A 56710-nucleotide genomic window follows, 5' to 3' on the forward strand; every position below is an offset into this window, starting at 1 on the left:
GGCTCCGGCGGCACCAAAGGCTCCGGCGGCACCAAAGGCTCCGGCAGCACCAAAGGTTCCGGCGGCACCAAGGGCTTCGGCGGCACCAAGGGCTCCGAAGTCTGCTGGGACTTAGCGCCCGGCGGTATTCTGCCTGCCTTTACAGGTGAACCGTCCGACTGTGGCGAGGCCGGTGAAAAGGTGATCTACGCAAGCGGCGGCACCTCGGGGCAACATCCGACCCTCAACGACATCTTCGGGCTGATGACCCAGCCCATGAACGATGACGAACCACCGCCCGAAGAGATGATGGACGACCCCGAATGGGAGCCCGATGCGGTCTGATCCGCGCATGAAACCAGACAGGACCGGCCCAGCGCCGGTCCTGTTCCGTCGATAGCCTCCCGGATCAGTCGCGTCGGATGCCCAGCCGCGCCCCGATCGCCGGGTCCGCCGGCAATGCCTCATGCGCCGCGGCCATGCGCGCAATCCGCGCCTGTGCCCAATCCGGAAACGGCGCCCCGCGCCCGGTCTCCTGGCTGACATTCATCAAGAGCGCCTCCTGGGTGGCGCAAAGTGCATCGTCCCGCTCCGAGATCATCCGGGCGAAATAGACCATCCGCTTGGCATCATGATCGAGCAGCAGGAACTCTACCCGGAAGCCCTCGCCTTCCAGCAACTCGCGTCGGAACTGGACATGAGACTGAAGGATGTAGGGACCGTATCCGGCGGTCTCGACATAGGTCTTGCCGGTGCCCAGATGCTCTTCCAGCATCACGTCCAGCGCCTGGTCGAAGGCCACCCCGTAATACCCCACGTTCATGTGACCGTTATAGTCGATCCATTCGGGGCGGACGGCAAAACCCCTGACGTCGACCGGTGCGGGATAGGGGCCATCGTGGCCGCTCTGGGGGGTGGACTGGGATAGCATTCGGCCTCGGCACCTCTACTGGGTTACGACATTCTGCAAATCAAAGATCGGCAGCAGCACGGACAGCACGATGACCAGCACGCCCGCGCCCACCACCATCATCAGGATCGGCTCCAGCAGCGCGGCAATGCGCTTGCGTTCGGTGCGCAATGCATTTTCGGTCAGAACCGCGGCCCGTTCGGTCATTCGTGCCAGATTGGCCGACTGCTCGCCGACGCTCATCAGTTGCAGCACCACCGGCTGTATGATGGACATGGCGGCCACCGCATCCGAAAGGCGCGCACCCGCGCGGACCGCCTCGGCCACCTTGTCGGCCTCGTGCCGGAACCGATCCACCGTAAGCACTCCAGCGGCGCTGTCGACGGCGCGAAGCACCGCATGACGGCTGGTCAGGACCAGAGCCAGCGTGCGCAGATACTGCACCGCGGCTGCCTGTCGTATCAGGCCACCCACCAGGGGCACCCGAAGCAGCACCGCGTCACGCAGCGCGCGGGCCCGCCGGTTTCTCATCGCTGCCACATAGCCCAGCACAACCGCTGCCCCACCGCCCAGCAGCCAGGGCCAGTTGCCGGTGATCCAGTTGCTCGCCGCAAGCATCGCCACGGTCAGCGGCGGCATCTCGCGACCCGACCCCTGGAACATCAGCACGATCTCGGGCGCCACCGTGGTCATCAGGATACCGCAGACCAGCAGGGAAACCGCTGCCACGAACATGGGATAGATCAACGCCGTGGAGATCTGCGCCCGGTCGGCTCCGGCGCTTTCGAGATGTTCTGCCAGTTTCTGGAAGACCTCGGCAACGTCGCCCGACGTCTCGCCGGCCCGGATCGAAGCGGTGTAGTAGGGCGGAAACCCCGCGCCGCTGCCCTCGAGCGCATCCGACAGCGATTGACCATCCAGAAGCGCCGCGCGCGCATGGGCCGCCAGCCCTTCCATGGCAGGGCCAGCACCGCCGGTACGTACCGCTTCGAGCGCGAATTCACTGGTCAGCCCGGCCGATAGCAGAACCGCCATCTGCCGTGTGAACACCGCCTGCATATCGGAATTGAGCCGGTTTCGCCGAGTCCCGCGACCGGCAGCCGTGCGCAGGCTGACCCGTCCGCGCAACTCGGCGACAAACAGGCCTTTCTGCTTCAGCATCTGGGTGGCGTGGATCTCGCTTTCGGCGATGACCGTCCCGGACTTGCGCCGCCCCTCGGCGGTGAAGGCGGTATAGGCAAAGGCCCTCATGCGGTGTCACCCACCACACGCAGTGTTTCCGACAGGCTGGTCGTGCCGGCGCGCACCTGCAACAGGCCCTGGCCGATCAGTGTTTCGCGGGGATCCAGCGCAAGGGTCCGCATTTCCGCCTCCGATGCAGCGCGATCCACGGCATCGCGCAGCGCGGCGTCAAGCTCGAACATCTCGAAGATCCCGACCCGGCCTGCATATCCGGACCCGTTGCAGCCATCGCATCCACCAGCGGAATAGACCTGTTCCGGCACATCCACCCCGTGCCGGACAAAGTGTTCGCGTTCCGCGACCGAAGGGGCATGCGGCCTGCGGCAGGCCGGGCACAGGCGGCGCAGGAGCCGCTGCGCGATGACCGCGCGCAGGGTCGATGCGATCAGGAAATCGTCGACCCCGAGGTCGCGCAACCGCGTGATCGCCCCGACCGATCCATTGGCATGCAGCGAGGAGAAGACCAGATGCCCGGTCAAGGCCGCTTGCGCCGCGACCGATGCCGTTTCGGTGTCGCGGATCTCACCCACCAGGATGACATCGGGATCCTGCCGCAGGGTCGCGCGCAACCCGGCGGCAAATGTCATTCCGATGTCGGCGTTGATCTGGGTCTGCGATGTCGACGGAAGGTCGTATTCGATCGGATCCTCTACGGTCACGATGTTGCGTTCGTGCAGGTTCGACAGCTTCAACAGCGAATAGAGCGTCGTCGTCTTGCCGCTTCCGGTGGGGCCCGTGGCCAGAATGATACCGTTCGGAAGCGCCGACAGGCGTTCCAGCAGGGCGATCTGGTCGGCCTTCAGGCCAAGCGCGTCAAGCGGCAGAAGCCCTGTCGAACGATCGAGAATCCGAAGAACGATGCGCTCGCCATAATTCGACGGCAGAGTGGAAACCCGCGTGTCGATCAGTCGCCCGCCCAGCCGTACCGGGATGCGCCCGTCCTGCGGCAACCGGGTTTCCGCGATGTCCAGCCCGGCCATCACCTTGAGGCGCGAAACGATTCGTCGCACAGGAACGTCCTTGCGATCCAACAGGGTCTGCAAAAAGCCGTCCTTGCGCATCCGGACGCGCAGCCCCCCCTCGTGCGGCTCGACATGCAGGTCCGAGGCGCCGGCCTGAACCGCGCGGCGCAGCAACTGGTTTACCATCTCGATCACCGGCGCGTCCTCGACCTCTTCCAGCAGGTCGCGGTGGCCGGCCACCCGGTCGGTCTCTTCCAGATCGAAGGTCAGTTCGGGTTCGGATGTATCGGCGGCGCCCGCCTGGTAGACCCGCGTCAGCGCCAGTTCGAAATTGGCCTGGTCCTCGTTGATCAGCTCCAGTCGTCGGCCTGCGCGGCGGCGCGCCTCGATCAGACCCGGGGCCGTCGCGTGCGGCCCCGCGATCAGCCGGGCCCCATCCAGCAGAACCTGATGATCGCGCGCAAAGCCGAACGGCAGCCGCACCGCCTCAGAACTGGATTCGGGGCGGGAGAAGGGGGAAGTTTCTGGATTGCGCGACATCGTCCACGAAACCTGCGTCAAACGGTTGGTTCAAATCCGAGCCGTCATAAGGGAAAATGCCGCTCGGGGTCTTGGGTAATTGTTCACCATCCCGCGTGGCCATGGCAAGTGTCGCGCGTCGGGCATCCTTGGCGGCCTTGTCCGCAAGCCGCCGCGCCTCGGCGTCCGAACTGATCACCCGCGGCCGCAACATGATCAGCAGGATGCGCTGATCCTTGGCCGCGTTCTTGCCGCGAAACAGGGAGCCCAGAACCGGGATTTCCGAAATCGTCGGCACCCGTTGCGATTGCGAAGTCGATGCGTCTTCGAGCAGCCCTCCAAGCATCACCACATTGCTGTCGCGCACCAGAACCGTCGTTGTCAAAGACCGGTTCGCGGTGATCTCGCCGCCCGATGCGGCCGTCGAATTGGTCAGGCGTGATACTTCCTGCTCGATCACCAGTCGAACGGTGTCCTCGCCATTCACCTGCGGCGTCACTTTCAGCGTCAGGCCGACATTCTGCCGCTCGATGGTCTGGAACGGGTTCTCGGGGTTGTTGGTCGTGCCGACGGTGGTAAAGCTGCCGGTGACGAACGGCACGTTTTGCGCCACCACGATCTCGGCTTCCTTGTTGTTCAAAGTCATCACCGAGGGTGTCGCCATCAATCGCGTGGAATTCGTCGTTGCCACAGCAGAGATGAAGCCGAAGAAGGCGTCGTCATCGGTCTGACGGCCACCGCCGAGAATGCCACCGTTGCCCGGCGAGATCGGGTTGCCGTTGACGGCGGCTGTGATCAGGCTGGTCAAGGTCGGGCGGTTTTGCAGATCGAACTGCACGCCGCCGACCAAAGCGTCGTTGAGCACTGCGCCGAACTGGACCGAAAGATCCGAAAACCCCTCGACCGACATCTCGAAGATGACCGCCTCGACCAGAACCTGTTCGGGCCGCTGATCGAGATAGCGGATCATGGCGATGATGTTCTGTATCCGGTCGGCGGGCGCGGTAATCAACAGAGAGTTGGTTGCCAGATCCGGCACGATCGAGATCGCAGCGCTTTCACCCGAAACCTGCTGCTGCCCGGTGAACGAACGCAGCACCACATCGGCCAGAGCGGTGGCATCCGCATAGCGCAGCTTCTCAACCGCCGAGGCAATGCCCGCATCCTGCGTGTCCAGGCGGTTTGCCAGAACCCTGATCTGGTCTGCCAGGCTGATCGGCCCCGCCACGATCAGGGCGTTGGACCGCAGATCGACGGTCACGCTTGCCTCGGGCGGCACGATGTTCAGGGACTGGACGACCTGCAGCAGATCGCCGGCGTTGGCATTGTGGACCTGCACCAGCGTCACCGGCTGCTGGCGCGGTTCATCCAGCCGCCGGATGAGTTTCTCGATCTTGGCGAAATTGTCGCCGCGATCCGACAGGATCAGCATTCGCGATCTCGGAACAGCGGTCAGAACAGCCTCGGCCGGCAAAAGCGGGCGAACAACCTCGACGACTTCCTGCAAGGGCACATTGACGACCTCGATCACCCGGGTCTCGTACCCGCCGTCCAGTACGACCTCGCTCCCGGTGGAAAGCTCGCGTGCCGAGGAGATCGGCACGATGCGATCGGCGTCTCTGCCCTCGACAATGGTGAGCCGGTTCAATTCCAGAACATTGAGGAAAACTTCGTATAGTGCATCGGGCGGCAGTCCGTCGGGCGCCAGCACGGTAACCGTACCACGCACGTTGGGATCCAGGACAAACCCTCGGCCGGTCGCATCCGCGACGATCGAAACGAAGCTGCGCAAGTCGGCGTCACGCAGGTCGAGATTGACTTGCGCCTGCGCCGACGGGGCGCAACACAGGTTGGCAAACACTAAGGACGCGACCGCAAAGGCGCGCAATTTCCCAAAGAATTTCATCGGCTTGGCCTGCCTGACTTGACGTTTTTCTACCCACGTTCCGGGGCATTCTGCTCGTTATTGCGGCGAGTTTAGCGGATTTGTGGAAAAAAGAACACTGCAATGATGCTCAACGACGGCGGAACTGTTGCTATCTGGCGAATTCCAGCACTTCGCGGCCGCGCCCGGTCTCGAGCAACAGGCCGGTTTCGTCGATCCCTGCGACGGTGACGCCATCGGCAAGGATATCTCCCACCCTCAGGATCCGTTCGCCCGTCGGATGCGAGACAATGGCCCATGTCTTGCCACTCAGCTCGACAGTGCCTTTCAGAACATACCCCAGGCTCGACACGGGCGGTGACGGCGGTTGCGGAGGTACAGGCGGCGTGGGTGGCTCCGGGGGGGCAAGCTCGAGCGTTCCGAAAAGCGCCGGCCACTCGGTCTCCCGGCGCTGCGCGGATGCAGGAGGTTGCGGCCGCGGTGCACCGGCCACCGCCGCGGCCTCCAACGCCTCGGGCGGAGTGCCGCTCAGAACCCGGCGCAGTTCCATCCCCGCCAGGCCGACACCGGCCAGCGCCAGAAACGTGAAGACGGCCGCCAGTAACCGAACTGCCATAGTTGCGCCCTTTCCGTCCCGGCCCGATGGACCGGATGACCCGAACTGTATTAAAAGGAAAGAAAATACAAAAGAGCAGGTCACGAAAATGAACAAGATATGGAAACCGGCGCTGGCCGGCGCTTTGTGGTTGGTCTTGTCCAGTTGCGACGAGGGCGCAGTCGGTCCTGACGGGTTCCAGCGGGAATACACCACGTCCCGCAACGCGTTGGAGACCGGCAAATTCGACAAGGCCTCGCGCGGGTATGCGCGGCTTCTGCAGAATTCCGGCAGATACGAGCCCTGGGTGCGGCTGGAGTATTCCCATGCGCTTTTGCGGGCGAACGAGTTCCAGGCCGCGGCCGAACAGGCGCGGACCCTCGCAGCCTCCCAGACCGGACCTGCGCGCAGCGCGGCACTTGTCGTGCAGGGCACCGCCGAACACGAGCTCGGCATGACCAAACCGGGAGCCGAAGGCGACGCCTATCTGCGCTCGGCCCGCGCGGCATTGACCGAAGCGTTGAACGAGACACCCGAACTCGACCGTTACGGAGCGCTAACGGCGCGCAAGGCACGGCTCGACCAGCAGCTTGGCGGCTGACGGGCGCTATCCGCGCGGCACAAGGTTGAAACTGGCTGCGACCACCCCGGGTTCCGCGCCACGCTCGACCCGGAACAGGGAGATGTCGTACCCCCAGCCGAGCGAAACGTCGCCAAGCCATTCGCCAAGCGCGACGAACGGGACATCCTCGAACCGCAACTCGATGACATCGCCGCCCCGGCGCGAAAGATCGGTTACATGTTCGCGCAAACCGGCAGCTATAAGAGTGTTTTCCAGTCCGGCAATGCCGATGGGCCGGGTGTCGACGCCCTGCCCCGCCTGTCGCAGCCGAGCCGCCGTTTCCGCCCCTTCCAGAACCCACTGACGCAGGACAAGCGCATCGGCCAGTTCGGTCCGGGCAGCATCCCGGCGCTCGATCAGGGGCTGCAGGATTCCGATCCAGACTGCGACCGGAAAAACCACCAGGGCCAGCGCCGCCAGCAGCAAGCGCTCGCGGCGGGTAAGGCCCAGCAGGAAAAAGATCAGCCTTTCCCCCATCAGCCGCCCTCCGCACTGGTGACCACCAGTTCGACGCGCACACCACCGCCTGGCTCGTCCAGTCCGCTTTCGGCCACCCGAGCGGCAAGACCAGCCGCTTCCAATCGGCTGACAAGCCTGTCCTGACTGCCGAAATCGGGCACTGTCAATTGCACCCGGAGACCCGTCGCACCGCCATATTCGATGACATCGGTCATGGCCTCGACATCCCTCAGCACGACCATCGTCCGCTCGGTCAGTTCCAGCGGCGAGCGCCGGTCGTTTTGTGCCTCGGCACGGGCACGCAAAAGGTCGAGCGCATTTCCGACCTGAACCCGCAGGTCCAGGACCGGGCCATCAGGAAGGATTTCGGCGCGTGCGAGCGCAACCGCCTCTGCCCGCGTCGCCAGGGCGAGTGCCCTTGCCTGCCGGGTCTCGACGATCAGAGCGGCGGCCCAAATCGCGGCCGCCAACATCGAAAGCAGCACGGGCCATCGCCACGGCAAAACGGTCCGCGCCATGCGAATACGATCCTGCTGCGGGTCCTGGCCGATATCGACGCTTTCCTCACCATGGGCGAATACCATGGGCACCGGCAGATTTCTGTCCGCGGCTTCGGCTGCCGCACCCAGCACCGCCAGATCATGCGTGTTCCACAGCGCATCGAAGCCCGGCAGCCGGTCGCCCTGCCAAAGAACGGCCTTGGGTTTCCTGTCGATCAGCGCGCGTTCGAAAATGGTCCGCGCCAGGTCCGGTTCGGCCGTGAAGCCGTCGAAAGGCCCCATCCGCACCGAAATCTGACCGTCCTGATGCGATACGGTCCATATGTCCGGCGCGGCAGGCAGGGACAGGTAATCGGGCAGAACCGCTCGGCACCCCTCTCCCGCTTCCACCCTCCACGCGGCGACCTGCGCCTTGTCGGCGACCAGCATCCGGGTCCAGCCCTGGGGGCGGTCGGGATCGCGCAGCGGCCGCAGTTCCGTCCGCGCCGGGTCAAGCCCCATGAGGTCACGCAACTGGCGTTCCGCGATCCGTTCCCGCTGGACTCCGCGCACCCTGTCCGGAAGATCCACCGCAACCAGCGGTGCCTGGGCGCCGGGAACCAGCGCAACCTGCCCCGCCACGGCCTGCCCGACCGGAGCGAATTCCGGCATCGCGCGTGCACTGCTTCTTCTGTTCCGGCGCGAGGCGCTCATTCCCTACTCCTGATACGGTACTCCACCCGGGCGCGTCTTTCGGCGCCTGCGCGGCGGATCACCGTGTGCCGAGACAGTATCGTATCTCCCAGCGTCGCCGAAGCTTCCACCATGAACCAGTTGGATTCAACGGAGAACCTTGTCTCGTCGACCGAATCCGGATCGGCATCGCTGGCCTGCCCGATCGTCAAGAGAAACGCCTCGACCGAAGGATACGGATCCCTTGCCCGGTTGCTCAGGACTTCGCGTATCGCGGCGGCAGGAACCTGCGGCAGAACCGCCATCAGGACGGCGGCCGGTGCCGTGTTGACATTGATCGCCACGTCCGGCGCCGCAGCGGCCACTTGCGCCAACCGGGCCAGCGCATCCGGCGTCATTCCCGGAACGGCACGCAGCTGGTCGATCGCAACCAGCGTGCCGCCCCGCGGATGGATCGGTATGGGGCGGCCGCCATAGCCCGCAAGCGGAGGTGTGCCATCGGTGCCCAGAAAATCCGCAACCGCCTCGGCCTGGGCCACGCTGAGGCCGACGGCCTCTGCCAGAGCCAGAAACTCGGCACGCATCTCGCCGGACCCGCTGCCGGTCAACCGGTTCAGACTGTAGCGGCCTTGCAGATCGACGATGCGACCGGCCACGCGCCCGCGGTCCAGCTCGACATTCAGCGCGGTCGCGGCCCATTCATCTTCCAGGCTGTCCAATGCAGGGCCGCGCAGATCCCGGTCAAGAACGGTCAGCGCCAATGCATCAAACCCGTCCAGATACAGATCGGTCTGCATCCATTCCTGCCCCAGCGCCAACCGGGTGCGCCCTGCCTGCGCCCGGCTGAGCAGCACAAGCGCCACCACTGCAAGGGCTGCTACGATCAGAAGCGCGTTGACCAGAACAAATCCCCTCTGCGCTCTCATCGGTAGACCTCGACCAATGGCACCGGCCCGTAACCCTCCAGTGTGACCGTGACTTCGACCGCGTCAGGCAAGGCCAGTACGATCTGGTTCTCCGGCAGCTCCGTCCAGTCCAGCCAGCCCTGGCCGTCGGAGTAGACACGCAGGTGCAGCCGCTCGACCCCGGTCAGCATCGTAGTTTCGGGCGAAACCTGGCCTGGCTGTGCCGGGGTCAGGGTCGGCCAGACCCGGCGCAGCAACGCCCCGCGGCTGCGGTCGAAACGCCATTCAACCCGGCGCATCCCGTCATCCCCCGGCTCACCCATCGAAGGCTGCCCGGCCAGAGACAGACGCAGCACCGGCCCGGGATCAATCATCTCGAGCGATGAGAACTCGACACCACCCGGCTGCACGAAAGACGCGGGCACCGCATGTGCCAGATCCCGCCGCAACAACGTCAGCGCCAGGCTCGCCTCGGCGGTGCGGGCCTCCACTTCCCGATAGCGGTCCTGCGCCCGCAGCGTCCCGTTCAGCACCGACAGGCTCATCACCGCCACAAAGGCGAACAGCGCCATCGCAATCACCAGTTCGATCAGGGTCAGACCCGCATCCCGCCGCATCTCAACGTCCCGACGCAGGCAGATAGGAAACGAGATGCGCACCAGGCCCGGAGTCCGCGCGGGCCGTTACGGTCACTTGCAACAGCCCTCCAGCCGTGCGCTCGGTCGTTGTCTCCAGTGCAAAACCGTATGGTCCGATCTGGGCACGCGGCGCAGGTTCGGGCGCATCGGTCACGATGGCAAGGCGCAAAAGCCTGATCTGATTTGCCGCGACGATCTGCGCCAGCATCCGCTCGCGCTCCTGGCCGATCTGGTCCCCGGCGTCTCCCATCACGCGATAGGTGCCCAGGGTGGCCACCGACAGGACGAGGATGGCCACGACCAGCTCAAGCAGGGTCAAGCCCCGCTCCTGTCGCGGCGCGATCAACCTGCGCCGCATGAGAGTCCCCCCCATCCGTCGCCCCGACAGCGCAACGCACCGTCGCCGGTGCCAAAAATTACCTCGAACGCGCTGCTGCGCCCATCCGGAAGAAACCGGATTTCAGGAGCGCGCGCGGCCGGGTCCGAAAGGCGCTCTGCGCGAAAGCGTACCGGTGCCTGCCAGGCAAGACGCACTCCCTCGCTGCGCCATCCGTCCGGCCCGGCCTCGGCCAGCTGCCAGCCGCGCACGTCCAGATAAAGCCCGTGCGCCCTTCCCGAATGCACCGCCAGACTGCGCAACCGCTCATGCGCATCGCGAAACACCGCGGCGTCCCCCTGCTCCAGACCGGGACGGCGCGTTATCAGCAGGGCCGATCCCACCGACAACACCGAAAGGATCGCGATCACCACCAGCAATTCGACCAGGGTGAAACCCGCCTTTGCCCATTGGTCCCCCGGCGTCAGTTGCTCTGCCAAGAGCCGATGTCCGAATTGGCGCCGGTCCCGCCCGGTTGCCCGTCCGCGCCGTGGGAAAAGATGTCGAAGGCCCCGTGCACCCCGGGTTGCAGATACAGGTACTCGCGCCCCCAGGGATCCTTGGGCAGGCGGGCGATGTAACCGCCGCTTGCCCAGTTCGGCGCCAGCGGTTCACTGCTTGGAGGCGCAACCAGCGCCGATAGCCCCTGCGCCGTGGTCGGGTAAACGAAATTGTCGAGCCTGTAGAGCGAAACGGCGCTGGACAGCGCCGCGATGTCCGATTGCGCCCGCGCGGCGCGCGCCTGGTCGGGACGGTCAATGACCCTTGGCACGATCGCGAGGGCAAGAACCGAAAGGATGACCACGACAACCATCAGTTCCAGCAGGGAAAAGCCCTCGTCCGCCGGGTTGGCCGCAGCCTTCGTTTGCACCGCAAGCTGTTGCTTTTGCATCGTGTATCACCCTATCACTGTTGGCATCCTATGCCTCGCGTGCCTTTGCTGGCAAGTCGCGCGCCCGGGCGCAAGCCCGTTCTTCGCCCGACCCGCAGGCAACAGGGCACTGCCGAACCCGCGAAAGGACCGTTGTTGCCTCTGACAGACCCCCTTGTCCTGCTGCTTCTGCTCGCCGGACCGGCGGCGGGTTCCTTCGTTGCAGTGTTGGCCGACAGGCTGCCAAGGGGCGAGGATGTTCTGGCCAGACCCTCGGCCTGCCGGTCTTGCGGCGCCCGCCTTCGCCCGGCCGACATGATTCCGGTACTCTCCTTTGCAGTGGCGCGGGGACGCTGCCGCAAGTGCGGCGCGGCCATTCCTCCCTGGACGCTTTACTCCGAGCTTGCAGCGGCCGGGCTTGCGGTGCTGGCGGTTCTCGCCGGAGGACCGGCGGCTTGGATCTGGGCTACCGCACTGATGCTCTGGCTTCTGCTGGCACTGGCGCTGTGCGACCTGATGTGGTTCCGTCTCCCCGATGCGCTGACAGCCGCCCTGCTGGCGGTCGCCCTTTGGCGCGCCACGATGCCGCCTGGCCCGGGCCTCTGGATGGCGGTCAGCGGTGCCGTCGTGGGTTGCGTCGCGCTCGGGCTGGTCCGCCTGGGCTATGCCCGCCTGCGCAAACGGGAGGGCATGGGGCTGGGGGATGTCAAGATGATGGCCGGGCTGGGCGCGTTTGCCGGCCCATGGTTGCTGCCGCATCTGATGCTGGTCGCAGCCTTGTCCGGCCTGGTGCTGGCCTTTGTCGGACAGCGGTTTACGCGCCGTCCGTTGTCCTCGAAAACGCGCCTGCCGTTCGGCACTGCGCTTGCCTTTGCCGCCGGAATGGTATGGCTGGCGACCACCCCTGTATTCTGATCTCGCATGCAGCAACGACATGCGCTAGGCTTTCGCCAAACAACTGACACTCGAGCACTCCGATTAATCATATGTTCATTCGTACCGGTCTCATCTGCCTTGCCGCGCTTTTTCTTTTCGCCCAACCTCTGACCGCCCAGACGATCACGGCAGACAGTGATACGACCGAAACGGAGCCGGGCGCCGAACAGCCCGAGATGGCGGCGCTGGTTCAGGCCTATCGCAACGGAGATTTCGTGACTGCCCGCGCGGGATTGGCCCAACTGGCCCCGGAAGGTACGCCCAATGCCAAATACCGCTATGGCCGCATACTCTACGAAGGGCTGGGCGGCCCGCAGGATCTTCCCGGCGCAGTGTTCTGGCTGCAACAGGCGGTCGATGATAACCACGTCGAGGCCGCCACGCTGCTTGCCCAGCTCTATCGTGACGGCAAGGGCGTCGAAGCTGACATGTCGAAATATGTCTCGCTGTTACAAAGGGCGGCGACGCGCGGCGACCGGAGCGCCCAGTACCTGCTGGGTATCGCCTATCAGACCGGCGATGGAGTGGCGCAGGATGACGGCGCCGCGTTCAGCTGGTTTCTTGCCGCGGCCGAACGACAGCACCCCCAGGCCGAATTGGCACTCAGCCGGGCCTATGCCCGAGGACAAGGCACGGCGCCCGATCCGCAGAAGGCGTTGGACCACATGCAGGCCGCAGCCTCCAATGGCCTGCCCGAGGCGCAGTTCCTTCTGGCACTGAACCTGGACAGCCAGGGTCCGGCGGCGGCGGATGACGCGCTGATCTGGTTCCGGCGTGCGGCCGAGAACGGCGTACCCGCGGCCCTTCGCATTCTCGGCACCCGTTACCTCACCGGCAACGGCGTTGACAAGAACATCGATGAAGCCCTGCGACTGCTGACCCGAGCAGCCGATCTGGGGGATGCCGGCGCGATGTCGAACCTGGGCTATATCTTCGCCTCGGGCGATGGGGTGGAGCAGGACGACGCCACCGCGTTCGAATGGTATGCGCGCTCTGCCCGCAGCGGCCTGCCGCGCGGGATGCTGGCGCTGGCCCTGTTCTACGAGAAGGGGCGCGGCACCGACATCAACATCCAGCTCGCCGAGAAATACTACCGTGCCGCTCTTGCGGGCGGCGTCCCGCAAGCCGCAGTACAACTGGGCCGGCTGGCGCTTGCCGGCGCACTCGAAGGGCGTATCGACGACCAGGACAGGGCGGCCTGGATCGCGGCAGCCGCAAAGGATGGCGACGAAGCCGCCAGGGCATGGCTGGAAGAAAAGTCCGAGGTCGGGATCGGGGCCGCACGGATTGAACTGGCGGGATTGTTGCTCGATGACGAAGCGACCCAGGCACGGGCCGCCGAATTGCTGTCAAAGGCCGCGGCGAACGGGGACCAGACGGCACAGTTCCGTCTCGCCGAACTCTATGCCGCCGGCACCGGGGTCGCGGTCGACCCGGTTCTTGCCTATCAATGGTACAACATCGCCGCCGCAACCGGCATGGAGCGCGCCGCCGAGATGCGCGAGGTCATCGCCCAGTTGATGACGCCCGAGCAGATCGCACAGGCACAATCCCTGTCACGCGCGTTCTTCGACGACGCTGTGGGCGGAACCACGGCGCCAAAGGCCGACGAATGACCAGCTTGCGCGCCCTGTTTCTGTGCGCGGCCGTGTTGGCCTCGCCGATGGCTGCCCCCGCGATGGCGCAGACCGGCCCGCAAACCGATCTGCTCGAAAGGGCCCGATCCGGCGATTCAGAAGCCCAGGTCGCCCTTGCCGACCAGTTGCGTACCGGCGACGGGCTTCCTCAGAACTTTGCCGAGTCGGCCAAATGGTACGCCCGGGCGGCTGAAAGCGGCGACCCGGCCGCCCTGAACCGACTGGGCCAGATGAGGTTTGCGGGCCTGGGAGTGGCGCAGGATCACGCATTGGCGCTGGATCTTCTGAGCCGGGCTGCCGCTTCGGGCGATGCCCGGATGATCCATGATCTGGCGCAGGCGCTTGACAGCGCTCCGGGCGATCTTGCCGATCATGCGCGCGCGGTTCAACTGTATCGCCAGGCCGCCGGACTGGGTTTCGAGGAAAGCGCCGTCAGCCTTGCGGCCCTTCTTATCGAGGGGAGAGGAACCGCGGCGGACCCCGATCAGGCACGCCGTCTGCTGGAGCCGATCGCGGCGCGGGGGCACCCGAAGGCGGCCAACAATCTGGCTTTGCTTTTCGTCCGTGGCGACGGGGTGGAGCAGGACTACGCGCGCGCCGCCGAACTGTTCCGTATCGCCGCGGACGCCGGAATGCCCGAAGCGATCCGGAACCTCGGCGTGTTGTACGAGAACGGGTTTGGGGTGCCGCAAAGCGACGAAGAGGCCGCCAGTTTGTACCGGCTCGCGGCGTCGCTGGTCAGCCCGGAGCCGGCCAAGACACTGCCGCCTCTGTACGATCCTCACCTGATACCGTTCACCGGCTCGCAGGATGAACTGGACCACATCATGGCTCGGGCCGAAACCGGCGACCCGGTCGCCATCTCCACGGCCGGCATGGCGATTCTGGCCGTTCAGAACGATTTTTCCGCTCATGCCGAAGCGGCCCGTTGGTTCCGCCGCGCCGCCGAGGCCGGGCACGGCTATTCCATGGCCAATCTCGGGGTGCTCTATTTCCGGGGCAGCGGCGTGCTTCAGGACTACGTTCTGGGTTACATGTGGTTGTCCCTGGCCAAGGCGGCGCAGGTCGAAGAGGCGGCGGCGATGATGGAAATCGCCCTGCCCCGAATGACACCGGCACAGGTGGCAGATGCCCAGGCGCGCGCCGCGGCACTCTGGCAGAAGTGGCACCCCTGATTCGAATGTCCCCGGCCAAAGTCCGGGTACGATTTCCATCGGGTCTGACGCCCTCCTGCCGTGGCAGCCAAGTGCTCCGGGTTGCATTCGCCGGCCGGCGGCAGACTGCGGGAAGGGCCTGTTCGGCGCGATGAGTGCAGCCACCGGGCCAAGTGGGGCACTTTTCAACTGCACCACGATTCCAAACTGGAAACAGTTTTGCTTGCCCGATCGCTCCGGAAAGAAAACGGAAACTTCCGCCCCCGCTGAAAAACCTTTATTTTTCCTTCTAATTTTTCCAATGGTGGAGTAACCTAGCGTCAGTCGTGAGCAAAAAACCGGGGAACGGTGCAGGCGGCAGTTTTTGTTATTGGAGGTCAAGGCGTGTTGAGACTGGTTCGCTTTTGGGTTGCTACAGGCAGTCTGGCCTTGGCTCATTCCGCCATAGCAGCGGAACCCACTGCCCAGCACAACACGAACGCCTTCTGGTTCGAGAACTGGGGCAGCCTGACCAACGCCACCCTGGTGATCGAATCGCCAAGCGGAAAGATCTATGAAGTCCGCGCCGCTAGCGGCACACCCGTGTTCCAGCTTTCGGGGCAGGAAACGATGGACGGAGTTTACTCCTACGAATTGTCAGCGGCGACGGACGAGCAGGAAACCATCGCAAATCCGATAGACAACGGCCGTGGCAGCGCGGCCCGTGATACGCGGGCCAAGCCTTACTACCTGACCGGGGCATTTCATGTCTCGCGGGGCGTCATAATCACGCCCGAAAAAGTTTCTGAAGACGGTGACTAGTCTTTTTACAGGGAAATGAAAGAGTAGGTAACAATGACCAAAGTGAGATTGAGCGCACTGGCGCTGCTTGGCACCACGACCGGCCTCGTCGGATTGCAGACCCAGACGGCGCATGCGGACATCATACATGCTGATGACGTGATCATTCAATTCAGCCTCTGCGTGGGCAACGACTGCGTGAATGGTGAAAACTTCGGCTTCGACACGGTGCGGCTGAAAGAGAACAACCTGCGGATCCATTTCCAGGATACCAGCGGCTCCTCCAGTTTCCCCAGCAATGACTGGCGGATCGTCATCAATGACTCGAGCAACGGCGGCGACAACTATTTCGCGGTCGAAGACTCCAATACGTCGCGGCAAGTGTTCCGGGTGGATGCCGGCGCCCCGGCCAACTCGCTGCGCGTCGACAGCGCCGGCGACGTCGGTATCGGTGAAAGCAACCCTATCGTGGAACTGCACATTCAGGACGGCGATTCGCCTACCGTCCGACTGGAACAGGACGGATCGTCGGGCTTCACCCCGCAGACCTTCGACATCGTTTCGAACGAGGCCAACTTCTTCATCCGTGACGTGACCAACGGCAGCCAGCTGCCGTTCCGGATCAAGCCGGGCGCGGATACGGACGCGCTGTTCATCGCTGCCGATAACGATATCGGCATAGGTACGGACTCGCCGGCAGCTCCCATGCACATCAGACGCAGTACCGGCGGCTTCCTGTCGATGATCGAACTTGAAAACAACGGCCCGGTTGCGCTGATCATGGACAACAACGATGCCTCGACTCCGGTCGAATGGCGGATAGGACAAATTCCGGGAAGCACTGATCTGGTTTTCGTGACACCGGACGCAGTGGGCGATGAGTTCAAGCTGAGCACCGGTGGCAATCTTACCATCACCGGCAACTTCATTTCCGGTAGCACGACGCTGAACGTCCCTGACTATGTGTTCAGCGAAGATTATGAACTGCGTCCTCTCAACGACGTTCGCGCTTTCATCAAAGCCAACAGTCATCTTCCCGAGGTTCCGTCGGCAAGCCAGATTGCCGCGGAAGGGCTGGACATGAACAAGATGCAGATGGTTCTTCTGAAAAAGGTGGAGGAACTCACTCTCTACACCCTGGCTCAGGAAGACCGCATCTTGGCGCTCAGCGAGGAAGTGCAAAGGTTGTCTCGCTGACTTTCATTTGCTGAACTGATCCGGAAAGGCTGTTCACCTCAACCGTGAATGGCCTTTCCCATTTGAGAGCATTGTGCAATTCCTTTCTCATAACAGACTGCAGGAAAGCGTTTCAATGAAGTCCCGCACTCCGTACTCCGAACTACCCGCGAGACAGTTTTGGCGCACCGCAGTTGCAGAACCGGGACCATTCGGGCTTCAGGATCTACATCGTCCCAAGTTCCAGATCTCGCCTGATCACAAGATCATCACCGCAGGTTCGTGTTTTGCTCAAACTCTGAGCCGCGCCCTGAAACAAAGGTCCTACACTTGGCTGGACGCCGAACCGGCACCTCCCATGATGCTTCCGGAAACAGCGCGCCGGTACAACTATGGAATTTTTTCCACACGAACCGGAAACATCTATACCGTTGCGTTGCTGCGCCAATGGCTGGATTGGGCGTTCGAGCCCGAAACCGCCAATCAGGAAACCTGGCTGGGAGAAAACGGTCGGCTATACGACCCTGTTCGCCCGACAGTTGAACCCGAAGGATTTGCGGACGAAACCGCCTTTCTGGCGGCAAGAGAGCAAACTTTCGCGTCACTGCGGCAAGCCATTCGCACAGCCGATATCTTGCTGTTTACACTCGGGTTGACCGAGGCATGGTTGAACCGTGAAACCGGTATGATCTATCAGATGTGTCCAGGTACTCAGGGCGGAGAGTTTGATCCTGCCCGGCACGAGTTGGTCAATTACTTTTCCGACGCCATCTTGCGCGATTTCGAGGCGATCATGCAGCGGCTAAAAGTCGAGAACCCCGATATCAAGGTCATATTGACCGTGTCGCCGGTGTCCCTGACGGCAACGGCAGTACCCGACAGCCATGCCCTGGTCGCCAACACCTATACGAAATCGACCCTGCGCTCGGTCGCCGGCGAAGCAACGCGCAGGTGGAAGAATGTCGACTACTTTCCCAGCTACGAACTGGTCGCGGCACCCGCGATGCGCGGAATGTTCTACAACCCGAACCAAAGAACCATTTCTCCGGCGGGGGTCGATTTCGTAATGCGGCACTTCTTCCAAAGCTATTCTGGATCATTGACCGCAGTGCCAGGCTTGCAGGCGGCAGGCATGCGGCCTGCATCGCAGGACGATGAACCTGTTTGCAACGAAATGATCCTGGATTTCTACAATGAGCGCTGATCTGTTCCTGATCGGAGACTCGCATATCATCGCCTTGTGCGAGGCAGCCGATGCCCGCGGTTGGTCATGGCAAGGCGGTCCCCTGGGCACGGGGATGCAGTTGGAGCAGTGCTTCTGGCGCCAGCAGGGAACCGAATTTGTTTATACTGGAACGGGCGAGAACCTGATCGGTCACCGTTTCAAGGATCTGTTGACCTTTGACGGGCCGATCATATCCACACTTGGATTCAACTCACATCGTTTCGCTATCGACTTCGCAAGTTATGCCAAGTCGAGACAGTTGGCTCCTTTGCCAAGTGTATTGTCCGACCAGGCTTTTGCCGACACGGTTCGGGACTCCAGACGTAACGCGCTTGCATTCTACCGCCTCCTCTCCGACCATTCACGGGAGGTATACTTTACTTGTTCACCTCAGAGAGTGGCAAGTTCCCTGCTGCCGGTGTTACGTGCTTTCGAAGACGTTTTGATTGACGAGGTCGCCGCGACAGGCGCTCGTTTCATCGATTTCAGGCACCTGGCCCTGGACGACCATGTTCTGCGCCCGGAATTCTGCAATGCAAAGGACCAGATGCATGGCAATGCAAAACTGGGGGGCCTGATACTGGACGTGTTTGAAGAAGCCCAATTTTCGATCGCCAAGACGGGAAGCCTGAAAGAATGAACACCATTTCCCTGCCGACAAATTCAAAAAGACTGCTGATTGCGGGCCTGATCCTGTTCACTCTCGCCTATATGTTCTGGACCGGCTCGCGCTATCCTGAACTTGACGAAAAAGCGATGATGTCCGGTGCGATCCAGCTTGAGGATCCACTGGGGTTCGAGGCGAAGTACACCCTCAACCCCGATATGGGTGTGATCGAGCGGATTTTCTATTCGACGCTGAACTGGATCAATACCAACAAGAAGGGCATGACATTCGGTGTCCTCTTTGCTGCCGCCCTGCTGACCGCGCTGGAGAACATCCGCCGCCGTACCTTTGGCGGCGGGATGCGCGACTCCTTCATGGGGCTCTTGCTGGGTACGCCGCTTGGCGTCTGCGTGAACTGTGCCGCACCGATCGCGCGCGGCATGTATGCGGGCGGGCTCAGGGCGGAAACCACGCTCTCGGCTATGATCGCCTCGCCGACGCTGAACGTCGTGGTGCTGACGATGCTGTTCAGCCTTTTGCCGGTCTACATGGCCCTGACGAAAATCGCGCTCAGCCTGCTGCTGATCCTTGCGATCGTGCCGCTGATCTGCCGCTGGTTGCCCGCCGAACAACTGGTTGTTGCCCCCTCGGCTCAGGTGCAGACTCCGTGGAGTGCCGTCGAGACCGGCCTGGACCGGCAGCCCGAAACGCTGGTTGCCGCCATTGGGGCCACGGGCCTGCGCTTTGCACATAACTTGTGGTACATCGTGCGCCTGACCGTACCGCTGATGCTGCTCGCGGGCATTCTTGGGGCGATCGCGGGTACGCTGTTGCCGCTCGACCGGATTTCCGAACTTCAGTTCGGCCTGATGGCCCTGATCTTTGTCGCCATGGTCGGTGTATTCCTGCCGGTGCCCATGGCCTTTGACGTGGTCGTGACCGGTGCCCTTGTCGCCGCCGGCCTGGCGCCGGGTTTCGTGATGACATTGCTCTTTACCCTGGGCAGCTTTTCCGTGTTCTCGTTCTTCATCATCGCGCAGGCAATCTCGTTTCGGGCCGCCTGGATGCTGACCCTTGCGGTGGTCATCCTTGGCATCGCGGGCGGGATCGGCGCACAACGCTATCACCAATGGCAAAGCGACCGCGCGCTCGAACTGCTGCTGGGGGCGGAACGGTTCCTGTTCTCTCCGGCGCATGCATCCGAGGCGATGCCGCGCGTATCCAGCCCCGACGCGTCACGGATCACGCTGGCCACCGTGCCCTTTGCCCCGCGTTCAGCCGCCTCGGACCTGCCCTTCGAACGCCTTGAGGCGCGTGAGATCGGCATCTCGAAACCGCTGGAGTTCTCCATGCGCGACATGTGGCCCCCCTTCTGGGAAGGCCGCTCGGTGAGCTCGGGCGACATCGACCGCGACGGCGATCTGGATGTCGTGATCGCCTCGACCGAGAAGGGGGTTTATGTTTTCGAAAACGACGGCACGGGACGGTTCACTGCACGCCCGACCCCGCCGGCCCCTCTGGGCGGCATGCCGGTCTTCAACGCCGCGTTGAACGATCTGAACCGTGACGGCTGGCCCGACCTGTTCCTGACGACCTACCTTCAGGGCAACTTCATTCTGTGGAACCGGGACGGCCAGTTTGACTGGGCCGACGCGGTGCCGGTTCCCAATCGCGACGACGCCATCCTGACGCTATCCCTGGCTTTCGACGATCTGGACGCCGACGGATATCTCGACGTGGCCCTCGGCAACTGGGCCGCCGGCTGGTACAGGCGCGTGCCGGGCGAGGAGGCCCGCAACCGAGTGCTTCTGTCCGCCGGCAAGGTGATGGATGGGCAGGCCTTTGTCGATTTGCCGGGCATCCCCGGCGAGACCCTTTCGATCCTCTTTTCCGACGTGAATGCCGATGGTCGCGCGGATCTGCTGGTCGGCAATGATTTCGAAGTTCCCGACTACTTCTACCTCAGCTCACCCGAGGGCGGCCTGCGCGCCGTTACCCATGACGACGGGCTGATCCCACATACGACAACGACGACAATGGCCATAAAGACCGGCGATCTGTTCAATGACGGCAGCCCCGAAATCTATCTCGCCCAGATCGCCGGCCGATCCTCTGGTGTTTCGGCAACACTCAAGATGCAGCCGCTTGGACAATATTGCGACAAGATCAGCGATCCCGATGACCGCGCCACCTGCATGCGGAACATGGAGATCAAGACCTGGTACAAGTCCGGCAACAATTTCGACCCGACCTATGCCGGACGCTGCGAACAACTCGAAGGCCGTTACAAGGACGAATGCAAGGCCATGCTGATCAAGGATCTGGCGATTCAGCGGCGTGACTCCTCGCTGTGCCGGCTGATCCCGGAAACCCAGCCGATCCCGGCAGCCTACTGCCGTATTCACTTCGCCCCCTCCCGGGCCCCAACCGCCGAAGAAAGCCAGTCTGCCATCGCACAGATCCTGCGCTCGAATGTTCTTCTGGAAAAGGATGGGGCGGCCTTTGACGATACGGCAAAGACCCGTGGACTGGAAATCGGAGGCTGGAGCTGGGACACCAAGATCGGCGACTTCGACAACGACGGCCATCTCGATGTGTATGTGGTGAACGGAACCTGGGTCCCGAACGAGGTCAGCCCGTCGAACCTGTTCTTTCATAACGATGGGCATGGCAAGTTCGTCGAAGCCTCCGGTCCTTTCGGCCTTGAAGACTATCTGATGACCGCCTCTGCCACCCTGTTCGATCTCGACAATGACGGTGACCTCGACCTGCTGACACATACGGTGAACGGTCCGCTGGCGGTCTTCAGGAATGGCGGTCAGTCAGGAAACGCGCTGACGCTCGAACTCGATGACGGCTCAGGCAACCGGCAGGGCATAGGCGCCCTTGTCCGGCTGACCTTCGACGGAGGCAGGACCTTGACCCGCGAGATCCAGAGCGGCGGCGGTTTCATGTCGTTCGACGCCCCGCGCGTGCATTTCGGTCTGGGCACGGCAACCGGCGCCGACAGGCTGGAAATTCACTGGCGGACGGGCGATCCCACCGTGATCGAAGGCCCGATCGATGCGGGCCAGCTGCTACGAATCAGCCGCGCCCCGGAATGACCGCTGGTCTCGGTCCTGGAGAACCGTACCCGCGCGCGTCATCTTGAAGGGAAAGCAGGTCAAACGCCGTTCTCCGCACAGGCGCGCGGTCGGCGGAAAGGGCGCATCCGGATGGGTGCCGTTATTGGGGCGAAACGTGAAACCTTTCGACCGCCAGCCCTACTCGATCTCGGCAGCATGATCGGCGGGTCCGAGACGTTGCCGGCATCCAGTGGCAAGGACAGGCTGACGAAACGGCGGCACATGACAGTCCTCTGCGCGGTTCCGGCACAGACCAGGACTTTCCGCCAAAACCGGCCAATCGCAGAGGGGGGCGCTGCCCCCCTCGTCCCGTGCGAAGCCTCGCAAACGCTCTACTCTGCGGCCAGCGCCCCGGATTTTTCGACGCGTACCGCCGAATATTTGAACTCGGGGATCTTGCCGAAGGGATCAAGCGCCGCGTTGGTCAGGATATTGGCCGCCGCCTCGACATAGGCGAAGGGCAGGAACACGTTGTCCTCGGCCACCGCCCGGTCGGCACGGACCATCACCTGCACCGATCCGCGCCGCGTGGTCAGCCGGATCATGTCGCCCGGCTCGATCCCCATGGCGCGCAGGGTGCGCGGGTGCATCGAGCAGTTGGCCTCGGGCTCGACCGCGTCGAGCACGCTGGCGCGCCGCGTCATCGACCCGGTATGCCAGTGTTCCAACTGACGCCCGGTGATCAGCACGAAGGGATAGTCCGCATCGGGCCGCTCGTCGGGCGCGACGATCTTTGCCGGGGTGAAGCGGGCCCGCTTGTTCGCACGCGGGAAGCCGTCACCGAAGACGATGGCCTGGCCCGGATCCTCAGGGCTGAGCGAGGGATAGGTGACCGCCTCGCCCTCGAGCCGCGCCCAGGTGATGTTGTCGAGCGACTTCATGTTGCGCTTCATTTCGGCGAAGATCTCGCTGGGATGGCTGTAATTCCAGTCGAGGCCCAGGCGTTTCGCCAGTTCCACCTCGATCCACCAGTCCTCGCGCGCCTCGCCCGGCGGCGGCACGGCGGGCCGGCCCATCTGCACCTGCCGGTTGGTATTAGTCACGGTGCCGGTCTTTTCCGCCCAGGCGCTGGCGGGCAGGATCACGTCGGCATAGTTCGCCGTCTCGGTCAGGAAGATATCCTGCACCACCAGGTGATCGAGCATCGCGAGCGCCGCGCGGGCGTGGTCCACATCCGGGTCCGACATCGCCGGGTTCTCGCCCAGGATATACATGCCCTTGATGTCGCCGTCATGGATCGCATGCATGATCTCGACCACGGTCAGGCCCTTCTGGTTCGAGAAGTCTCCGGAGTTCCAGACGCTGGTAAAGGCCGAGCGCACGCCGTCATCGGTCACCGACTGGTAATCGGGCAGGAACATCGGAATGAGACCCGCGTCGGACGCGCCCTGCACGTTGTTCTGCCCCCGCAAGGGGTGCAGCCCGGCGCCGGGCTTGCCCACATTGCCGGTCATCAGCGCCAGAGAGATCAGGCAGCGCGAGTTGTCGGTGCCGTGGATATGCTGGCTGACGCCCATGCCCCAGAAGATCATCCCCGCCTTGCCCGTGGCAAAGGTGCGGGCGGCGGCGCGCAGCTCCTCTGCCGGGATGCCGCAGACGGCTTCCATCTTCTCCGGCGTATAGTCGGCCAGATGCGCCTTCATCTCCTCCCAGTTCTCGGTGAACTGGTCGATATAGGCTTGGTCATACAGCCCTTCCTCGACGATGACGCTCATCATCGCGTTCAGCATCGACACATCCGCGCCGGGCTTGAACTGCAGCCGGTGGGCGGCGAACTTGCCCATGCCCACGCCGCGCGGATCGCAGACGATCAGCTTGCCGCCGCGCTTGGCGAACTGCTTGAAATAGGTGGCGGCGACGGGGTGGTTCTCGATCGGGTTGCAGCCGATCACCAGCGCCACGTCGGCATTCTCGATCTCGTTGAAGGTCGCGGTCACCGCGCCCGAGCCCACATTCTCCAGCAGTGCCGAGACCGAGGAGGCATGGCAAAGCCGGGTGCAATGGTCGACGTTGTTGTGACCGAACCCCTGGCGGATCAGCTTCTGGAACAGATAGGCCTCTTCGTTCGAGCATTTGGCGCTGCCGAAACCCGCCACATAGGTGCCCTTCCGGGCGCGCAGGTCGGCCAGCCCCTTGGCGGCGGCATCCAGCGCCTCGTCCCAGCTGGCCTCGCGGAAATGCGTGAGCGGGTTGGCCGGATCGACGTTCAGCCCCTTGGGCGCGCCCTCCAGCCGGATCAGCGGTTTGGTCAGCCGGTGCGGATGCTCGACATAGTCGAAGCCGAACCGCCCCTTGACGCACAGCCGGTTCTCGTTGGCCGGGCCGTCAACGCCGGTCACATACTTGATCTTGTTGTCCTTGATCTTGAAGCTCAGCTGGCAGCCCACGCCACAGAACGGGCAGACGGATTCGACTTCGCGGTCGTAATCCTTGCTGTCGCCATGCTGGTAGCTGTCGAGTACCGTGGCCGGCATCAGCGCGCCGGTGGGGCAGGCCTGCACGCATTCGCCGCAGGCCACGCAGGTCGAGGCACCCATCGGGTCGTCCTGGTCGAAGGACACCTTGGCCAGATGACCGCGATAGGCCATGCCGATCACGTCGTTGACCTGTACCTCGCGGCAGGCGCGGACGCAGAGATTGCAGTTGATGCAGGCATCAAGGTTGACGCGCATCGCCACATGGCTGTCATCCAACAGCGGCACATGCGCCGCGTCGCGCGCCGGGAACCGGCTTTCGCTGACGCCATTGGCCGCCGCCATGTCCCAGAAATGGCTGGACACGTCATGAGCCACCTCGGGCTGGTCGGCGACCAGCAGCTCGACCACCATCTTGCGCGCCTTCTCGGCGCGGGCGCTGTCGGTTTTCACCACCATGCCCTCGGCCACCGGCCGGATGCACGAAGCGACAAGCGTACGCTCGCCCTCGACCTCGACCATGCAGGCCCGGCAATTTCCGTCCGGGCGGTATCCGGGGCTGGGTTTATGGCACAGATGCGGAATGACCAGTCCCCGGCCATGCGCGGCCTCCCAGATGGTCAGACCCTCGGGGACGGTCACGTCCTTGCCGTTCAGATTGAATGTCACCTGCTGGATTGCGTTGCCGTCGGGCATGGGTGAACTCCTGTCAATGGCCGCTATGACCTGCATGGCCGTGGCTTTCACCATACCCCCGCAGGCTGTTGTACGTCATCACCTGGTGCCGGGTCAGAACCGGCCCCAGAGCAAGATGGGCGGAAAGATGCGTGTGCCGCAGTTCGGCACGGGCCCGTTCGGCTGCGCCCAGCAGCTCGACAAGCCTGTCTTCGTCGATCTTGCCGCTGGCAAAACTCGTGTCCAGAGCGGTCTCGGCCGCGATCAGGGCCTGACCCTGTTCGACCGCCTGCGCGCGCATGGCGTCATAGATCGCCTGCACCTCTTCCAACTGTTCGTCGCTCAGATTCAACTCGTCGGCCAGGTCCAGCACATGTCGCGGGCCGGGCCAGCCATTCAGCTCGGCCGGCTTTGCCAAGCCCCAGCCGGCGCCTGCGCGCAGCTGAGTGAGATCCTCGGCGGAAAAGGACGTCACTTCCCGCTCCTGCTGACCGGCATAGGGCACGGTCTGCGCCGACACGGGGCCGGCGGCCAGAACCAGGAACAGAAGAACGCCCGCCCGCATCAGATCTCGTCCGCAAAATGTTTCATCACCAGCCGGATCGGGTTCGGTGCCGCCTGCCCCAGCCCGCAGATCGAGGCATCGACCATCACCTGGCACAGATCCTCGAGCAGGTCGGTATCCCAGCGCTCGGCCTGCATCAGCTGCACCGCCTTCTCACAGCCCGCCCGGCAGGGCGTACACTGGCCGCAACTCTCGTCCTCGAAGAACCGCAGCATGTTCAGCGCCGCGTCGCGCGCGGTGTCCTTGTCCGACAGGACCACCACGGCCGCCGAGCCGATGAAACTGCCCAGCGGTTGCAGCGTGTCGAAATCGAGCGGGACGTCGTCGATATGGGAGGGGAGAAGACCCGACGACGGCCCGCCCGGCTGATACGCCTTGAAGCTGTGACCCTCGGCCATGCCCCCCGCCGCATCAATAACGTCCAGAATGGTCGATCCCGCCGGCAGCAGATAGACGCCGGGCTTCGCCACGCGCCCCGACACCGAATAGCTGCGCAGCCCCTTGCGACCGTTCTTTTCAACCGAGTTCAGGATCTGCGGCCCCTCGCGACAGATCCGCGCGACCCAGTAGAGCGTCTCGACATTGTGCACCAGCGTCGGCCGGTCAAAGATACCCACCTGCGCCACGAAGGGCGGCCGGTGGCGCGGCAGGCCGCGCTTGCCCTCGATTGACTCGATCATAGCACTTTCTTCGCCGCAGATATAGGCGCCCGCGCCCCGGCGCAGGTCGATATACCCCGGCGCCACCAGCCCCGCGCCCTCCAGCGCCACAATCTCGCGCCGCAGGATCTCCAGCACCGCCGGATATTCGTCGCGCATGTAGATGAAACAGGTCTCGGCCTCGACCGCCCAAGCGGCGATCAGCATGCCTTCGAGGAAGAGATGCGGCGTGCGCTCCAGATAGTACCGGTCCTTGAAGGTGCCGGGTTCGCCCTCGTCGCCGTTCACCGCCAGGTAACGCGGCCCCGCATTGGCCCGCACGAACCCCCATTTGCGGCCCGAAGGGAAGCCCGCGCCGCCCAGGCCGCGCAGCCCCGCGGACAGCACGTTTTCCTGCACCGCCTGCCAGTCGCCATTGTCGCGCATCGCCTTCAGGCTCTCGTACCCGCCCTCGGCCACATAGGCATCGAACGCCTGATAGTCGGGCAGATGCGCATGGGTGTCGCCCGCCGCAATCGCCGCCTGCACCTTTTCCGGCGTGGCCTGGTCGATATGGTTATGGCCGATCTCCAGCACCGGCGCGGTATCGCAACGGCCCATGCAGGGCGCCCGCAGCACCCGCACCTGCGCCGGGTCCAACCCATCCTCCAGCGCCTTTTGCAACTGCGCGGCACCCGCCATTTCGCAGCTGAGCGAATCGCAGACCCGGATGGTCAGCGCGGGCGGCGGTGTCTGGCCTTCCTTCACCACGTCGAAATGCGCGTAGAAGGTCGCGGTCTCGTAGACCTCGGCCTGACCCACCTTCATCTCCCAGGCCAGCGCCGCCAGATGGTCGGCGGACAGGTGGCCATGGGCATCCTGGATCAGATGCAGAAACTCGATCAGCAGGTCGCGCCGACGCGGCCGGTCGCCCAGCAGGCGCTGCACGTCTGCCAGCGCCTCGTCCGAATAGATGCGGCCCTTGGGCGTACGCCGCCCCTTGCCCTTGCCTGATTTCCAGACGCCCCGTTCGTCGCCCGACGGCTTGCTGTCCAATGGTGCCATGATGCCCTCCGATCAGAGCCCGTGTGTCATCAGCCCGACATATCGTCAAATCGTCATTCTGAATTGCACGATAACGACACCTTATCATCTCAAAGAGGTCACCACAGCCCTCAGCGCCGCCACCGTCGGCAATTCCGGATCGCGCTGCAAGGTCGCCATGCAGATCGGTTTCGACACCACCGGCTCGACCAGCGGCAGCACCCGGCAGCCATCGAGATCGCCCAGCGCCCGCATCAGAACGCGCGGCACCACCGCCGCCGCCAGCCCCTCGCGCGCCATCACCATCGCGGCGGTGAACCCGCTGGTTTCGGCCACGATGCGCGGATGCAAGCCCTGTTCGGAAAATATCCGATCCAGGATGCGCCGGTTCTGCATCTGCGGCTCCAGCAGGCACAGCGGAAATTCGGCCACCCGCGCCCAGGGAATCGGCCCGGTCGCATCGGTCATGTGCCCGGGCACCAGCAGCACATATGTCTCCTCGTACAGCGGCTGCACATGCCGCAGATCGGTGCCGATACTGTCGCCATAGGTGATGCCCGCGTCGATGGTGCCGTCGTCCAACCCCTGCTGAATCGCGGTCGAGGACATCGAATCGATCCGCGTGACGATGCGCGGATGCGCCTGGTGCAGCCTCCGCACCAGCCGTCCGGTAAAGGCCAGCGCAGTCGGAATCACCCCCAGAACCAGCGCACCCGAGATCTCGCCCCGGATCGCCGCCACCTCCTGTTCCAGCGCCCGCGCATCGCCCAGGATACGGCGGGCGCGGCGCACGATCATCTCGCCCTCCTCCGTCAGACCCTGAAACCGGTTGGCGCGGCGCACGATGGTCACGCCCAACCGATCCTCCAGGTTGCGGATGCGCATGGAAAAGGCCGGTTGCGAGATGCCGCAATCCTCGGCCGCCTTGGCAAAGTGGCGATGCCGCGCCAGGGCGCTGAGCAGTTGCAGGTCGCGCAGTTCGATCAAATGCTCTGCTCCGGTTACATGTTTGCCCGACAATAGCGCAGGCGCGCGCGGACGGAACCCTCCTTCCGCACAGGCCGCCGCGAGGGATTGACACGAATCGAAGCTCGGACCTATCGTTAGCACACTAACAAGTATAGCAACGCACGTACGGGACCGATCCAAGGATGCATTATCACGCGCCCGAGACACTGGATGATGCCCTTGGCCATCTGACGGCCGGCAATGTGACCATCGTGGCGGGGGGCACCGATGTCTATCCCGCGCGCGGGGCCGCGCCGCTGAAACGCGACCTGCTCGACATCACCCGCATCGGCGCCCTGCATGGCATCACCCGCGGACCCGGCGGCTGGCGCATCGGCGCCGCCACCACCTGGACCCGGATCGCCCGCGCCGACCTGCCAGCCGCCTTTGCCGGGCTGCAAGCCGCCGCGCGCGAGGTGGGCAGCATCCAGATCCAGAACGCGGGCACCATCGCGGGCAACCTCTGCAATGCCTCACCCGCTGCCGATGGCGTGCCGCCGCTGCTGACACTCGATGCGCAGGTGGAACTGGCCTCGATCAAGGGCCGGCGGACCCTGCCACTATCCGAATTCCTGACCGGCGTCCGCCGCACCGCGCTGCAACCGGCCGAGATGGTCACCGCCATCCTGCTGCCCGATCCCCCTGCCCATGCAACCGGTGCCTTCGACAAGCTCGGATCGCGCCGCTACCTGGTGATCTCCATCGCCATGGTCGCGGTCGTCATCGGGCGCGACGCCAGCGGCCATATCGACCATGCGCGCGTCGCGGTCGGCTCCTGCTCGCCGGTGGCGCAACGGCTGACCGGGCTGGAAAATGACTTGATCGGCCAGCGGCCCGGGGATATTCGCGTCACCCCCGCGCATCTCACCCCGCTTTCGCCCATCGACGACGTGCGCGGCAGCGCCGGATACCGGCTGGATGCGGTGGCCGAACAGATCGCCCGCGCCATCCGCGCCGCAGGAGGACATTGATGGACCGGCCCTTGTCCACAACAACAGATTTCACCCTGAACGGCGCGCCCGCCCACGCCACTCCGCAACCCGGCGAGCGCCTGTCGCGGATGCTGCGCGAGCGCTGCGGCGCGCGTGAGGTCAAGGTGGGCTGCGACGCGGGCGATTGCGGCGCCTGCATCGTTCTGGTCGACGGCGCACCGGTCTGCGCCTGCCTGACGCCCGCGCATCAGGTGGCGGGCCGCCGGGTGGACACGCTCAAGGGGCTCGCCTCCGATCCGGTGGCAGAGCGCCTTGGCGGCAGTTTCCTCGCCCATGGCGCGGCGCAATGCGGCATCTGCACGCCCGGCATGATGGTCGCCGCCACCGCGCTATTGCGCGAAACCCCGGCGCCGACCGAGGCGCAGGTGCTGGATGCGCTTGGCGGCGTGCTCTGCCGCTGCACCGGCTATCGCAAGATCATCGAGGCGGTGATGCAGGCAGGCGCACCTCTGCCCGCCCCCGTTCAGGGTGACGGCCATTCCGGCGCTGCCATTCCCCGGCTCGACGGCGCGGGCAAGGTGGCGGGAACCGAGGCTTATGGCGACGATGTTGCCCCCATGGGCACGCTGGAAATCATGCTGGTCGGCGCGCCGTACCCCCGCGCGGCCGTCACGCTGGGCGATATCGACAGCTGGCACCGCGCCAACCCCGGCGTGGTGGCGGTGCTGACCGCCGCCGACGTGCCGGGCCGCAACCGATTCGGCGTGATGCCGGGGTTCGAGGATCAGCCCGTGTTTGCCGAGGCCGAAACCCGGTTTCGCGGCGAGCCCGTCGCCGCCATCGTCGCCCCGCCCGATCTGGCCGCAACGCTCGACCTCACCCTCTTCCCGGTCACCTGGACCCAGCTTGACGCGGTGGAAAACGTCACCGAGGCCACCGCCCCCGGCGCGCCCCTGTTGCACCCGGACCGGGCGGGCAATGTCATGGTCACCGGTTTTGTCGCCTGTGGCGATGCCGAGACGGCGCTCTCTGCCTCCGACGTGGTGGTCGAAGGGCGCTATGCCACCCCCTTTGTCGAACATGCCTATATCGAGCCCGAGGCCGGCTATGCCTATCCCGACGGCGACAAGGTCGTGGTACACGCCTGCACCCAGGCCCCGGTGCTGGATCGGGACGGGTTACAGATGGTGCTGGGCCTCGGCCCTGATCGCATCCGCATCATCCCCACCGGCGTCGGCGGCGGTTTCGGCTCGAAGCTCGACATGTCGGTGCAGCCCTATCTGGCGATAGCCGCGCTGAAGACGGGTCAGCCGGTGCGGCTGGCCTATAGCCGCGTGCAGTCGATGCAGATGAGCACCAAGCGCCACCCCTCGGAACTGCATCTGCGCATCGGCGCCACGTCCGACGGGCGACTCAAGGGGTTCAGCCTTCAAGGCCGGTTCAACACCGGCGCCTATGCCAGCTGGGGCCCGACCGTGGCCAACCGGGTGCCGGTGCATGGCTCCGGCCCCTATTTCATCCGCGATTACCGGGCCGAGGCGCAGGGCATCCACACCCATTGCCCGCCGTCCGGCGCGTTTCGTGGCTTTGGCGTGCCGCAGGCCGCCATCGCGCAGGAAACGCTGTTCGACGAGTTGGCCGAGAAACTGGGTATCGACCCGCTGGAGTTCCGCCTGATCAACGCGCTGAATACCGGCCAGCCCACCGTCTGCGGTCAGGTCTTTACCCAGGGCGTCGGCATCCGCGCCTGTCTTGAGGCGCTGAAACCCGACTGGACCCGCGAGCGCGCGGCGGCCGAGGCGTTCAATGCCGAGAACAAGACCCTGAAACGCGGCGTCGGCATTGCGGCGGGCTGGTATGGCTGCGGCAATACCTCGCTGCCCAACCCTTCGACCATCAAATGCGGCATCCGCGCGGATGGCACGGTCGTGCTGCACCAAGGCGCCATGGACATCGGTCAGGGCGCCAATACCGTCATCACCCAGCTCTTCGCCACCGCCCTTGGCATTCCCACCCGCCGGATCGAGCTGATCGGCCCCGATACCGACCTGACCCCCGACGCGGGCAAGACCTCGGCCTCGCGCCAGACCTTTGTCACCGGCAATGCCGCAAGGCTGGCGGGGGCGGCGCTGCGCACCGCGATCCTGACCCGCGTCAATGCCGGGCCCGAGGCCACATTGACGCTCGACCAGGGCCGGATCCACGTCAGCGACAATGGCCGTGACCACGTGATCGACCTCACCGAACTTCCCCCAGACAGCGACGGCTATGTCCTTGGCGCCTCCGAGACCTATGACCCGCCCACCAAGCCGCTCGACAAGAACGGCCAGGGCGTGCCTTACGCCCAGTTCGGCTATGCCGCCCATCTGGCGGTGGTCGAGATCGACACACGGCTGGGCACCCTCCGCCCGCTCCGCTTCACCGCGGCCCATGACGTGGGCCACGCGGTCAATCCCGCCCTGGTCGAAGGCCAGGTCGAGGGCGGCATTGCCCAGGGTCTCGGCATGGCGCTGATGGAGGAATACATCCCCGGCCGCACAGACAACCTGCACGACTATCTGATCCCCACCATAGGCGACATCCCCCCGATCCAGACCCTGATCATCGAGGACGCCGACGAACACGGACCCTTTGGCGCCAAGGGGCTGGGCGAACACGCCCTCATCCCCACCGCCCCCGCGCTGCTGAACGCGATCCGCCACGCCACCGGCGTTGCCATCCGCCAGACCCCCGTCACCCCCGCCCGCCTGCGCGCCGCGCTGAAGGAAGCCGGACATGACTGACCGTATCCGCCCCGAAAAGATCCGCTGCGACGCCTGCCCGGTGCTCTGCTACATCGCCGACGGCAAATCCGGCGCCTGCGACCGCTATGCCAACCACGGCGGCGACCTGGTCCGCCTCGACGCGCTCACCGTGATCGAAAGCGGCAGCACCCGCGTCGTGCCTTTCCTCAAGGACGCGCAGACAGGCGATGACTGGGATGGCAACATCGTCCAGCAGAACCGCGCCTTTGTCACTGCCGTGGGCGCCGGCACCACCTATCCCGACTACAAGCCCGCCCCCTTCATCGTCAGCCAGGAGGTCGAAGGCGTCGACATGGTCACTGTCGTGACCGAGGGCATCTTCTCTTACTGCGGCGTCAAGGTGAAGATCGACACCGACCGCCATATCGGCCACGAACGCGACGTGGTGCGGGTCGATGGCGAACCCATCGGCCATGTGATGACCAGCGAATACGGCTCCAAGATGCTGTCGCTGGGCGGCGTCGAACATCTCACCGGCGGGTCCAAGAAAGAGGGCCGCGTCACCTGTGACGCGCTCCTGCGCCTGTGCAATTGCGAGCCGGTCGAGATGGTGATCGGCGAGCCGGGCCATGAAACCACGCTGATCGTGCAGGCGGGCCGCGCCCCCATCATCAACGGGGTCGAGGAAAAGCTGATGCGCGTCGGCTGCGGTTCTGCCGCCATCGGCATGTTCGCCAAGCAATGGCTCGGCCATGCCGATGACGTGGTGGTGGTCGACGACCACATCACCGGCGTGCTCAGCGAGCATCAGGCGGGCAAGATGCTCGACGTGCCGCCCACCGGCATCCGCATCAAGGGCCGCCGCTCGACCCCCGGGCGCTATTTCCAGGTGGCCGATCCCGGCACCGGCTGGGGTGGCACGAATGTCGAGGATCCGCTGATCATTCTTGACAGGTTCAAGCCCGATGTGGCCTGGCCCGGCCTGCGGCTGATGATGGTCTCCACCACCGGTGAGCAATTCGCCTATTACGAGCTGGACGCCGATCTGGTGCCGCAGCCGGTGCCGATTCCCGAGAAACTGCGCGCCTCGGCGGAACTCATCGCGGAAAACTGCGAACCCTCGGTCTGTTCGGTCCTGTTCATGGGCGGCGCGGGCGGCTCCTTGCGCGCGGGCGTGACAGAGAACCCGGTGCGGCTGACCAAATCGGTGAAATCCTCGCTCACCCACGTCTCCTGCGGCGGGGCGGCGGCCTATGTCTGGCCCGGCGGCGGCATCACCGTGATGGTGGACGTGACCGAGATGCCCTCGAACTCCTTCGGCTATGTGCCCACGCCCGCGCTGGTCGCGCCGATCGAATTCACCATGCGGGTCAGCGACTACGGCACGCTCGGCGGCCATGTCAGCGAAATCAAACCGGTGGCGCAGGTGGTCTCGGAACGCGACCGCAAGCTGGCCAAGCGCGAGAAACAGCCCGACCCCAACGCACGCGAGAACTATCGCTGGTCGCGGGGGGATGCCGGATGACCACAGCCGTCGCCGCCCTTCTGCCCGATGGCAAACGGCTGCATTTGCAGCACGGGCCTATCGACCTGATCATCGGGGCCGAGGGCGGACCGGGCGCGCGCGAGAACTATCGCTGGTCGCGGGGGGATGCCGGATGACCACAGCCGTCGCCGCCCTTCTGCCCGATGGCAAACGGCTGCATTTGCAGCACGGGCCTATCGACCTGATCATCGGGGCCGAGGGCGGACCGGGCGCGCGCGAGGCGGCATTCTCCGCCGCGACCGCGCGGTTCCAGACGGTGCTCGGCGAACTGGTCGATGAACTGCCGCTCCTGAAAACGGAACTTGCGCCCGACGAACCCCTGCCCCTCGGCCCGGTGGCCCGGCGCATGGATGCCGCCTGCCGCCCATTTACGGCCCTGCGGCTCACCCGCATGGCCGCCGTCGCAGGCGCCGTGGCCGACGAGGTGCTGGCCGCGATGCTTCTCGCCACACCGCTCGACCGCGCCTATGTGAACAACGGCGGCGACATCGCCCTGCACCTGACAGGTGACGCCTGCTTCACCCTCGCCATGGCCACGCCCGACGGGCGCGACCTGGGCCGGATCTCGGTCGGCGCAGGCGACGGGATCGGCGGCATCGCCACCTCGGGCCTCGGCGGGCGCAGCCAAAGCCTCGGCATCGCCGAGAGCGTCACGGTGCTGGCGCGCAGCGGCGCCGTCGCTGATGCGGCGGCCACGCTCATCGCCAACGCGACCGACCTGCCCGACCACCCCGCGATCCGCCGCGCCCCCGCCCACACGGTGAAGGACGACAGCGATCTGGGCGACAGGCTGGTGGTCACGCATTGCGGCCCGCTCACCGGAATAGAGGCCGAAACCGCCGTACAAAACGGTCAATCGCTGGCTGAAACCCTGTACAAAACGGACAGACTCCGTGCCGCCCACTTGTACTTGCGCGGTCACGCCGCCACCGTGGGCGCGTATCAGACGATAACCCCGACCCGCTGGGAGACCCTTGAACATGCCTGACGTCATCGTGCGCAAGACCGTGTCTGCGCTGGAGGAAATCTATCACGAAGGCGGGCCGGTGGCCGAGACACCGCTGCGCCGGGCCTCGGTCATGACGATCATAAAGAACCCGTTTGCCGGGCGCTATGTCGTTGATATTCAACCCTTCATGGAAGACCTCAAGCCACTGGGCCTGAGCATGGCGCAACAGCTTCTGGATATGCTGGGCGGCCCCGACAACATCCAGGGCTACGGCAAGGGCGCGCTGATCGGCGAGGCGGGCGAGCTGGAACACGGCGCGCTCTGGCACGCGCCGGGCGGCTACGCCATGCGGCAACTGCTGGGCAAGGCCAACGCCATCGTCCCTTCCGCCAAGAAAGTCAGTGGCTTAGGCTCACGGCTCGACGTGCCGATCACCCATATCAACGCGGCGTACGTGCGCAGTCATTTCGACAGTATGGAGGTCGGCTGCAACGACGCGCCCCGCGCCGACGAGATGGCACTGATGCTGGTCATGACCACCGGCCCGCGCGTACATTCCCGCTCGGGCGGGCTGGAGGCCTGGCAGATCAAGGGAGAGGACGGACTGAGATGACCAAGATCCGCAAGATCGCTGTAATCATTGAAGAAACCCGAATCGAAGCGGGTCGCGAGATCGACCCGCCCACCCGCAAGGCGGTGGCCGTGGCGGTGATCGAGAACCCGTTTGCCGGGCGTTATGTCGATGACCTGACCCCGCTGATGGACACCGGCGCCGAACTGGGCGCGCTTTTGGGCGAGCGCTGCGTGCAGGCGCTGGGCATCCGCCCGGAACAGGCTGAAAGCTATGGTAAATCCGCAATGGTGGGCGAGAACGGAGAGCTGGAACACGCCGCCGCCATCCTGCATCCCAAGCTGGGCGCCCCCCTGCGCAAGGCGGTGGAAAAAGGCGCGGCGCTGGTGCCCTCGTCCAAGAAGATGGGCAGCCCCGGACAGGTGCTCGACGTGCCGCTGGGCCACAAGGACGCGGCCTATGTCCGCAGCCATTTCGACGGGATCGAGGTGCGGCTGAACGATGCGCCGCGCGCCAATGAAATCATGGTCGCGGTGGCCGTCACCGACAGCGGCCGCCCCCTGCCGCGCGTCGGCGGGCTGACCCATGCCGAGGCAGAAGGCAAGGACGGATTGCGCTAACATACTGACACCAATTTACTTTCCCGATCAAACCTGCAGAAGTCGGAGCAACCGGCCGCATCTATCGGATCAACAGGAGGACTGAAATGACACTGATCAGACGTACCGTTCTGGGCGCTCTGGCCGCATTGCCGCTGGCGGCACTGTCGCCGCAACTGGCCCGCGCCGCAGACACAATCGTGCTGGGCGAGGTGAACAGCTATACCCGCCTGCCCGCCTTTACCGAGCCCTATCGCAAGGGTTGGGAACTGGCCGTGGAGCAGATCAACGCCAACGGTGGCGTGCTGGGCAAACAACTGGAGGTTATCGCGCGCGACGACACAGGCGACCCGGCCACCGCCATCCGCATCGCCGAGGAACTGATCGCCAAGGAAGGCGCGGTCATGATCTTCGGCACCTTCCTGTCCAACATCGGCCTTGCCGTCGCGGATTTCGCCAACCAGAAACAGGTGTTTTTCCTGGCCTCGGAACCGCTGTCGGATGCGCTGGTCTGGTCCAAGGGCAACAGGTACACCTACCGCCTGCGCCCCTCGACCCATATGCAGGCCGCCATGCTGGCCGAACAGGCGGCCAAGCTCGACGCGGTGAAATGGGCCACGGTCGCGCCCAACTATGCCTATGGGCAGGACGCGGTAAAGGCGTTCAAGGAGGAGCTATCGCGCCTGCGCCCCGACGTGGAGTTCGTCGAGGAGCAGTGGCCGCCGGTGTTCAAGATCGACGCCGGCCCCACCGTGCGCGCGCTCGAAGCCGCCAAGCCAGACGCGATCTACAATGTGACTTTCGGCGGCGACCTGGCCAAGTTCGTGCGCGAAGGCTCGTTGCGCTATCTCTTCGACGACCGCCCGGTCGTGTCGCTGCTGACCGGCGAGCCGGAATATCTGGAGCCGCTTCAGGGCGAAACCCCGAATGGCTGGATCGTGACCGGCTATCCGTCGACCGACATCGACACGCCCGAACACAAGGCATTCGCCGAGGCGTATATCGCCAAGTTCGGCGAGGCGCCCAAGACCGGCTCGATCGTGGGCTACAACTCGGTCCTGTCGATCGCGGCAGCCATCACCAAGGCTGGATCGACCGAGACCGAGGCCATGCTGGCCGCGATGGAAGGGCTTGAAGTGACCTCCAGCCCGACCGGTCCGTTCATGTTCCGCGCCGCCGACCACCAGTCGACCATGGGTGCCTATGTGGGCAAGACAGCTCTGGTCGATGGCCAGCCCAAGATGGTGGACTGGTTCTATGCCGACGGCGCGGCCTACCTGCCGTCCGAAGAAGAGGCCGCCAAGCTGCGCCCGGCCGAGTAAGCCAAGACTGCCCGAGGGGCCACGTGCTCCTCGGGAACCCGACCAGACCAAGGAAAGACCGGCCGAATGGGCTTTTATCTCGCACAATTGCTGACGGGACTGGCAAACGCGTCCTCGCTGTTTCTGATCGCCTCGGGGCTGTCGATCATCTTCGGGGTGACCCGGATCGTGAACTTCGCTCATGGTTCGTTCTACATGCTGGGGGCCTATCTGGCCTATACGCTGGTCACCACATTGAACGGCGGCATCCTGGGCTACTGGTTCAGCGTGCTGGTCGCTGCCTTGATCGTCGGCGGCATCGGCCTGCTGGTCGAACTGACGATCCTGCGCCGCATCTACCGGGCGCCGGAACTGTTCCAGCTGGTCGCCACATTCGGCGTAGTGCTGATTGTACAAGACGCAACGCTGGCGATCTGGGGTGCCGAGGATCTGCTGGGCCCGCGCGCGCCCGGCCTCGACCGCGCCGTGCGCCTGATGGGCGAGCCGATCCCGGAATACGATCTTGCGCTGATCGCCATCGGCCCCGCCGTGCTGGCCGCGATCTGGTTGCTGTTCCACCGCACCCGCTGGGGAATTCTGGTGCGTGCTGCCACCCAGGACCGCGAGATGGTGGGCGCCCTGGGCGTCAACCAGGCCTGGCTGTTTTCGGCCGCCTTCGTGCTGGGCTCGGCCCTGGCCGGGCTGGGCGGCGCGCTGCAAATCCCGCGCGAAGCAGTGTCGCTGCAGATGGATCTGTCCATCATCGGTGAAGCCTTTGTGGTGGTGGTGATCGGCGGCATGGGCAGCGTGACGGGGGCCTTTGTCGCCGCAGTTCTGATTTCGGTCCTGAATGCCTTTGCCATCCTGATCTTTCCGCAGATCTCGATCGTGTTGCCCTTTGTCGTCATGGCGGTGGTGTTGATCGTGCGCCCCTATGGCCTGTTCGGCCGGCCCGGCAGCGAACATGGCGGCGCGGAAGAGCCGGAACAGCCGCTGCGGCTGCTGGACCAGAAATCGACCATGGTGCTGCTGGCGCTGGTGGCGGTGCTTGGCTTCAGCCCGGCAGTGGTTTCGGACTTCACCACAATCCTGCTGGTCGATGTGATGGTCGCCACGCTTTTTGCGGTGTCGCTGCATTTCATGATGGGGATCGGTGGCATGGTCAGCTTCGGCCACGCGGCCTATTTCGGGGTCGGTGCCTATGCGGCGGCGATGGCGGTCAAGCTGCTGGGCTGGGGCATGCTGCCTGCCATGGCGCTGGGTCCGATCGCGGCAGCGCTGGCGGCGATTTTCTTCGGCTGGTTCTGCGTGCGCCTGTCGGGCGTCTACCTGGCGATGCTTACCATGGCGGCGGCGCAGATCCTGTGGGGTGTCACCTTCCAGTGGCAGGATGTCACCGGCGGCGATGACGGGATTCTGGGCGTCTGGCCAGCGAAATGGGCGGCGTCCGACCGGGTCTTCTTCTACGTTGCGTTCATCCTTTGCCTGGGCGGTATCTGGGTACTGAGGCGGGTTGCGCATTCGCCCTTCGGCTACACGCTGCGCGGCATCCGCGACAGCCGCATCCGGGCCGAGGCGATCGGGGTGGACACGCGGTTTCACCAATGGATGGGCTTCACGCTGGCTGGCACGCTGGCGGGCATGGCAGGTGCGGTATTCGTGTTCTCCAAAGGCTCCGTCTTTCCCGACGCGCTCAGTATCGGGCACAGTATCGACGGGTTGATCATGGTTCTGCTCGGCGGCATCCACGCGCTGGGTGGTCCGGTCTATGGCGCCATGGCGATGGTGCTGATCGAGGATTGGGTCAGCCGTCTTGATTACTGGCGCTTCATCTTCGGCGGCATCATCCTGACCGTGGTGCTGCTGGCCCCGGACGGAATCGCGGGCGGCGTGCGGCGACTGGGGCAACTGGTGCGGAGGGATGCGGCATGACCCCGGTCCTGCAAGTACGCGGCCTGAGCAAGAGCTTTGGCGGCATCAAGGCGGTACAGGACGTGAGCTTCGACCTGCACGCCGGCGAATTCCTGGCCCTGATCGGCCCCAACGGCGCCGGCAAGACCACCTGTTTCAACATGCTGAACGGGTATCTCGCGCCCAACGCGGGCTCGGTCAAGCTGAACGGGCGCGAGTTGATAGGCACGCCTCCACGCCGCATCTGGCGGCTGGGGGTCGGTCGGACGTTCCAGATCACCGCGACATTCCTGTCGATGACGGTGCTGGAAAACGTGCAGATGGCGCTGATCTCGCATCACCGCCGCATCTACGACCTGTTTTCGCGCGCGACGCGGATGTACCTGGACGAGGCGATGGCACTGCTCGACCTGGTGTCGATGCGCGAACAGGCAGGCCGGCCCTGTTCGGAACTGGCCTATGGCGATCTGAAGCGGCTGGAACTGGCGATTGCACTGGCCCATGACCCGGCCCTCCTGCTGATGGACGAACCCACTGCCGGCATGGCCCCGTCCGAGCGCGTGGCCCTGATGGCGCTGACGGCCGATATCGTGGCGCGCGGGCATGTCTCGGTCGTGTTCACAGAACATGACATGGACGTGGTATTCGCCCACGCGCACCGGATTCTTGTGCTCAACCGTGGCCAATTGATCGCCGAAGGCAGCGGCAGCGAGATCCGCGCCAACCCGCTGGTGCAAGAGGTCTACCTGGGCGGCGGCCGTCTATTCGAGAAGGAGGGCCAGCATGCTTGAGATCGACGGGCTGACCGCCCGCTACGGGCGGGCGCAGATCCTGAATGGTGTGTCGCTGACGCTGGGCCGCAACGAGGTGGTGGCGCTTCTGGGCCGTAACGGTGCGGGCAAATCAACAACGATGAAATCGGTGATGGGGCTGGTGCGCCAGACCGGCGGCAGCATCCGGCATGACGGGTGGGAAATCCGGGGACGGGCGTCGCATGTCATCTGCCGCGCGGGCATCGGTTATGTGCCGGAAGACCGGCGCATCTTTGGGGAACTGACGGTGGACGAAAACCTCGAAGTTGGCCGCCGCCCGGCCCGCGAGGGCGCGCCGCACTGGAAGACAGATCACCTGTTCCAGCTGTTCCCGAACCTCGCCGAACGGCGGCGCAACCTAGGTAAGCAATTGTCGGGCGGGGAGCAGCAGATGCTGACCATCGCACGGACGCTGATGGGCAATCCATCGCTGGTGCTTCTCGATGAACCCAGCGAAGGGATCGCGCCGGTGATCGTGGAGCAGATGGCCAATGTGATCTCGGAACTGAAACGCGAGGGCCTGTCCGTGCTGATCTCGGAGCAGAACCTGCACTTCGCGCGCGAGGTCTCGGACCGCGCCTATATCATCGAAAAGGGAACGATGCGCTACGAAGGGGGTTTTGCCGAACTTGACGCGAACCCCGACATTTCGACCAAGTATCTCGCGGTCTGAACGGTGGTGCCCCAGAAGGCACCTGGGAACCGGACACGATCCTGATCCGGGGAGAAGGACAGATGGACGAAACGGCAGACGACAGAACGGATCCCTACCGGCTCGACAATCAGGTGGGTTACATCCTGCGTCTGGCCAGCCAGCGTCACGCGGCCATTTTCCAGACCCACACGATGGAAGGGCTGACAGCCACCCAATTCGCCGCAATGATACGCCTGTCTGAACACGGGAAATGTTCGCAGAACCGGCTGGGACGGCTGGCGGCGATGGATGTCGCCACCATCAAGGGTGTGGTGGACCGGCTGCGGCAAAAGGGGCTGACTCTGACCGAGCCCGACCCCGACGACAAGCGGCGGACGCTGATTTCCCTGTCGCCCGAGGGCGAAGCGCTGGTCGCGCGCATGAAGGAGGCTGGCGCCCGGATCACCGAGGAGACGCTGGCCCCGCTCAGCCCGGCTGAACAGCGCAGCCTGATCCGTTTACTGCAAAAGATCTCATGACCTGGCGGGCTTTTTCGGCGAAGCCTTGTCGAGCACCAGTTCCGAACGGGAGAACCGGATCGGCGTGCGCAGGCCCGGAACGCCTTCGGGCGCGATCTGCATGCCGCGATGGGCGATCTGCGGGTCGGCCAGCGCCTCGGCCACCGAATTGATCGGCCCCCCCGGCACGCCGCCCCGTTCCAGAGCGGCCAGCAGATCGGCCTTGGTCCATTTCAGACAGGCGGCGGTCAGCAGGTCGGTCATCTCGGCGCGATTGGCGACCCGGTCGGGATTGGTGACGAACCGCGGGTCGGCAATCAACTCGGGCAGCCCGAGTATGGTACACAGCGTGGCATATTGCCGGTCATTGCCGCAGGCGATGATGATATGGCCATCGGCCACCGGGAACACCTGGTAGGGGACGATATTGGGGTGCGCATTGCCCAGCCGGGTCGGACATTTTCCCGAGGCGAGATAATTCATCGCCTGGTTGGCCAGAACCCCGGTCATGCAGTCGAGCAGGCTGAGGTCCACATGCTGGCCCATCCCCGAACGCTGCCGTTCCGCCAGCGCCGCCTGGATACCGATGACGCCATAAAGCCCGGTGAAGATATCGGCAAAAGCGACGCCGATCTTCTGCGGCTCACCCGCCGGATCGCCGGTCAGGTCCATGATGCCGCTCATGCCCTGGATCAGGAAGTCGTAGCCTGCGCGGTGGGCATAGGGACCATCCTGGCCGAACCCGGTGACCGAACAGTAGACAAGGCGCGGGTTGACCTCTTTCACGCTGTCATAGTCGAGGCCGAATTTCTTCAGCCCGCCGACCTTGAAATTCTCGATCAGCACATCCGCCTCGCGGATCAGGTCGAGCAGCCTGGCGCGGTCGTCCGCATCGCCGAAATCCAGCGCGATCGAGGTCTTGCCCCGGTTCGCACCGTGGAAATAGGCGGCCGACCGGTCGCCCTCGCGCTCGATGAAGGGCGGGCCCCACTTGCGGGTGTCGTCGCCCTCGGGGCTTTCGATCTTGAGCACCTCGGCGCCAAGATCGGCCAGGGTCTGGCCGATCCACGGCCCCGCCAGAATGCGGGCCAGTTCGACCACTTTCAGCCCTTGCAACGGTGCACTCATCTGCCTGCCCTTCCTGCCCTGTTACCTTGGGGCAGGTTCTGCCCTAGCTGACGATCCGGGGCAAGCGGGTTGCGGGCGGGGTGTTGCGGCTGCGTTCGCTGCGCACGACACCGTCGATGATGGTCATGCCGACGCCGGGCAGGTTGCCCAGCTGCACGGATTCCAGGATGGTCTTGCCCGGCGCGTGCTGCGCCTGGTCCATAAGGACGAAATCGGCGGCATAGCCCCGTTCCAGCAGGCCGGCGTCCAGTTCGCGCTGCCGCGCCGTGTTGCCATTGGCAAAGCAGAAGGCGATCTCGGCCGGAACATTGCCCAGCGCCGAGAGCATCGCCACCATCCGCAGGATGCCCAGCGGCTGCACACCGGACCCCGCAGGCCCGTCGGTGCCGAGGATGATCCTGTCCATCTGCTTCAACTCGCGCGCAGTGTTCAGCGTCAAGAGCGCCGCGCGCTCGTTGCCGTTATGCACGATCTCGAGCCCCGCGGTGCAGCTTTCGCACAGGCACATGATCTGGTCGTCCGGCAACGCCGAATGGCCGCCATTGATATGGCCGATCACGTCTGTGCCGGTTTCCAGCACCATGTCGGCATCAATGAGGCCCGACCCGGGGATTGAGGGACCGCCGGTATGAATGGTGGACTGGATACCGTATTTGCGCGCCCAATCGACCATCTGCTTTGCCGTCTTTCCGTCCTTGACGGTGCCCAGACCAACCTCGCCCAGCAGTTTCACCCCGGCATCGGCCAGTTCCTTGAAATCCTGCTCGACCATGCCGTGCTCGATCACCGGCGCGCCGGCCATAACCTTGACGCCGGAAGGGCGGAAATTCTCGTACCAGCGCTGCGATGCGATCGCCATCGCCTTGAGGCCGACGATATCCTTGGGACGGCCCGGCATATGCACCTCGCCCGCTGAAATCAGCGTGGTCACGCCGCCATGCAGGGTGCTGTCGATCCAGTGAAGCTGTTGCTGGCGCGGAGTATAGTCGCCCACGACCGGGTGCACATGGCTGTCGATCAGGCCAGGCGCCAGGGTCACACCATTGGCGTCAATCAGCGTGTCGGCATCTTCGGTATCAAGATCACCCTCGTACCCCCAGTCGGAAATCCGCCCGTCAATGGCGACGACGCAGTCGCCGTCATAGATCGGCTCTTCCATCTTGCCCGACAGCAACAGGCCGATGTTCCGGATAACAAGCTTGCCCGACATGACGCCCTCCGCGAAACGAGAAACTCGTTAGCACGCTAACATACTCGCGGATTCGGTCAAGCGCCGGGTGGCAGGTTCGCGGATCAGGTGTTGAACAGGAAATGCATCACATCGCCATCCTTGACGATGTAGCTCTTGCCTTCGGAGCGCATCTTGCCCGCTTCCTTGGCGCCTTGCTCGCCGTTGCAGGCGATGTAGTCGTCATAGGCGATGGTCTCGGCGCGGATGAACCCCTTTTCAAAGTCCCCGTGGATGACCCCGGCCGCCTGCGGCGCGGCGGTGCCCCGGCGGATGGTCCAGGCGCGCGCCTCTTTCGGGCCAACGGTGAAATAGGTCTCCAGCTTCAGGAGTTGATAGCCTGCGCGGATCAACCGGTCGAGCCCGGCCTCCTCCAGCCCCATTTCCGACAGGAACATCTCTGCTTCCTCGGCTTCCAGCTGGCTGATCTCTTCCTCGATCCGGGCCGAGATGATGACATGGGCATTGCCCTGCGCCGCAGCCATTTCCGCCACCCGGTCGGAATGTTCATTGCCCTCGGCCGCGTCCTCTTCGGCCACGTTGCACACATAGAGCACCGGCTTGGTGGTCAGCAGTTGCAGCATCTTCCACGCCTTGGCGTCTTCCTCCGTCACCTCGACCACGCGAGCGGGCTTGCCGTCCTCCAGCACCGCCTGCGCGATGGCCAGCAGACGGTCCTGCTGCTGGGCCTCCTTGTCGTTGCCCTTCAGCTTGCGCACCAGGTTCGCACGGCGTTTCTCGATGCTTTCGAGATCGGCCAGCATCAGCTCGGTCTCGATGGTCTCGGCATCGGCCACCGGATCGACACGGCCATCGACATGGGTCACGTCGCCGTCCTCGAAACAACGCAGCACATGGGCGATGGCGTCGACCTCGCGGATATTGGCCAGGAACTGGTTGCCCAGCCCTTCGCCCTTGGAGGCGCCCTTGACCAGACCTGCGATGTCGACAAAAGTCATGCGGGTCGGTATAATCTGTTTGGATTTGGCAATTGCGGCCAGCTTGTCCAGCCGGGCATCTGGCACACCCACCTCACCCACGTTGGGTTCGATGGTACAGAAGGGAAAGTTGGCCGCCTGCGCCGCCGCGGTGCGGGTCAACGCGTTGAAAAGGGTCGATTTGCCCACATTCGGCAGACCCACGATACCCATTTTGAAACCCATGACCGTCTCCTGATGCCATCCGACGGGGCCTTCTAGGCGGGAGCAGCCGAATACGCAAGCCATGCGTCGGGATGCGATCCGACGCGGTCACGCAATGGCGAGGGAAAGTGAAATACTCCTCTCCTGGAGGGTTACCGAGCTGTACACCTTCTGAGTTCAGAAACGCACACCCGACGGAGGGCTGTCATGACACGTCTCATCCATGTAGCCGCGCTAACAATATGTTGTGCTGCCCCGCTCCACGCGCAGTCGCTGATCCTGGGCGCAGGCTATGCCGATTTCCAATACGAACGCTCCGAGGATCAGACTGTCCTGTTCCTGGAATACCAGCACAGGCCGTTATGGGAGCGGGGCCGCTTCAGCGCGCGACTTGCCGGCGCGGTCACGCTGCACGGCAATGGCGATTTCCACCTGGGCGCCGGTGTTGCCGCCGAATATGCCTTTGACCGCAACTGGTTCATAGAGGCCAGCGTTCTGCCCGGTTTCTACTTCGAAGGCGAGGACGGCAACACGCTGGGCAGTCATTTCGAGGTGCGCAGCCTGCTCGGTGTCGGCTACCGGTTCATGAACGGCAATGCTCTGTCGCTGGCCGCCACGCACAAGTCGAACGCTTCGGTGTCCGAGTTCAACCCGGGGGTCAACTCGGTCCTGCTGCGGTTTCACCGATCTTTCTGATCCATCCGGCGGGTGTGGGATTGATTTTCCGCCGAACATTCTGCACATCGGGCGGACAGCAGACAGCAAGGACGCCCGATGACCCGTATCGACGCAAAATTCGCCGAGTTGAAAGCCCAGGGCAAGAAAGCCTTTGTCGCTTATGTGATGGCGGGCGATCCCGACTATGAAACCTCGTTGGAGGTGGTCAAGGGACTGCCCGGCGCAGGCGTGGATATCATCGAGCTCGGCCTGCCCTTTACCGATCCGATGGCGGACGGACCGACGATCCAGCTGGCAGGCCAGCGCGCGCTGGATGGCGGCATGACCCTCCAGCGGACGCTGGACCTGGCGACCGAGTTCCGCAAGACCGACGACACCACCCCGATCGTGCTGATGGGCTATTACAACCCGATCTACAACCGGGGCGTGGATCGTTTCCTGGCCGATGCCAAGGCCGCCGGCATAGACGGGCTTATCGTGGTGGACCTGCCGCCCGAGGAAGATGCCGAACTGTGCCTGCCCGCGCAGGCCGCAGGGCTGAACTTCATCCGTTTGGCCACCCCCACCACCGACGACAAGCGGTTGCCGCGCGTTCTCCAGAACACCTCGGGCTTTGTCTATTACGTCTCGATCACCGGGATCACCGGTGCGGCCGAGGCGCAGGCGACCGATGTCGGGCCGGAAGTGGCCCGGATCAAGGCGGCGACCGATCTGCCGGTCATCGTGGGCTTCGGCATCAACTCGCCCGAGAAGTCGCGCGCCATCGCCAGTGTCGCCGATGGCGCGGTGGTCGGATCGGCCATCGTCAGCCAAATCGGCGCGGGCAAGCCGCCGGCCGAGGTTCTGGCCTTTGTCAAATCGCTGGCAGACGGCGCGCACAGCGCCTGACCGTCAGGGCCGGCGTCTGAGAATGTTGATGCCCGCGTATTCGGCCACTTTCTGGTCATCCTGATTGTAGATCTCGCTCAGCACCGTGATCCGGCCCCTGTCAGGTCGCGACCGGGACGCGGTGCTGTCGATGACGGTTGCCACCACCCGCAGGCGGTCTCCGGGGCGCACCGGCACCAGCCATTTCACATCGGTCATGCCCGGAGAGCCCATGGACGCCTCGGCCCAGAGGCCGGACGCATACCAGCGCTCGAACGCTGTGATGAGCGTATGCCAGCCGCTGGCAATGATTCCACCGAACGGGCCATCCTTGGCGGCTTCGGGATCAATATGGAACGGCTGCGGGTCCCACTTGCGCGCGAAATCCATGATATCTTCGCCGGTCATCTCCCAAGCTTCGGATTCATATCGGAAACCGACGGGAAAATCCTCCCAATACTTCGTCATGCCACTTGCCCAATCTTTGCACTCGGGGGCACAGTGTCGCGGTCAGAGCGGATTGCCAAGCTCTGAAATGATTGGTAAGAAAAATTAACCAATTTCGAGGGACTGGACATGGCCGTCATCACCAATATCGAAGACCTGAAGCGGATCTATGAGCGCCGCGTGCCGCGCATGTTCTACGATTATGCCGAAAGCGGCAGCTGGACCGAGCAGACCTTTCGCGACAACAGTTCCGATTTCGACCTGGTCCGCCTGCGCCAGCGGGTCGCGGTGGACATGTCGGGCCGGTCGACGGCAAGCCAGATGATCGGACAGGATGTGGCGATGCCGGTTGCGCTGGCACCTGTGGGGCTGACCGGCATGCAGCATGCCGATGGCGAGATCAAGGCAGCCCAGGCAGCCAACGATTTCGGCGTGCCCTTCACGCTCTCGACCATGTCGATCAACTCGATCGAGGACGTGGCCGAGGCGACGGGCCGGCCGTTCTGGTTCCAGCTCTACACGATGAAGGACACCGACTACATCAGCCGCCTGATCGAACGGGCCAAGGCGGCGAAATGCTCGGCGCTGGTGATCACGCTCGACCTGCAAATTCTGGGCCAACGGCACAAGGACCTCAAGAACGGCCTCTCGGCCCCGCCGAAACTGACCCCCAGAACCATTGCGAACCTGATGACGAAATGGGCCTGGGGGATCGAGATGCTGGGCGCCAAGCGCCGCCATTTCGGAAATATCGTGGGCCATGTACATGGGATTTCCGACACCTCCAGCCTGGGCGCCTGGACGGCGGAGCAGTTCGACCCGTCGCTCGACTGGGGCAAGGTCGAAAAACTGATGGAGCAATGGGGCGGCAAGGTGATCCTGAAAGGCATCCTTGATGCCGAGGACGCGAAGATGGCCGCCAAGCTGGGCGCCGATGCCATCGTGGTGTCGAACCACGGCGGACGGCAGCTTGACGGTGCGCTCAGTTCCATCCGCGTCCTGCCCGAGATCATGGATGCCGTCGGCAGCGATATCGAGGTACACCTGGACAGCGGCATCCGCTCGGGCCAGGACGTGCTCAAGGCGCTGGCGCTGGGCGCCAAGGGCACGATGATCGGCCGCGCCTTTGTCTATGGCCTGGGGGCCATGGGACAGGCCGGGGTGACCAAGGCGCTGGAGGTGATCCACCGCGAACTGGACATCACCATGGCGTTGTGCGGGGAAAAGAATGTGGCCAACCTCGGCCGCCACAACCTGCTGGTACCCGAAGATTTCGGCGGACGCTGGGCCTGATCGCAGATCAAGCCGGTATATATTCGCGAAGCGGGCCGCAATCCGGATGCGTTGCGGCCCATTTGATGGTCGAATCCCCTTTCCTTTCCACGGGATCCGCTGTAAGAGCGCGGCTTCATGCGGGGCTACAGCCTTGGAGGAGCCCCGCCCTAACTTTGGAGATACTATCATGGCTGGTGAGATTCCTGATCTCGTAGCTCTGGAACGGACGGGGACGGGCAAGGGCGCCGCCCGTCAGGCACGCCGCGACGGCATGGTTCCGGGCATTGTTTACGGTGGCGACAAAGAGCCGCTTCCGATCAACATTCAGTTCAACAAGCTGCTGAAGATGCTCAAGGCGGGCCGCTTCAAGTCGACGCTCTTCAACCTCAAGGTCGACGGCCACGAAGACGTGCGCGTGATCTGCCGCAACGTCCAGCGCGATGTGGTCAAGGACCTGCCGACGCACCTGGACCTGATGCGCCTGCGCCGCACCACCCGCATCAACCTGTTCATCCACGTCGACTTCATCAACCACGGCGCCGCCCCCGGCATCAAGAAGGGCGGCGTGCTGACGGTGGTTCGCCCCGAAGTCGAACTGGAAGTCACCGCCGGTGATATTCCGGAAAAGATCACCGTGGACCTGACCGGCCTGAACATCGGCGACATCGTTCACATCCAGGATGTCGTGCTGCCCGAGGGCGTAAAGCCGACCATCGACCGCAACTTCGTGATCGCGAACATCTCGGCCCCGTCGGGTCTGGCTGCTTCGGCGGATGAAGAAGACGAAGAAGGCAACGGCGAAGAGTAATCTTCAGCCAGGCACTCTACACCAAACGGGGCCCCACGGGCCCCGTTTTCGTTTCGTCCGCCTGAAACGAGCCGGAAATGGACTTTGTCTGCAAATCGGGCCATACGGGCGCAAACCGCCAGCAACGGGGCACAGAATGAAACTCTTTGTCGGATTGGGCAATCCGGGCGCGAAATACGCCCGCAACCGGCACAACATCGGCTTCATGGCCGCCGACAGGATCGCCGAGGACCATGGCTTCGGTCCCTGGAAAGCCCGGTTTCAGGGGCAGATGTCCGAAGGGCGTCTGGGTTCTGAAAAAGTACTTCTCCTGAAGCCCGAAACCTTCATGAACCGTTCGGGCCAGTCGGTTGGCGAGGCGATGCGGTTCTACAAGCTCGAAAGCACCGACGTTACCGTTCTGCATGACGAACTGGATCTTGCGCCGGGCAAGGTGCGGGTCAAGGCCGGCGGGGGTCACGCCGGGCACAATGGGCTGCGTTCCATCCACGAACATATCGGCGCAGCCTATGACCGGGTCCGGCTGGGCATCGGCCACCCGGGGCGGAAAGAAGCCGTCGCCGGATACGTGCTGCACGATTTTGCCAAGGCCGATGAGGAATGGCTCGAAAACGTGTTGCGCGGAGTTTCGGACGGAGCCGCGGCCCTGGCCGCCGGAGACGGTGCGAGATTCATGAATGCCGTTGCCCTGCGCACCGCGCCTCCCAGATCGTCGAACCGCCCTGAAAAGTCGGCCCCCAACGATCCGGCCACGAAAACACCCGCCGATCCGGCACCGGCGCCCGACAACCGTAGCCCGTTGCAGAAACTGGTCGACCGGTTCAAGTGACGGCTGCCGTCACGTAGCAGTTGCCGTATTGCTGCACTGTTGCCACTCTGGCCTTCAGAGCGCGCGGGAGGACCTACATGAGATCGATCGGAAAATGGCTTGGGCGCATCCTGTTGGCGATGGTGCTGGCCGCTGCGGTCGTCGGCTTCTGGAAACGGGAAGAAATCACCCGGCTTCTGGCCGTAAACTCCCTCTTTTCGGCAGAGAAGATCGTTTTCAACTTCTCGAATATGGATACGGCTTTTCTGACCGCACCGCTGCCGCGCGGCACATTGCCGACGTCCGAACTTGCACATGGCCCTGCATTCGACCTGCCGCAAGGCGGCACCGAATGGATCGAGGACAGGGCGCTGACCTCGCTGCTGATCCTCAAGGATGGGCAGATCCGCTACGAGGAGTACTTTCTGGGAACCGGTCCGGACGACCGCCGCATATCATGGTCGATCGCCAAGAGCTATCTCTCCGCGCTGTTCGGCGTCCTGCTCGACGAAGGCGCGATCGCCTCGATCGACGATCCGGTTGTCAAGTATGCACCTCAGCTCAAGGGCAGCGCCTACGAGCCCGCAACGATCCGCAACGTGCTGAACATGGCGAGCGGCATCACCTTTGACGAGGATTACTTCGACAAGAACTCGGACATCAACCGGATGGGGCGTGTCATCGCACTGGGCGGGACGCTGGACGATTTTTCCGCCAGTTTTACCGCGCGTTTCGCCGAACCCGGCCAAACCTGGAAATACGTCTCCATCGACACCCATGTGATCGGCATGATCGTTCGCGGGGCCACCGGGCGCAGCGTTACCGAGTTGATGGCGGAAAAGATCATCGCGCCGCTGGGACTTGAACGCGGCGGGTATTACATCACCGATGGCGCAGGCGTTGCCTTTGTACTCGGTGGTCTGAATTTCACCACCCGCGACTATGCCCGTTTCGGTCAGATGATCGTGCAGAACGGCGCATATGGCGGCAGGCAGGTGGTTCCCGCCGAGTGGATCGCGGCCTCGACCGCTCCAAGCGCGCCGACCGAGCCGGGCAAGACCGGCTACGGTTATCAGTGGTGGATCCCCGTCGGTGCGCATCCGGGCGAGTTTCTGGCCCGCGGCGTCTATGGCCAGTTCATCTATTTCGACCAGCCCCGCGGCGTGGTGATCGTGACCACGGCCGCCGATCGCGGTTTCCGCGATCCGGGCGCCTATGACTCGAATATCGAAATGTTCCGCAAGATCGTGAAAAACCTGTAAACTGGCGACATGAAACCCGACCCAAGTATCAATGTGCTGGGCGGGGCGCTGGAGCCCTGCTCAACCGAACCCCTGACCGGTTTCTTCCGGGACGGGCACTGCAATACCTGCGCTCAGGACCAGGGCAGCCACACGGTCTGCGCTGTGATGACAGCCGAATTTCTCGCCTATTCGAAATATGTGGGCAATGATCTGAGTACACCGCGCCCGGAATTCCGCTTTTCCGGGTTGAAACCAGGCGACCGCTGGTGCCTGTGCGCGGCACGGTTCTTGCAGGCTGCCGACGAAGGCTGCGCCCCGCTTGTACACCTGAACGCGACACATTTGCGTGCGCTCGAGGTGGTGCCTCTGGATGTATTGCAAAATCACGCGACGGCGCGGGATTGACGGCATAGCGGGTTGCGGGACCGGCAGGCGCAAATGCATGCCGGCCCAGGTCAGACTGGGTCAGTCCTCGGCGTCACGCCCTTCGGTGTCGGACATGTCGAAGCCGAGGAACTTGGCCACGGTAAAGATGTCCTTGTCGCCGCGCCCGCACATGTTCATGCAGATGATGTGATCCTTGGGCAGCGTCGGCGCGATCTTCATCACATGGGCCAGCGCATGGCTTGGTTCGAGCGCCGGGATGATTCCCTCGGTCGAACAGCACAGCTTGAACGCCTCCAGCGCCTCCTTGTCGGTGATGGACACGTATTTTGCCCGCCCGACCTCGTGCAGCCAGGAATGCTCGGGCCCGATGCCGGGGTAGTCGAGACCTGCCGAGATCGAATATCCTTCGAGGATCTGGCCGTCTTCATCCTGAAGCAGATAGGTGCGGTTGCCGTGCAGCACGCCCGGCCGGCCACCGGTCAGCGATGCGCAATGCTCCATCTTCTCGTTGACGCCCTTGCCACCGGCCTCGACGCCGATGATGTTGACGCTCTTGTCGTCGAGAAACGGGAAGAACAGGCCCATCGCATTCGATCCGCCGCCGATGGCCGCGATGATCGTGTCGGGCAGGCGGCCTTCGGCCTTCAGCATCTGCTCCTTGGCTTCCTTGCCGATGATCGACTGGAAATCGCGCACCATGGCCGGATAGGGGTGGGGACCGGCAACCGTACCGATGCAGTAGAACGTGTCGCGGACATTGGTCACCCAGTCGCGCAGCGCATCGTTCATCGCGTCCTTGAGTGTGCCCCGGCCCGAAGTGACCGGGATCACTTCGGCGCCCAGAAGGCGCATGCGGAACACGTTCGGCGCCTGGCGGCGCACGTCATGGGCCCCCATGTAGACCACGCATTTCAGGCCGAACTTGGCGCAGACCGTTGCGGTCGCAACCCCGTGCTGACCTGCGCCGGTCTCGGCGATGATCCGGGTCTTGCCCATGCGGCGGGCCAGAATGATCTGGCCCAGCACGTTGTTGATCTTGTGCGCGCCGGTGTGGTTCAACTCGTCGCGCTTCATGTATACCTTGGCGCCCCCGAGATGCTCGGTCAGCCGTTCCGCGAAATAGAGTGGCGAGGGACGCCCGACATAGTTCGCCCAGAGATCGTCCATTTCCGCCCAGAAGCTCGGGTCGGTCTTGGCCTTTTCATACTCCTCCTCCAGCGACAGGATCAGCGGCATCAGCGTTTCGCTGACAAAGCGTCCACCGAAGATACCAAAACGGCCCTGCTCGTCAGGACCGGACATAAAGGAATTGAAAAGGTCGTTGGGCATTTCACTCTCCGTCCACGTGCTGTTCGTACATATTGGGCGGCGGCGGGATTTGCCATGAAAAAACGCTCGGGCTACCGAGCGTTTCTTTCGGTTGACGAAGCCGATGCATTATCCCTGAGGCAACAGCACCTTGTCGATCACGTGGATCACGCCGTTCGATGCTTCGACGTCGGCAGAAACCACCATTGCGTCGTTGACCCGGACCCCGTTGCGCGCATTCACTTGCAGCCGGTCGCCTTGAAGCGTCAGAACCCTGGCCTTCTTGCCGGCAATGTCAGCAGACATGACCTTGGCCGGAACGACGTGGTATTTCAGGACGGCTGCCAGCTGGTCCTTGTTTTCAGGCTTGAGCAGTGACTCGACGGTGCCTTCGGGAAGGGCTGCGAAAGCTTCGTCGGTCGGTGCGAAAACAGTGAATGGGCCATCTCCCTTCAGAGCGCCGACCAATCCGGCGGCCTGTGCGGCAGCGATGAGAGTGTTGAACGACCCGGCGCCGACGGCTGTGTCGACGATATCCTTGCCCCCGGCAAATGCTGGAGTGAAAGCCGAACCCGCAAGCATCATGCCGCCAACAGCGCTCAGAAACATACGACGAAACATTCCATGACCTCCTGTGTTTGGAATGTTTCGGTTACGGCTCGATCTCCGGTGCGGACCAAAGAAACCCCAAACATTGCAGGTATTGCACGAAGTCGTGAGCAGGACCCTAGCCCTTGGTCGCCTTCAGAAAAGCACGGATCAACGCGGCATCCTTTTGTCCCGGCGCCGTCTCGACACCGGAAGAGACATCGACCTGCCGCGCCCCGGTCAAGCGGATCGCTTCGGCCACATTCTCCTTCGTCAATCCGCCCGCCAGCATCCACGGCTTGCGCCAATACTTCCGCCCTGCCAGCAACCGCCAGTCGAAGGCCAGCCCGTTACCCCCGGGCAACTCCGCCCCTCGCGGCGGCTTGGCATCGATGAGCAACTGGTCTGCTGCATCGGAATAGAGGTCGATCTGGGTCAGATCAGACGCCTCGGCCACGCCGATGGCCTTCATCACCGGCAAGCCGAAACGCGCCTTGACTTCGGCCACACGTTCAGGGGTTTCCTTGCCATGCAGTTGCAGCATGTCCAGCGGCACCGCGCCGACGATAGCGTCCAGTTCCGCGTCCGTGGCGTTCACCGTCAAGGCCACCTTGGCGATGCCGTCCGGAACATCACCGGCAAGCTCGGCCGCGCGATCCAGCCCCAGATGCCGCGGTGATTTCGGGAAGAACACGAAGCCCACATAGCGCGCGCCCGCCTCTGCGGCCACGCGCACATGATCGGAGTCGGACAACCCACAGATCTTGACGGCAACGTGCGACGGCATCCCGGTTCAGGCTACATCATCGAGAAGGGCCAGAACGTCGTCCTTGCCATCGTTCTGCTTTTGCTTGAGCGATTTCACCTCACGCTCCAGCTTGCGCACCTCTCGGCGCTTCACATCCGCGGTACGGCGGTGTTTGTGCTCGCGCAGCCATTCCCATACGAAGCCGATCACTACGCCGGCCGCGATCCCGCCCAGTACCACCAGGAACAGGGGCATCGTCAGCGAGAAGTTGAACCCCAGAAGATGGGCCAAGTCATCTGGCAGCATTTTCAACGTCACCAACTGGCGATTTGCCAGCGAAACCGACACCAGGACGATTCCGAGCGATCCGAGAAAGGCGTAGCGAATATAGCGCGTCATGAGTTCAGGCTTTTCCGTTCAGACGATCCCTGAGCAGCTTACCGGTCTTGAAGAAGGGTACATGCTTTTCCTCTACATGGACCGTATCGCCGGTTCTGGGATTGCGACCAATGCGCGCGTCGCGCTTCTTCACCGAAAAGGCGCCGAAGCCGCGCAGTTCGACCCGGTCGCCCCGTGCCATGGCATCGGTCACTTCTTCGAACACCGTATTCACGATCCGCTCGACATCACGCTGGTAGAGGTGAGGGTTCTCGTCGGCAATCTTCTGGATCAGTTCCGAGCGGATCATTGCGGCTTTCCTCCCAAGGCAGCTTTCGCGCACGTGTTATCTTTTTGGGAGTATAGGGAAAATTACCCGACTGGGAAACGTCAAGTCAGGTTGTGCCGCATGAAAATTTCGTGGTTCGCCCCCGCATTTGACGGCTTGCTCGATTCAACGTCGAAAAACCCTATCCGCTTTTCCGCTTTTCGCCGTTTTTGTCCGAGAAGGACATTACGTTGATTCGGGTCTCAAACAAAAAAGCCCCGCAGCGGCGCTGCGGGGCTTTCAATGGTCATTCGACCGGCACTTACTTGTCGCCCTTCAGCGCCGCGCCGAGAATATCGCCCAGCGATGCACCCGAGTCGGACGAGCCGTACTGTTCCACGGCTTCCTTCTCTTCGGCGATCTCGCGGGCCTTGATCGACAGGCCCAGACGGCGGGTCTTGCTGTCCACGTTGGTCACGCGCACATCGACCTTATCACCGACCGAGAAACGCTCGGGGCGCTGATCGGCACGGTCGCGCGACAGGTCCGAACGGCGGATGAAGGACTTCATACCTTCGTATTCCACCTCGATGCCGCCATCTTCGATCGCGGTCACGTTCACGGTGATGACCGAGCCGCGCTTCACGCCGCCAACAGCCTCGGCGAACTTGTCGCCGCCCAGCGCCTTGATCGAGAGCGAGATACGCTCCTTGTCGATGTCGACTTCGGAGACCACGGCCTTGACCACGTCGCCCTTGCGATAGTTCTGGATCGCGTCCTCGCCCCGCTCGTCCCAGCTGAGATCCGAGAGGTGAACCATGCCGTCGATGTCGCCGGGCAGGCCGATGAACAGACCGAATTCGGTGATGTTCTTGACTTCGCCCTCGACCTCGGTGCCCTCGGGATGGGTCTCGGCAAAGACTTCCCACGGGTTGCGCATGGTCTGCTTGAGGCCCAGCGAAACGCGGCGCTTGGCGCCGTCGATTTCCAGAACCATGACTTCGACTTCCTGGCTGGTCGAAACGATCTTGCCGGGATGCACGTTCTTCTTGGTCCAGGACATTTCCGAGACGTGAACCAGACCCTCGACACCCGGCTCCAGTTCGACGAACGCGCCGTAGTCGGTGATGTTGGTCACGCGGCCGGTGTGCACCGATTCCAGCGGGTACTTGGCGGCCACCAGATCCCACGGATCTTCCTGCAGCTGCTTCATGCCCAGGCTGATGCGGTGGGTGTCCTTGTTGATCTTGATCACCTGGACCTTGACGGTCTCGCCGATGTTCAGGATCTCGTTGGGGTGGTTCACCCGGCGCCATGCCATGTCGGTGACGTGCAGCAGGCCGTCCACACCGCCCAGGTCAACGAACGCACCGTATTCGGTGATGTTCTTGACCACGCCGTCGACGGTCTGACCTTCGGTCAGGTTGCCGATGACTTCGGCGCGCTGTTCGGCGCGGCTCTCTTCCAGGATGGCGCGGCGCGACACGACGATGTTGCCACGGCGACGGTCCATCTTCAGGATCTGGAAGGGCTGCTTGAGACCCATCAGCGGGCCGGCGTCGCGCACGGGGCGCACATCGACCTGCGAACCGGGAAGGAAGGCCACGGCACCGCCCAGATCGACGGTGAAACCGCCCTTGACGCGGCCAAAGATCGCGCCTTCGACACGGGCGTCGTCTGCGTATGCTTTTTCCAGACGGTCCCATGCCTCTTCGCGGCGCGCCATCTCACGGCTGATGACAGCTTCGCCACGGGCGTTTTCAGCGGCGCGAAGGTAGACTTCGACTTCGTCGCCAACCGCGATTTCGGGAGCTTCGCCAGGGTTTGCGAATTCTTTCAGATCGACGCGGCCTTCCATCTTGTAGCCTACGTCGATGATGGCCTGACCCGCTTCGATCGCGATGATCTTGCCTTTGACAACCGAACCCTCTTCGGGGGTGTCCATTTCGAAGCTTTCGTTCAGGAGGGCTTCGAATTCCTCCATGGATGCGTTAGCCATGCGGCGTTTTTTTCCTTTTCAAATCGGTTTTTCTGGCCGAGCGGTTGTCTCCGCCGGTCTTGATTCATGCCCGCCTTGGGCGGAGCGGATTGGTCAGGCGCGGTGATTTTCTTGCCATAAAACAAAGAGGGCCGGTGTTCCCGACCCTGCTCGTCTCTTTTTTCTATGGCTCACTTCGCCTTGTCGACGTCGCGCGGTATATGCCGATATGCCCCGAAAGGCAAGACTCACTTGGCCTGCTCAGCAATATCGTTCCGGTCCGACCCATTGCGCATCGCTGTAGCGGTCGCCATGGGCCCAGCCAACCGGCAGGACAGCTTCGATGCGGGCCATGTCTTCGTCGGTCAGTAGCGTTTTGGCTCCGGCAAGGAGTTCCCTGAAATGATCGACCGAGCGGGTGCCCGGGATCGGGATGACGTGATCGCCCCGGCGCAGCAGCCAGGCGATGGCAAGCCCTGCCGCCGGCACGCCCATCTCGGCGGCCAGTGCCCTGAACTTGTCGGTCTGGGCAATATTGGCCGAGTAATTAGGTTCCATGAACCGGGGGTTCAGGCGCAGGAAATCCAGTGCCTTTACGGCGTCCAGAGACAACGGCCTATCGGTAAGGAACGACCGCCCGACCGGCGAGAAGGCAACCATCGCCACCCCCAGTTCGGCGGTCGCCTGCACCAGGCCAAGATCGGGAAATCGGGTTGAAAGCGAGTATTCCGACTGCACCGCCGCGACAGGATGCACGGCGACCGCCCGGCGCAGCGACGACGGCGCGATCTCGG

The 56710-nt window shown here is 63.8% G+C and carries 56 protein-coding genes (1 of these 56 only partly in view); 29 read left to right on the forward strand and 27 right to left on the reverse strand.

All coding sequences use genetic code 11. The annotated features are described in order from the left end of the window. A partial coding sequence (locus BLT75_RS24470) for a hypothetical protein (protein WP_218128979.1) occupies positions 1-324 on the forward strand: 324 nt, incomplete at its 5' end. 64 nt (positions 325-388) lie between these two features. Here BLT75_RS24470 and BLT75_RS19790 read toward each other — a convergent pair. The 5 genes from BLT75_RS19790 to BLT75_RS19810 all read right to left on the reverse strand — a co-directional run bounded on the left by BLT75_RS19790 (position 389) and on the right by BLT75_RS19810 (position 6113). Next, positions 389-910 carry a thioesterase family protein gene (locus tag BLT75_RS19790; protein ID WP_093036095.1) on the reverse strand — a complete coding sequence of 174 codons (522 nt, stop codon included), beginning with the start codon at positions 908-910 and terminating at the stop codon, positions 389-391. A 15-nt stretch (positions 911-925) separates the two neighbouring features. Then, positions 926-2140 (reverse strand): type II secretion system F family protein, encoded by a 1215-nt coding sequence (locus BLT75_RS19795; RefSeq protein WP_093036097.1) that lies wholly within the window; start codon positions 2138-2140, stop codon positions 926-928. Continuing rightward, positions 2137-3633 (reverse strand): GspE/PulE family protein, encoded by a 1497-nt coding sequence (locus tag BLT75_RS19800; protein WP_093036100.1) that lies wholly within the window; start codon positions 3631-3633, stop codon positions 2137-2139. Before BLT75_RS19800 ends, BLT75_RS19795 begins: the two co-directional genes overlap by 4 nt. Beyond that, positions 3581-5518, reverse strand: coding sequence for a type II secretion system secretin GspD (gene gspD, locus BLT75_RS19805; RefSeq protein WP_093036103.1), 1938 nt, complete (start codon positions 5516-5518; stop codon positions 3581-3583). The genes BLT75_RS19800 and gspD overlap by 53 nt, the downstream gene beginning before the upstream one ends. A 130-nt stretch (positions 5519-5648) precedes the next feature. Continuing rightward, complete coding sequence (locus tag BLT75_RS19810; RefSeq protein WP_093036106.1) at positions 5649-6113, reverse strand: hypothetical protein; 465 nt, start codon at positions 6111-6113, stop codon at positions 5649-5651. An 88-nt stretch (positions 6114-6201) separates the two neighbouring features. On the opposite strand from BLT75_RS19810, the gene BLT75_RS19815 reads away from it, so the two are divergent. Continuing rightward, entirely contained in the window at positions 6202-6693 is a 492-nt protein-coding gene (locus tag BLT75_RS19815) for an outer membrane protein assembly factor BamD (RefSeq protein WP_093036109.1), read from the forward strand. A 6-nt stretch (positions 6694-6699) separates the two neighbouring features. Here the strand turns inward: BLT75_RS19815 and gspM are convergent, their stop codons facing one another. Genes gspM through gspG form a run of 7 tightly spaced genes read right to left on the reverse strand, consistent with a single transcriptional unit; the run spans position 6700 to position 11156 of the window. Next, positions 6700-7191, reverse strand: coding sequence for a type II secretion system protein GspM (gspM, locus tag BLT75_RS19820; protein ID WP_093036112.1), 492 nt, complete (start codon positions 7189-7191; stop codon positions 6700-6702). Further along, positions 7191-8366 carry a type II secretion system protein L gene (locus BLT75_RS19825; RefSeq protein ID WP_143028606.1) on the reverse strand — a complete coding sequence of 392 codons (1176 nt, stop codon included), beginning with the start codon at positions 8364-8366 and terminating at the stop codon, positions 7191-7193. The genes gspM and BLT75_RS19825 overlap by 1 nt, the downstream gene beginning before the upstream one ends. Next, positions 8363-9271 (reverse strand): type II secretion system minor pseudopilin GspK, encoded by a 909-nt coding sequence (gene gspK, locus BLT75_RS19830; protein WP_093036118.1) that lies wholly within the window; start codon positions 9269-9271, stop codon positions 8363-8365. The genes BLT75_RS19825 and gspK overlap by 4 nt, the downstream gene beginning before the upstream one ends. After that, on the reverse strand, positions 9268-9867 hold the full coding sequence (gene gspJ, locus BLT75_RS19835) for a type II secretion system minor pseudopilin GspJ (RefSeq protein ID WP_093036121.1): 600 nt from the start codon (positions 9865-9867) through the stop codon (positions 9268-9270). The genes gspK and gspJ overlap by 4 nt, the downstream gene beginning before the upstream one ends. Position 9868: 1 nt before the next feature. Then, entirely contained in the window at positions 9869-10261 is a 393-nt protein-coding gene (locus BLT75_RS19840) for a prepilin-type N-terminal cleavage/methylation domain-containing protein (protein ID WP_093036124.1), read from the reverse strand. Beyond that, positions 10231-10704: a prepilin-type N-terminal cleavage/methylation domain-containing protein gene (locus BLT75_RS19845; RefSeq protein WP_093036127.1), complete on the reverse strand. Its 474-nt coding sequence runs from the start codon at positions 10702-10704 to the stop codon at positions 10231-10233. The genes BLT75_RS19840 and BLT75_RS19845 overlap by 31 nt, the downstream gene beginning before the upstream one ends. Beyond that, the gene (gene gspG / locus BLT75_RS19850; RefSeq protein ID WP_093036130.1) at positions 10689-11156 is read right to left on the reverse strand and encodes a type II secretion system major pseudopilin GspG; all 468 of its coding nucleotides are present in this window, start codon (positions 11154-11156) and stop codon (positions 10689-10691) included. The genes BLT75_RS19845 and gspG overlap by 16 nt, the downstream gene beginning before the upstream one ends. A gap of 135 nt (positions 11157-11291) precedes the next feature. On the opposite strand from gspG, the gene BLT75_RS19855 reads away from it, so the two are divergent. From BLT75_RS19855 to BLT75_RS19900, 8 genes are all read left to right on the forward strand, one after another. Next, positions 11292-12050, forward strand: a complete 759-nt coding sequence (locus BLT75_RS19855) for a prepilin peptidase (RefSeq protein ID WP_176828145.1) — start codon at positions 11292-11294, stop codon at positions 12048-12050. Positions 12051-12121: 71 nt separating this feature from the next. Then, a complete protein-coding gene (locus BLT75_RS19860) occupies positions 12122-13687 on the forward strand; it encodes an SEL1-like repeat protein (protein ID WP_093036135.1) in 1566 nt (521 codons plus the stop codon). Further along, the gene (locus BLT75_RS24160) at positions 13684-14883 is read left to right on the forward strand and encodes an SEL1-like repeat protein (RefSeq protein ID WP_176828147.1); all 1200 of its coding nucleotides are present in this window, start codon (positions 13684-13686) and stop codon (positions 14881-14883) included. The genes BLT75_RS19860 and BLT75_RS24160 overlap by 4 nt, the downstream gene beginning before the upstream one ends. 363 nt (positions 14884-15246) lie before the next feature. Further along, the gene (locus BLT75_RS19880; protein ID WP_143028608.1) at positions 15247-15663 is read left to right on the forward strand and encodes a hypothetical protein; all 417 of its coding nucleotides are present in this window, start codon (positions 15247-15249) and stop codon (positions 15661-15663) included. A 33-nt stretch (positions 15664-15696) separates the two neighbouring features. Beyond that, positions 15697-16839 (forward strand): hypothetical protein, encoded by a 1143-nt coding sequence (locus BLT75_RS19885; RefSeq protein ID WP_093036141.1) that lies wholly within the window; start codon positions 15697-15699, stop codon positions 16837-16839. 73 nt (positions 16840-16912) lie between these two features. After that, the gene (locus BLT75_RS19890; protein ID WP_143028609.1) at positions 16913-18022 is read left to right on the forward strand and encodes a GSCFA domain-containing protein; all 1110 of its coding nucleotides are present in this window, start codon (positions 16913-16915) and stop codon (positions 18020-18022) included. Then, positions 18012-18683 carry a hypothetical protein gene (locus BLT75_RS19895; RefSeq protein WP_093036147.1) on the forward strand — a complete coding sequence of 224 codons (672 nt, stop codon included), beginning with the start codon at positions 18012-18014 and terminating at the stop codon, positions 18681-18683. The genes BLT75_RS19890 and BLT75_RS19895 overlap by 11 nt, the downstream gene beginning before the upstream one ends. Next, the gene (locus BLT75_RS19900) at positions 18680-21754 is read left to right on the forward strand and encodes an FG-GAP-like repeat-containing protein (protein WP_093036149.1); all 3075 of its coding nucleotides are present in this window, start codon (positions 18680-18682) and stop codon (positions 21752-21754) included. Before BLT75_RS19895 ends, BLT75_RS19900 begins: the two co-directional genes overlap by 4 nt. 353 nt (positions 21755-22107) lie before the next feature. On the opposite strand, the gene fdhF is transcribed toward BLT75_RS19900, so the two are convergent. The 4 genes from fdhF to BLT75_RS19920 form a co-directional block, all read right to left on the reverse strand. Then, positions 22108-24885 (reverse strand): formate dehydrogenase subunit alpha, encoded by a 2778-nt coding sequence (gene fdhF / locus BLT75_RS19905; RefSeq protein WP_093036152.1) that lies wholly within the window; start codon positions 24883-24885, stop codon positions 22108-22110. 13 nt (positions 24886-24898) lie between these two features. Continuing rightward, positions 24899-25429 (reverse strand): Spy/CpxP family protein refolding chaperone, encoded by a 531-nt coding sequence (locus tag BLT75_RS19910; RefSeq protein WP_093036155.1) that lies wholly within the window; start codon positions 25427-25429, stop codon positions 24899-24901. After that, positions 25429-27132: an NAD(P)H-dependent oxidoreductase subunit E gene (locus BLT75_RS19915; protein WP_093036158.1), complete on the reverse strand. Its 1704-nt coding sequence runs from the start codon at positions 27130-27132 to the stop codon at positions 25429-25431. Before BLT75_RS19915 ends, BLT75_RS19910 begins: the two co-directional genes overlap by 1 nt. 84 nt (positions 27133-27216) lie before the next feature. Further along, a complete protein-coding gene (locus BLT75_RS19920) occupies positions 27217-28098 on the reverse strand; it encodes a LysR family transcriptional regulator (protein WP_093036161.1) in 882 nt (293 codons plus the stop codon). 164 nt (positions 28099-28262) lie between these two features. Between BLT75_RS19920 and BLT75_RS19925 the strand changes: the two genes are divergently transcribed. The 12 genes from BLT75_RS19925 to BLT75_RS19975 all read left to right on the forward strand — a co-directional run bounded on the left by BLT75_RS19925 (position 28263) and on the right by BLT75_RS19975 (position 40657). Continuing rightward, positions 28263-29090, forward strand: a complete 828-nt coding sequence (locus BLT75_RS19925) for an FAD binding domain-containing protein (RefSeq protein WP_093036163.1) — start codon at positions 28263-28265, stop codon at positions 29088-29090. Then, positions 29090-31834, forward strand: coding sequence for a molybdopterin-dependent oxidoreductase (locus tag BLT75_RS19930; RefSeq protein ID WP_093036167.1), 2745 nt, complete (start codon positions 29090-29092; stop codon positions 31832-31834). The genes BLT75_RS19925 and BLT75_RS19930 overlap by 1 nt, the downstream gene beginning before the upstream one ends. Then, positions 31827-33320 (forward strand): 6-hydroxynicotinate reductase, encoded by a 1494-nt coding sequence (locus BLT75_RS19935; RefSeq protein ID WP_093036170.1) that lies wholly within the window; start codon positions 31827-31829, stop codon positions 33318-33320. Before BLT75_RS19930 ends, BLT75_RS19935 begins: the two co-directional genes overlap by 8 nt. Beyond that, positions 33317-33457, forward strand: coding sequence for a hypothetical protein (locus tag BLT75_RS24165; protein WP_218128981.1), 141 nt, complete (start codon positions 33317-33319; stop codon positions 33455-33457). The genes BLT75_RS19935 and BLT75_RS24165 overlap by 4 nt, the downstream gene beginning before the upstream one ends. Then, positions 33454-34329, forward strand: coding sequence for a UPF0280 family protein (locus BLT75_RS19940; protein WP_093036172.1), 876 nt, complete (start codon positions 33454-33456; stop codon positions 34327-34329). The genes BLT75_RS24165 and BLT75_RS19940 overlap by 4 nt, the downstream gene beginning before the upstream one ends. Further along, positions 34322-34903 (forward strand): amino acid synthesis family protein, encoded by a 582-nt coding sequence (locus BLT75_RS19945; protein ID WP_093036175.1) that lies wholly within the window; start codon positions 34322-34324, stop codon positions 34901-34903. Before BLT75_RS19940 ends, BLT75_RS19945 begins: the two co-directional genes overlap by 8 nt. Beyond that, positions 34900-35481: an amino acid synthesis family protein gene (locus tag BLT75_RS19950; protein WP_093036178.1), complete on the forward strand. Its 582-nt coding sequence runs from the start codon at positions 34900-34902 to the stop codon at positions 35479-35481. The genes BLT75_RS19945 and BLT75_RS19950 overlap by 4 nt, the downstream gene beginning before the upstream one ends. A gap of 86 nt (positions 35482-35567) precedes the next feature. Beyond that, entirely contained in the window at positions 35568-36782 is a 1215-nt protein-coding gene (locus BLT75_RS19955) for an ABC transporter substrate-binding protein (RefSeq protein ID WP_093036181.1), read from the forward strand. 66 nt (positions 36783-36848) lie between these two features. Continuing rightward, a complete protein-coding gene (locus BLT75_RS19960; RefSeq protein WP_093036184.1) occupies positions 36849-38693 on the forward strand; it encodes an ABC transporter permease in 1845 nt (614 codons plus the stop codon). Next, the gene (locus BLT75_RS19965) at positions 38690-39463 is read left to right on the forward strand and encodes an ABC transporter ATP-binding protein (RefSeq protein WP_093036187.1); all 774 of its coding nucleotides are present in this window, start codon (positions 38690-38692) and stop codon (positions 39461-39463) included. Before BLT75_RS19960 ends, BLT75_RS19965 begins: the two co-directional genes overlap by 4 nt. Beyond that, positions 39456-40157, forward strand: a complete 702-nt coding sequence (locus BLT75_RS19970) for an ABC transporter ATP-binding protein (protein ID WP_093036190.1) — start codon at positions 39456-39458, stop codon at positions 40155-40157. The genes BLT75_RS19965 and BLT75_RS19970 overlap by 8 nt, the downstream gene beginning before the upstream one ends. A gap of 62 nt (positions 40158-40219) precedes the next feature. Further along, entirely contained in the window at positions 40220-40657 is a 438-nt protein-coding gene (locus BLT75_RS19975; protein ID WP_093036194.1) for a MarR family winged helix-turn-helix transcriptional regulator, read from the forward strand. Here BLT75_RS19975 and BLT75_RS19980 read toward each other — a convergent pair. The 3 genes from BLT75_RS19980 to ychF form a co-directional block, all read right to left on the reverse strand. Continuing rightward, entirely contained in the window at positions 40652-41764 is a 1113-nt protein-coding gene (locus BLT75_RS19980) for a CaiB/BaiF CoA transferase family protein (RefSeq protein ID WP_093036197.1), read from the reverse strand. The genes BLT75_RS19975 and BLT75_RS19980 overlap by 6 nt on opposite strands. Positions 41765-41807: 43 nt before the next feature. Further along, a complete protein-coding gene (locus BLT75_RS19985; RefSeq protein ID WP_093036200.1) occupies positions 41808-42974 on the reverse strand; it encodes an amidohydrolase family protein in 1167 nt (388 codons plus the stop codon). An 83-nt stretch (positions 42975-43057) separates the two neighbouring features. Then, the gene (ychF, locus tag BLT75_RS19990) at positions 43058-44155 is read right to left on the reverse strand and encodes a redox-regulated ATPase YchF (protein WP_093036203.1); all 1098 of its coding nucleotides are present in this window, start codon (positions 44153-44155) and stop codon (positions 43058-43060) included. Positions 44156-44341: 186 nt separating this feature from the next. On the opposite strand from ychF, the gene BLT75_RS19995 reads away from it, so the two are divergent. Beyond that, positions 44342-44830 carry an acyloxyacyl hydrolase gene (locus BLT75_RS19995; protein WP_093036206.1) on the forward strand — a complete coding sequence of 163 codons (489 nt, stop codon included), beginning with the start codon at positions 44342-44344 and terminating at the stop codon, positions 44828-44830. A 78-nt stretch (positions 44831-44908) separates the two neighbouring features. After that, complete coding sequence (trpA, locus tag BLT75_RS20000) at positions 44909-45700, forward strand: tryptophan synthase subunit alpha (protein ID WP_093036209.1); 792 nt, start codon at positions 44909-44911, stop codon at positions 45698-45700. A 3-nt stretch (positions 45701-45703) separates the two neighbouring features. Here the strand turns inward: trpA and BLT75_RS20005 are convergent, their stop codons facing one another. Continuing rightward, positions 45704-46147, reverse strand: coding sequence for a MaoC family dehydratase (locus BLT75_RS20005; protein ID WP_093036212.1), 444 nt, complete (start codon positions 46145-46147; stop codon positions 45704-45706). Between the two features lie 108 nt (positions 46148-46255). Here BLT75_RS20005 and BLT75_RS20010 point away from each other — a divergent pair, with 108 nt between their 5' ends. The 5 genes from BLT75_RS20010 to BLT75_RS20030 all read left to right on the forward strand — a co-directional run bounded on the left by BLT75_RS20010 (position 46256) and on the right by BLT75_RS20030 (position 50666). Then, the gene (locus BLT75_RS20010) at positions 46256-47419 is read left to right on the forward strand and encodes an alpha-hydroxy acid oxidase (RefSeq protein WP_093036215.1); all 1164 of its coding nucleotides are present in this window, start codon (positions 46256-46258) and stop codon (positions 47417-47419) included. Between the two features lie 169 nt (positions 47420-47588). After that, positions 47589-48209: a 50S ribosomal protein L25/general stress protein Ctc gene (locus BLT75_RS20015; protein WP_093036218.1), complete on the forward strand. Its 621-nt coding sequence runs from the start codon at positions 47589-47591 to the stop codon at positions 48207-48209. A 136-nt stretch (positions 48210-48345) separates the two neighbouring features. Further along, on the forward strand, positions 48346-49038 hold the full coding sequence (gene pth / locus BLT75_RS20020; RefSeq protein ID WP_093036221.1) for an aminoacyl-tRNA hydrolase: 693 nt from the start codon (positions 48346-48348) through the stop codon (positions 49036-49038). Between the two features lie 77 nt (positions 49039-49115). Beyond that, the gene (locus BLT75_RS20025) at positions 49116-50279 is read left to right on the forward strand and encodes a serine hydrolase domain-containing protein (protein ID WP_093036224.1); all 1164 of its coding nucleotides are present in this window, start codon (positions 49116-49118) and stop codon (positions 50277-50279) included. Between the two features lie 9 nt (positions 50280-50288). Next, positions 50289-50666: a DUF2237 family protein gene (locus tag BLT75_RS20030; RefSeq protein WP_093036227.1), complete on the forward strand. Its 378-nt coding sequence runs from the start codon at positions 50289-50291 to the stop codon at positions 50664-50666. Between the two features lie 60 nt (positions 50667-50726). Here BLT75_RS20030 and trpB read toward each other — a convergent pair whose 3' ends face one another. The 7 genes from trpB to BLT75_RS20065 all read right to left on the reverse strand — a co-directional run. Then, a complete protein-coding gene (trpB, locus tag BLT75_RS20035) occupies positions 50727-51977 on the reverse strand; it encodes a tryptophan synthase subunit beta (protein WP_093036230.1) in 1251 nt (416 codons plus the stop codon). Between the two features lie 108 nt (positions 51978-52085). Continuing rightward, the gene (locus BLT75_RS20040) at positions 52086-52577 is read right to left on the reverse strand and encodes a fasciclin domain-containing protein (protein WP_093036233.1); all 492 of its coding nucleotides are present in this window, start codon (positions 52575-52577) and stop codon (positions 52086-52088) included. A gap of 106 nt (positions 52578-52683) precedes the next feature. Then, on the reverse strand, positions 52684-53331 hold the full coding sequence (locus BLT75_RS20045; protein WP_093036236.1) for a phosphoribosylanthranilate isomerase: 648 nt from the start codon (positions 53329-53331) through the stop codon (positions 52684-52686). A gap of 6 nt (positions 53332-53337) precedes the next feature. Then, a complete protein-coding gene (locus BLT75_RS20050; protein ID WP_093036239.1) occupies positions 53338-53691 on the reverse strand; it encodes a lipopolysaccharide assembly protein LapA domain-containing protein in 354 nt (117 codons plus the stop codon). Between the two features lie 4 nt (positions 53692-53695). Next, entirely contained in the window at positions 53696-53980 is a 285-nt protein-coding gene (gene ihfB, locus BLT75_RS20055; protein ID WP_011046553.1) for an integration host factor subunit beta, read from the reverse strand. A 280-nt stretch (positions 53981-54260) separates the two neighbouring features. Then, positions 54261-55937 carry a 30S ribosomal protein S1 gene (gene rpsA / locus BLT75_RS20060; RefSeq protein ID WP_093036242.1) on the reverse strand — a complete coding sequence of 559 codons (1677 nt, stop codon included), beginning with the start codon at positions 55935-55937 and terminating at the stop codon, positions 54261-54263. 240 nt (positions 55938-56177) lie between these two features. Continuing rightward, a protein-coding gene (locus BLT75_RS20065; RefSeq protein ID WP_093036245.1) for an aldo/keto reductase crosses the window boundary here: on the reverse strand, positions 56178-56710 show its 3' portion. 466 nt of this gene lie beyond the right edge of the window; only the last 533 of its 999 coding nucleotides appear in the window; its start codon lies beyond the right edge, outside the window — the gene reads right to left on this strand; the stop codon is at positions 56178-56180.

Origin of the sequence: Ruegeria marina (assembly GCF_900101475.1) — a bacterium.
Lineage (GTDB): Bacteria > Pseudomonadota > Alphaproteobacteria > Rhodobacterales > Rhodobacteraceae > Ruegeria_B > Ruegeria_B marina.

Bases quoted from the DNA above. Each gene is read 5' to 3' on its own strand.
- BLT75_RS19790 (WP_093036095.1), bottom strand. From the start codon at position 910: ATGCTATCCCAGTCCACCCCCCAGAGCGGCCACGATGGCCCCTATCCC.
- BLT75_RS19795 (WP_093036097.1), bottom strand. From the start codon at position 2,140: ATGAGGGCCTTTGCCTATACCGCCTTCACCGCCGAGGGGCGGCGCAAG.
- BLT75_RS19800 (WP_093036100.1), bottom strand. From the start codon at position 3,633: ATGTCGCGCAATCCAGAAACTTCCCCCTTCTCCCGCCCCGAATCCAGT.
- gspD (WP_093036103.1), bottom strand. From the start codon at position 5,518: ATGAAATTCTTTGGGAAATTGCGCGCCTTTGCGGTCGCGTCCTTAGTG.
- BLT75_RS19810 (WP_093036106.1), bottom strand. From the start codon at position 6,113: ATGGCAGTTCGGTTACTGGCGGCCGTCTTCACGTTTCTGGCGCTGGCC.
- BLT75_RS19815 (WP_093036109.1), top strand. From the start codon at position 6,202: ATGAACAAGATATGGAAACCGGCGCTGGCCGGCGCTTTGTGGTTGGTC.
- gspM (WP_093036112.1), bottom strand. From the start codon at position 7,191: ATGGGGGAAAGGCTGATCTTTTTCCTGCTGGGCCTTACCCGCCGCGAG.
- BLT75_RS19825 (WP_143028606.1), bottom strand. From the start codon at position 8,366: ATGAGCGCCTCGCGCCGGAACAGAAGAAGCAGTGCACGCGCGATGCCG.
- gspK (WP_093036118.1), bottom strand. From the start codon at position 9,271: ATGAGAGCGCAGAGGGGATTTGTTCTGGTCAACGCGCTTCTGATCGTA.
- gspJ (WP_093036121.1), bottom strand. From the start codon at position 9,867: ATGCGGCGGGATGCGGGTCTGACCCTGATCGAACTGGTGATTGCGATG.
- BLT75_RS19840 (WP_093036124.1), bottom strand. From the start codon at position 10,261: ATGGGGGGGACTCTCATGCGGCGCAGGTTGATCGCGCCGCGACAGGAG.
- gspG (WP_093036130.1), bottom strand. From the start codon at position 11,156: ATGCAAAAGCAACAGCTTGCGGTGCAAACGAAGGCTGCGGCCAACCCG.
- BLT75_RS19860 (WP_093036135.1), top strand. From the start codon at position 12,122: ATGTTCATTCGTACCGGTCTCATCTGCCTTGCCGCGCTTTTTCTTTTC.
- BLT75_RS24160 (WP_176828147.1), top strand. From the start codon at position 13,684: ATGACCAGCTTGCGCGCCCTGTTTCTGTGCGCGGCCGTGTTGGCCTCG.
- BLT75_RS19885 (WP_093036141.1), top strand. From the start codon at position 15,697: ATGACCAAAGTGAGATTGAGCGCACTGGCGCTGCTTGGCACCACGACC.
- BLT75_RS19895 (WP_093036147.1), top strand. From the start codon at position 18,012: ATGAGCGCTGATCTGTTCCTGATCGGAGACTCGCATATCATCGCCTTG.
- BLT75_RS19900 (WP_093036149.1), top strand. From the start codon at position 18,680: ATGAACACCATTTCCCTGCCGACAAATTCAAAAAGACTGCTGATTGCG.
- fdhF (WP_093036152.1), bottom strand. From the start codon at position 24,885: ATGCCCGACGGCAACGCAATCCAGCAGGTGACATTCAATCTGAACGGC.
- BLT75_RS19910 (WP_093036155.1), bottom strand. From the start codon at position 25,429: ATGCGGGCGGGCGTTCTTCTGTTCCTGGTTCTGGCCGCCGGCCCCGTG.
- BLT75_RS19915 (WP_093036158.1), bottom strand. From the start codon at position 27,132: ATGGCACCATTGGACAGCAAGCCGTCGGGCGACGAACGGGGCGTCTGG.
- BLT75_RS19925 (WP_093036163.1), top strand. From the start codon at position 28,263: ATGCATTATCACGCGCCCGAGACACTGGATGATGCCCTTGGCCATCTG.
- BLT75_RS19930 (WP_093036167.1), top strand. From the start codon at position 29,090: ATGGACCGGCCCTTGTCCACAACAACAGATTTCACCCTGAACGGCGCG.
- BLT75_RS19935 (WP_093036170.1), top strand. From the start codon at position 31,827: ATGACTGACCGTATCCGCCCCGAAAAGATCCGCTGCGACGCCTGCCCG.
- BLT75_RS24165 (WP_218128981.1), top strand. From the start codon at position 33,317: ATGACCACAGCCGTCGCCGCCCTTCTGCCCGATGGCAAACGGCTGCAT.
- BLT75_RS19940 (WP_093036172.1), top strand. From the start codon at position 33,454: ATGACCACAGCCGTCGCCGCCCTTCTGCCCGATGGCAAACGGCTGCAT.
- BLT75_RS19945 (WP_093036175.1), top strand. From the start codon at position 34,322: ATGCCTGACGTCATCGTGCGCAAGACCGTGTCTGCGCTGGAGGAAATC.
- BLT75_RS19950 (WP_093036178.1), top strand. From the start codon at position 34,900: ATGACCAAGATCCGCAAGATCGCTGTAATCATTGAAGAAACCCGAATC.
- BLT75_RS19955 (WP_093036181.1), top strand. From the start codon at position 35,568: ATGACACTGATCAGACGTACCGTTCTGGGCGCTCTGGCCGCATTGCCG.
- BLT75_RS19960 (WP_093036184.1), top strand. From the start codon at position 36,849: ATGGGCTTTTATCTCGCACAATTGCTGACGGGACTGGCAAACGCGTCC.
- BLT75_RS19965 (WP_093036187.1), top strand. From the start codon at position 38,690: ATGACCCCGGTCCTGCAAGTACGCGGCCTGAGCAAGAGCTTTGGCGGC.
- BLT75_RS19970 (WP_093036190.1), top strand. From the start codon at position 39,456: ATGCTTGAGATCGACGGGCTGACCGCCCGCTACGGGCGGGCGCAGATC.
- BLT75_RS19975 (WP_093036194.1), top strand. From the start codon at position 40,220: ATGGACGAAACGGCAGACGACAGAACGGATCCCTACCGGCTCGACAAT.
- BLT75_RS19980 (WP_093036197.1), bottom strand. From the start codon at position 41,764: ATGAGTGCACCGTTGCAAGGGCTGAAAGTGGTCGAACTGGCCCGCATT.
- BLT75_RS19985 (WP_093036200.1), bottom strand. From the start codon at position 42,974: ATGTCGGGCAAGCTTGTTATCCGGAACATCGGCCTGTTGCTGTCGGGC.
- ychF (WP_093036203.1), bottom strand. From the start codon at position 44,155: ATGGGTTTCAAAATGGGTATCGTGGGTCTGCCGAATGTGGGCAAATCG.
- BLT75_RS19995 (WP_093036206.1), top strand. From the start codon at position 44,342: ATGACACGTCTCATCCATGTAGCCGCGCTAACAATATGTTGTGCTGCC.
- trpA (WP_093036209.1), top strand. From the start codon at position 44,909: ATGACCCGTATCGACGCAAAATTCGCCGAGTTGAAAGCCCAGGGCAAG.
- BLT75_RS20005 (WP_093036212.1), bottom strand. From the start codon at position 46,147: ATGACGAAGTATTGGGAGGATTTTCCCGTCGGTTTCCGATATGAATCC.
- BLT75_RS20010 (WP_093036215.1), top strand. From the start codon at position 46,256: ATGGCCGTCATCACCAATATCGAAGACCTGAAGCGGATCTATGAGCGC.
- BLT75_RS20015 (WP_093036218.1), top strand. From the start codon at position 47,589: ATGGCTGGTGAGATTCCTGATCTCGTAGCTCTGGAACGGACGGGGACG.
- pth (WP_093036221.1), top strand. From the start codon at position 48,346: ATGAAACTCTTTGTCGGATTGGGCAATCCGGGCGCGAAATACGCCCGC.
- BLT75_RS20025 (WP_093036224.1), top strand. From the start codon at position 49,116: ATGAGATCGATCGGAAAATGGCTTGGGCGCATCCTGTTGGCGATGGTG.
- BLT75_RS20030 (WP_093036227.1), top strand. From the start codon at position 50,289: ATGAAACCCGACCCAAGTATCAATGTGCTGGGCGGGGCGCTGGAGCCC.
- trpB (WP_093036230.1), bottom strand. From the start codon at position 51,977: ATGCCCAACGACCTTTTCAATTCCTTTATGTCCGGTCCTGACGAGCAG.
- BLT75_RS20040 (WP_093036233.1), bottom strand. From the start codon at position 52,577: ATGTTTCGTCGTATGTTTCTGAGCGCTGTTGGCGGCATGATGCTTGCG.
- BLT75_RS20045 (WP_093036236.1), bottom strand. From the start codon at position 53,331: ATGCCGTCGCACGTTGCCGTCAAGATCTGTGGGTTGTCCGACTCCGAT.
- BLT75_RS20050 (WP_093036239.1), bottom strand. From the start codon at position 53,691: ATGACGCGCTATATTCGCTACGCCTTTCTCGGATCGCTCGGAATCGTC.
- ihfB (WP_011046553.1), bottom strand. From the start codon at position 53,980: ATGATCCGCTCGGAACTGATCCAGAAGATTGCCGACGAGAACCCTCAC.
- rpsA (WP_093036242.1), bottom strand. From the start codon at position 55,937: ATGGCTAACGCATCCATGGAGGAATTCGAAGCCCTCCTGAACGAAAGC.